Origin of the sequence: Allobosea sp. Root483D1 (genome assembly GCF_001429505.1) — a bacterium.
Lineage (GTDB): Bacteria > Pseudomonadota > Alphaproteobacteria > Rhizobiales > Beijerinckiaceae > Allobosea.
Genome location: NZ_LMJW01000020.1, coordinates 53,469 through 108,132 on the forward strand (window position 1 = coordinate 53,469; position 54,664 = coordinate 108,132).

Sequence of the window (54,664 nt, forward strand, 5' to 3'; positions counted from 1 at the left end):
CGGCGGATTATACGGGAGGTTGGGAGGGCGGGGATAAGTTTGCGGTCTGTCCCCGTCGGGCGCGGGAACCGCGACAGAACCCCTCTCCCGGATGGGAGAGGGGCAGGGGTGAGGGACCGCCGCTGATGACTAGGGCGAGNNACGGCGCCGTTGCACCTTTCTGCGGATAGGGCAGGCCCTCATCCCTGCCCTTCTCCCACACGGGAGAAGGGTTCCCCGCGCGTCATCCGCGCAAGACGTGGATGCTTGACACAGGGCTGAGCATGACGGGTGTGCCTTTGCCGGAGATCTGACTATGAGTGTACGGGTCCGTGTGACGTTTGGGGATGTTATGGCGCAGCTTTTTAAGCCTGATATGCCGGCGGTGCTGGAACGTACCCACCTTGCAGGCCACGCCGATGCGTTCCTGCTGCCTGTCTATGAGGCGGGATCGAATGCGATCCACTCTTTGCTGGACATTCACGGTGGCGCGAAGATCGCCGCCGAAGGCAAACTGGTGTTCTCGTTTTCGCTAGGCACAACACCGGAGGAGTTCACCGTTACGATCTCGGACAACGGCTGCGGTCTCGACGACTCAAACTACAAAGCTTTCCTCACACCTTTCACCGGTCACAAACTCAAGCGAGGCGGCAAGGGTTTTGGGCGCTTCGTAGCCTTCAAGGTGTTTAATGACATTCTGTACCGCTCGAAATCGAAGGGGCCAAACGGCTCGATTGTCACGCGCAATTTCAAGTTCGATGTCTATGCCGACGAAGAGATAATCGATTTAATCGGCGGTACTGGGCCGGAGTTCGATACGGGCTGTGCAGTCACTTTCAAGCAGATCAAGCCTTCCTATCATAAGAAGTGGGCAGAGCTGAATGCCGAGAGGATTCTGAATCATCTCTCCAGCAATTTCCTGACCTACCTCGTGGACGGCCGTATGCCGGACACAAGAGTCTTTATTGGCGCAGAGGAGTTCGATTTACGTTCGCATTTTGCGAGCGTCTTTAGCCATGAAAAGACGCACGAGTTCCCTGTCGAACTCAGGGACACGTCCTATCAATTCAAATGTGATGTCTCACGCGTCGCGCGGGGGAAGCCGTTCGCCCGTCATGCTCTGATGTTCTTTGCCGATAACCGGTTGCTCGGCGCGGGTCGTGCCATCGAGAACAAACTTGGCAAATCGGCATTTCAGAAATCAGACGGCAGTGAGTATGTGGTAATAGCGAGCCTGTCCGGCGAATTCTTCGACGAAAACGCAAACCAAGCGCGCACCTCGCTTGAGGCAAGCGACGATGAAATTCTGGAAATCGTCGATAAGGCCTGCCAAGCGATTTTGGCTACGGAAAGCGAGCAGCATGATAAGATCAAGAAGGATCAGCGCGACGAAGTTGTTCAGCTGATCGCGCGGCATCCTCTGTTGCGATATGGGCTTAGCGGAACAACGATTGCCGATTACGTAAAGTCAAAGCCTAACAACTGGCGACAAGAGAATTTTGTTTCGGATCTTGCTGTCCAGCGCCTACGCGAGGAGAGGCGTTGGACGAGCTTTGTGCAAACCACCATCGCGAACAAGGAGCTTTTTGCGCAGCGTAAGGCGCAGCTATTGCAGCGCGTCTCTGATACCTATCGTGACGCACTCGCTGAATACATTGTGCATCGCAAAGCGGTTATCGAGGTCGCCGATCAGCTTCGAGGGGCAGATGATGCGGGCGCGATGACACGCGAAGACGCATTCCATCAGCTAATGTTTCCGCGCCTTACAGATTCGGCGACAACCAAGTATTTCCAGCACAATCTCTGGCTGCTCGACGAGCGTCTAGCGTTCGTGTCTTACATATCGAGCGACCGCACCCTGCACGGCGGACGACGCCAGATGGGCGACAAAGTCACTGACGTCGCCTTTTACGATGAGTGCTATGTGGCCGGCGGCCAAGGTAACACCTCTGTAGTGATCGTTGAGTTCAAGCGACCGGGACGTGACGATTACAGTTTCGGGCGCGAGGGTCAGGACCCAATCAAGCAGATTCATGATACGGTCGAATTCATCCGCGAACGTAAATCATTCGTGACGACGAACGGTAAGACGATCGACATACCATCCTCAACTCCCATCACGGCAATCATCGTTGCAGACATGGAGCCTACGCTTCGCAATTTGGCGCGGCGATACGATTTTAATGAGACTTGGGACAAAAAAGGTCTTTTTAAATATCATGAAGATTTCGACGTTTTCATCGAAATATTCGGTTTCGACAAGCTGATCTCTGATGCCGAGAAGCGCAATGCGGCATTCTTTGAGATATTGTTGAACGACATAGGAAGTTAATTAGATTTGGCTATGCGGGAACTCGAACGGGGCGGGAGGTTCGAATGCTAAAGGTTTCCCGGAGCCGCAAATAGTGGCAGACGCCGCCGCGAGGCGGCGCCTTGTATCGTCAGAACCTCAACTCACCCCAGCTTCGCGTAAGCCGGCACGGTCAAAAACTCCTCGAACTCCGGCGCGAGCGAGAGCTTCGAGAACAGGTCGATCGCCTCGGGGAAGCGGCCCTTGTCGTAGGCCTCGGCGCCGAGCTCGCTCTTCACCCGCGCCATCTCCTCGGTCAGGCAGCGCTTGAACAATTCGGCGTCGACCCTGGCGCCGCCTTCGAGCGCGACGCCGTACTGGACGAACTGCCAGATCTGGGCGCGGCTGATCTCGGCGGTCGCGGCGTCCTCCATCATGTTGTAGATCGGCACTGCGCCGCGGCCGCGCAGCCAGGCTTCGAGATATTGCACGCCGACGCGGATGTTCTCGCGGAAGCCGTCCTCGGTGCGGGTGCCCTCGTGCACCTCCAGCAGCTGCTCGCGGCTGACCTCGACGTCCTCGCGCAGCTTGCCGAGCTGGTTCGCCTGCGGCATCAGCCGGTCGAACACCTCGTTCGCGACGGGGACGAGGTCGGGATGGGCGACCCAGGTGCCGTCATGGCCGTCGCCGGCCTCGCGCTCCTTGTCCGCCTTGACCTTGGCGAAGGCGGCGGCGTTGGCCTCCGGATTGTTCTTGACCGGGATCTGCGCCGCCATGCCGCCCATGGCGAAGGCGCCGCGGCGATGGCAGGTCTTGATCAGCAGCAGCGAATAGGCGCGCAGGAAGGCCTTGGTCATCACGACCTGCGAGCGGTCGGGCAGGACGAAGGCCTTGTTGCGGGCGAGCTTCTTGATGAAGGAGAAGATGTAGTCCCAGCGGCCGCAATTGAGGCCCGCCATGTGCTCGCGCAGCTCGTAGAGGATCTCGTCCATCTCGAAGGCGGCCGGCAGGGTCTCGATCAGCACAGTCGCCTTGATCGTGCCGGTCTTCAGGCCGAGCGCGGTCTGGGCGGCGACGAAGACGTCGTTCCAGAGCCTCGCCTCGAGATGGCTCTCGAGCTTGGGCAGGTAGAAATAGGGGCCCGAGCCCTGCGCCAGCGCCGCCTTGGCATTGTGGAAGACATAGAGGCCGAAATCGACCAGGGACCCCGAGGCCTCCTCTCCGTCAATGACGATGTGCCGTTCCGGCAGATGCCAGCCGCGCGGGCGGATGATCAGGACGGCGGGCTTATCCTTGAGCTTGTAGGCCTTGCCGGTGTTGGCGTCGGTGAAGTCGATCTGGCCGGCCCAGCGATCCCTGAGATTGATCTGGCCCTCGACCATGTTGGCCCAGACCGGCGAGGAGGCGTCCTCGAAATCGGCCATGAAGACCTTGGCGCCGGAGTTCAGCGCGTTGACGATCATCTTGCGGTCGACGGGGCCGGTGATCTCGACGCGGCGGTCGAGCAGATCGGCCGGGATGGCTGCGACCTTCCAGTCGCCCTCGCGGATGTGCCTGGTCTCAGGCAGGAAGTCCGGGGTCTCGCCGGCGTCGAAGCGCTTCTGGTGCTGCTTGCGCAGAGCGAGCAGGCGCTTGCGGGTCTCGTTGAAGCGGCGCTGCAGATCGGCGACGAAGGCGAGCGCATCATGGCTCAGGATCTCGTCATAGCGCTCGGCGAGCGCGCCCTTGACGACGACGCCGGTGGGAAGGTTCAGGCTGGTCGGGGCGGTCATGGCTCTTCTCTCTCACCTACATCAGGTGAACCCAGTATGGCCCGGCATGATTTTATCTGGAATGGCAGAGAAAGTCAGATGATCTGATCCAAAAGAGAAACAATCGAATTTCGAAGCGAAATCGGCCCTGAGTCCGCCATTGCACTGGCGTGTCACGGCGCGGGGCGTGCCGGTTGACGATCAGGGGATTTGTTCATGACCGCCACCCGCCTCGGCCTTTTGACCGCCGCGCTTGCAACCTGCCTGCTGTCCACGCCGGCCTTCGCCCAGAACCGCTGTGCTGTCACCGACCCGACCGGCACGCCGCTCAACATCCGCGAGACGCCCAATGGCGAGATCATCGGCCGTGTCAGCAACGGCGCCGGCATCAGGGTGATGAACACCTCCTTCGACGAGCGCGGCCGGCCCTGGGCCCTGATCAGCCCGCGCGGCCGCAACCATGTGGTCGGCTGGGTCTACCGGGAATTCGTGTCCTGTTATTGAGGCAACGGCGTCATGCTGGGGCTTGACCCGAGCATCTCAGGCCGGAGAAGCCTCCATCAGCGCCATCTCGTCCTGAGATTCCCGGGTCTGCGCTGCGCTTCGGCCGAGAATGACGCGCGGGGTCAGCCCCCCGCCAACTCGACGAACCGCGCCAAGAACGCCGCCTGCGCTTCCTCCGTCGCCTGCGGCTCGAGCAGCGCCAGCACCTCGCGCGGCAGCGCCTGTGGACGACCGAAGAAGCGTAGCGCTTCCTCGCGCTCGAAGCCGGCGAGCTCGGTCGCCTCGAGGAAGGCCGCGATCTTGTCGGCGTCCTTGGTCTTGCGCTTGACGATCGCCGGCGTCACGGCCGGCAAGCCGAAGCGCAGATGGATCGCCGCCAGCAGGCGCAGTTCGACGCCCTTGTAGGCATCGCCCATCACCGCCTTGAACGGCGAGATCATGTCGCCGATGACGTATTCCGGCGCATCGTGCAGCAGTGCCATCAGCCGCCAGTCGCGCGGCCAGTCGGGATTGAGATGACCGGCGATCGCCTCGACCAGGAGGCTATGCTGCGCCACCGAGAAGGAATGGGCGCCGCGCGTCTGGCCGTTCCAGCGGGCGACGCGGGCGAGACCATGCGCGATGTCCTCGATCTCGACATCGAGCGGGGAGGGATCGAGCAGATCGAGCCGCCGGCCCGAGAGCATGCGCTGCCAGGCGCGTGGCGGGGCAGGAGGTTTCGCCATCAGGCGGCGGGGCGGGCATCGCGGGCGAGCGCCGCGCATTCCTGCCAGCGGAAGCAGCCGGTCAGGTGGTCGTTGACCATGCCGCAGGCCTGCATCACCGCATAGACGATGGTCGGGCCGCAGAAGGTGAAGCCGGCGGCCTTGAGTTCCTTGGAGATCGCCTTCGACACCGCGGTCTCGGCCGGAACGTCCTCGTGGGTGAGGAAGCTGTTCTGGATCACCCGCCCGTCGAGATGCTTCCAGAGGAAATCGTTGAAGGGCCCCTTCTCGCTGAGCCTGAGATAGGCCTGCGCGTTGCGGATCGTGCCCTCGATCTTGCCGCGATGGCGGACGATGCCGGCATCGTCCAGGAGCCGCTGGACATCGGCCTCGCCGAAGCGGGCGACCGTCTCGGGCTCGAAACCCGCGAAGCCGGTGCGGAAGGCGTCGCGCTTCCTCAGGATGGTGATCCAGGACAGGCCGGCCTGGAAGCCGTCGAGCATCAGCTTTTCCCAGAGCGTGCGGGAATCGTATTCCGGCACGCCCCATTCGGTGTCGTGATAGGCGAGATAGAGCGGATCGCTCCCCGGCCAGATGCAGCGATACTTGCCGTCCGGCCCCTCGACCGCCTCACGCCCGCTCATGCCGCTGCTCCGAAGTCTGGCTCGCCCGGAAAAGAAAAGCGGATGAAGGACGGCTTTTGCGCCAGCGTGAAATCGAGGCCGCCAGCGTCCAGCGCGTGACCGGCAGCAAGCGCATCCGCCACCCGGTCGAGCCGGAGTAAAGCAAGGCCGCGGCCGTTGGCGCAGGAGCCGACGCGCCCGAGCAGCTTGCCGCCGGCGCTGGCCTCGACGCCGTCGTCCGGCTTGATCCCCTCGCTGAAGACGATCGGCACGACGCGCGAGCGGGCGGTGCCGCGGTGCTGCATGCGCGAGACGACCTCCTGGCCGATATAGCAGCCCTTCTTGAAGGAGACGCCGCCGAGCTGGTCGAACAGCGCCTCGTGCGGGAAGGTGTCGCCATAGATGAAGTCGCGGCCGCCATCGGGGATGCCGAGGCCGATGCGATGGGCGTGGTACTCGTCCAGGCTGGCATCCACGAGCTCGTCGGCGCCATCGAGATCGACGATGGCACGCTCGCCGAGCTCGACCAGGCGCGGATCGGCATAGACCAGCCCGGCATCGGCCGGCAGCTTGCCGCCATCGGTCGCGGCGAGCACGGCCACCGTCCGGCTGAGATCATCGAGCGTGACCTTGGCGCGCAGCTTGTAGAGCTTCAGCTTCTTCATCAGGTCGGCGGTCTGGAGCAGGGGTGTATCGAGCAGGAAGCCGCCGCCTTCATCATCAGGCACGGCGACAATCATAAAATCGCCGATGATCTTGCCTTGCGGTGTCAGCAGCCCGCCATAGCCGGCGCGCTCGGCCGTGACGGTCTCCATCGCGTTGGTGACGATGTTCTCAAGGAAATCGCGGGCGTCGTCGCCGCTGACGCGGATGACGCCGCGGTCGACCAGTCTGGTTGCCGGCATGGTGGGCTCTCTGAGCGATCGCTGTTTCGGCGCGGGCGCCGTTCGCCCCGATAGTTAGGGTGCTTCGGCCCGGGGCTCAACCGATGCGACGGCGGAGACAGGAAACGGGTGCCCTACTTTTTTCCGGGCCTCTGACGATTTTTTTTCCGCGAGCTGTCGATCCGGCGATTTGCCGTTCGACGTGTCAGTAAGAAGCAACGGAGGTCGCAGGTCATTGCCGCCTCCGCCCGAGCTTCGGAGACGCGATGCGGGGCGAGCTCCCGCGAGTTCGGGAGACATCAGATGAGACAAGTCGTTGCAGCCACCTTCGTGTCTCTCGACGGCGTGATGCAGGCACCAGGCGGCCCGCAGGAGGATCCGCAGGGCGGATTCAGCCATGGCGGCTGGACCTTCCACCACTGGGACGAGGCGATGGGCAAGGTCATGGACAAGGCCTTCGTCGATAAGTTCGACCTGCTGCTCGGCCGCCGGACCTACGACATCTTCGCGGCGCACTGGCCCTATGCCGGCGATGATCCGATCGCGGTCAAGTTCAACGCGATCACCAAATATGTCGCGACGTCCGAGCCGCAGACACTGACCTGGCAGAACACCGTCGCGCTGCATGGCGATCCCGCCGCGGAAGTCGCGGCGCTGAAGCGCCAGGACGGGCCGAAGCTCCTGCTGCAAGGTTCGAGCGAGCTGATCCAGGCGCTGCTGGCGAAGGATCTGATCGACGAGATCACGCTGCTGACCTTCCCGGTCGTGCTCGGCAAGGGCAAGCGCCTGTTCGGCGCGGGCGCCATGCCCGCCGCGTTCAAGCTCGTCGAGAGCAGCGCCTCGAGCACCGGTGTGCTCATGGCGACCTATCGCCGCGAGGGCGAGGTCACCACCGGCTCGTTCGAATTCGCGGAGCCCAGTGCCGCCGAAATCGCCCGCCGCGAAAAATATGCGGCCAGGAGCTGAATTTTTTCCAGAGCCTCTCGATCGGGGCGTTCCTCGTTCGACGTGATGACAGAGGGCGGGAATTTTCCTGCTCCGTACCGAAGCCAAGCCAACCCCGACAGACAGGAGAAGACCGATGCGCGTGATGGTTCTGGTCAAGGCCGACAAGGACACTGAAGCCGGCGTGATGCCGAGCGAGGAGATCCTCGCCCAGATGGGCGCCTATAACGAGGAACTGGTGAAGGCCGGTGTGATGCTGGCGGGCGATGGGCTGCATCCGAGCTCGAAGGGGTTGCGCATGCGCTTCCAAGGCTCGCAGCGGACGATCATCGACGGCCCCTTCGCCGAAACCAAGGAGCTGCTCTGCGGCTTCTGGATCTGGCAGGTCCGCTCCTTCGACGAGGCGGTCGAATGGCTGAAGCGCGCCCCCTTCGACGGCGGCACCGAGATCGAGATGCGCCCGATCTTCGAGATGGAGGATTTCGGCGAGGCACTGACGCCGGAGCTGCGCGAGCAGGAGGAGCGCTTGCGCGCCGAAACGGCGAAGCGCGCCGGCTGACGTTCCGATCCAGGCAAACCGAACCGAAACGGACGGCGCGAGGCATCGCCTCCGCCCTTCCACTTCAAGGAGAAGACCGATGCGCGTGATGGTTCTGGTCAAGGCCAGCAAGGACAGCGAAGCCGGCGTGATGCCGAACGAAGACCTCTTCACCCAGATGGGCGCCTACAATGAGGAGCTGGTGAAGGCCGGTGTGATGCTGGCGATGGACGGGCTGCATCCGAGCTCGAAGGGGCTGCGCATGCGCTTTTCGGGCTCGCAGCGGACGGTTCTCGACGGCCCCTTCGCCGAGACCAAGGAACTGCTCGCCGGCTTCTGGATCTGGCAGGTCCGCTCCTTCGACGAGGCAGTCGAGTGGCTGAAGCGCGCGCCCTTCGACGGCGGCACCGAGATCGAGCTGCGCCCGATCTTCGAGATGGAGGATTTCGGTGAGGCGCTGACGCCGGAGCTGCGCGAGCAGGAAGAGCGCCTGCGTGCCGAGACGGCGAAGCGCGCCGGCTGAGCCAGCAGAAGTCCACAAACCCAATCAATCCCAAAGGAGAAGACCGATGCGTTTCATGGTGATGGTCAAGGCGACCAAGGACAGCGAAGCCGGTGCGGCACCGACCACGGAATTGGTCGATGCGATGATGGCCTATAATGAGGAACTGGTGAAAGCCGGCATCATGAAGGGCGGCGATGGTCTGCAGCCGAGTTCGAAGGGCGCGCGCGTGCAGTTCGACGGCGCCAGGCGCGCAGTCGTCGACGGGCCCTTCGCCGAGACCAAGGAGCTGGTCGCGGGCTACTGGATCTGGGAGTGCAAGTCGCTCGACGAGGCGGTTGCCTGGGTCAAGCGTTGCCCCAACCCGATGCCCGGCCCGTCCGAGATCGAGATCCGCCCGGTCGTCGACTTCGCCGATTTCGGCGACGCGGTCTCGCCCGAGGCCGATGCGGCCTGGAAGCGCCTCAAGAGCGCGGTCGGTGACAACGGCTGAGGCGCTTGCCAGCGACGATCGCTGATGGTGTGTATCGCAACCGATGACGGCAAGCGATGCACACCGCGCGATCGAGACGGTCTTCAGGATCGAGGCGCCCAGGCTGATCGCGGGCCTTACCCGCGTCACCCGCGATGTCGGCCGGGCCGAGGAGCTGGCGCAGGACGCGCTCGTTGCCGCGCTCCAGCAATGGCCTGATGAGGGCGTGCCGCGCAATCCCGGCGCCTGGCTGATGCAGGCGGCCAAGCATCGCGCGCTCGATGGCATCCGCCGCGCCAAGATGCTGCAGCGCAAGCATGACGAGATCGGCCGCGACCTCGACGATGAGGCTGACCCGACAGCCGAGATCGAGGACGCCCTCGACGACGAGCTCGGCGACGACCTGTTGCGCCTGATCTTCACCGCCTGCCATCCGATGCTCGCGGTCGAGGCGCGACTGGCGTTGACGCTACGATTGATCGGCGGCCTCACCACCGAGGAGATCGCGCGCGCTTTCCTGGTGCCGGAGCCGACCATGGCGCAGCGCCTCGTCCGGGCGAAGAAGGCGCTGACGGAGGCCAAGGTACCCTATGAGGTGCCGCATGGCCCCGAGCTTGGCGAGCGTCTCGCCTCGGTGCTGGAGGTGGTCTACCTGATCTTCAACGAGGGCTATGCCGCGACCGGCGGCGAGGACTGGGTTCGCCCGGCCCTGTGCCAGGAGGCGATGCGGCTTGGGCGCATTCTCGCGGGGTTGGCGCCGCAGGAGCCGGAGGTTCATGGCCTGCTCGCGCTGATGGAATTGCAGGCCTCGCGCCTGCGCGCCCGGATCGGGCCGGATGGCGAGCCGGTGCTGCTGCTCGACCAGAACCGGGCGCGCTGGGATCGCCTGCTGATCAATCATGGCCTCAAGGCACTCGAGACGGCGCGGAGGCTTTCCGCAGCGCCCAGCTCTTATGTCCTGCAGGCCGAACTCGCTGCCTGCCATGCGCGCGCCCGCAGTGGTGACGAGACCGACTGGCGCCGGATCGCAGCGCTCTACAGTGCGCTCGGAACGTTGACGCCCTCGCCGGTGATCGAGCTCAACCGGGCGGTCGCGGTCGCGATGGCGGATGGGCCGGCGGCAGGGCTCGCGCTGGTCGACGCGCTAGCCGATGTCCCTGCGCTGAAGAGCTATCACCTGCTGCCGGGCGTGCGCGCCGATTTCCTGGTCAAGCTCGGCCGCCATGACGAAGCGGAAGCTGAGTTCACCCGCGCCGCTGGCATGACGCGGAACCGGCGCGAGCGCGACCTGCTGCTCGGCAGGGCTGAGACGGCGCGCCAGGCGCAGGCGGCGAGCTGAAGCTGATATCTCAGCCGGCAGAGACGGTGTCGGCGAGGCGATACCAATCAGGCTGATGCGAGCGGTTGTGGATCGCGGCCGGCGCCGGGAAGCCGGGGTCGGTGAAGCTGCCGGCCGAGACCGAGATCGCGCCCGGCATGGCCTCGGCCCGCATGAAGACCAGGCCGCCGCAGCCGGGGCAGAAGACCTGCTCGATCCAGCGGCCGGCATCGCTGCCGCGACGCCAGACGGAAGCCTCGCCCTCGATCGCGACGATCGCGCTCTCCGCGAAGATGGCGCGATAGGCGAAGGCCGAGCCAGTGGCGCGCCGGCATTCGCTGCAGGCGCAGAGATAGACGCGGCACGGTTCGCCCGAAACGGTAAGCCTGAGGCGCCGGCAGCCACAGCAGGCGGTGCGCTGGCGTGCCGTGGGCTCGGTCACCATAGTTGTGGTGGGAGGCAAGCGGATCTCCTGACAAGGCGCGTGATAGGGTCGGCTAGAAGGGCTTGGCCTTCTGACATCGCTCCCCGATGTGAGGTTCAGAAGGTTGCGGTCTCGGTTCAAGCCGGTGCCGCGCGTGCCCGGAATGTCCAATATTTATCGGTCAGGCTCAATTACTTACGTGGGAGTAAGTGGCGCGGGAGGGAAGGATGCCGGTCAGGATCAACTTGCCTGATGCATGCGGCCTCGGCCTAGCCTTGTCGGTGATTGGCGGCCGCTGGAAAGCGGTGATCCTGTGGGAGCTGCACGAGCGGCCGCTGCGCTTCGGCGAATTGCGCCGGCGTCTACAGGGGATCAGCGAGAAGGTGCTTTACGAGCAGTTGCGCGAGATGGGGCGCGACGGTGTCGTCAGGCGCGAGGTGTTCGAGGAGGCGGTGCTGCGTGTCGAATATTCGCTGACGCCAGCCGGGACGGCACTCAACGACGCGGCCCATGTGCTGGCGCAATGGGGCCTCGTCCATGCCAGGCGTGAAGGGCTTCCGGTTGCGGCCGAATAGCTAGTGGCGCGTGCCGGTGGTGAAGTTGCCGCAGCGAATCTTCTCGGGCAGGGCCTCAGCGAAGACGGCGGTCGCCTCCTCGCCATAGGTCTCGACCAGGGTCCGCATCGCCGCGAACAAAGCGGCATGGGCGAGCGCGTCGGAATCGAGCCCGTCCTGCTGCGCTTCGGCGAAAGCGTCCTCGATGTAGCAATAGGCGACGCGGCGGGCGTCCTTGACGTCCTCGGCGAGGGCGGGATCGAGCGGCAGATCGTCGGAGAGAGCAGACATGAAGGCAGCGGAACCCGGCGTCGAAACGTAAGCCAACGGGCAGAACAGACGAGCGCGGGGCGCGGCCATTCCAGCGATTTGCCTGCCGACAATACGGCCAGGCTCCCGCGGGCGCCATCATGGTCTTTAAGAAAGGTTAATTCACCGGGGACAATTCTGCTTAAGAATGGCGCAGGCTTGTCCCAAACTAGCCGCCGAAGCGGCTGGCCAGCGCCTTGGCGAGCTTCTCGCCCTCCTGGGCAAGCCGGGCGGAGGCTTCCTGCGTGCCGTCGCTGCAGGTGCGGTGCGTTGCCGAATAGGCGCGGTAGCCGCGGTTATAGGCGCCGGCCAGCCGCTCGCGCCGTTGTGGCGAGCGCCCTTCGGATTCGAGCAGCGTCGCCATGCGATCGCGCCAGTCCTGCGCCTCGCGCGTCTCGCAGAGCGTGCGCAGATAGGAGAGCGAGCCGATGATCTCGGCGAGCTTCAGCAATTGCGGCTCATAGGGCGGCGGCGGCGATTCGGGCTCTGTCGGAGGCGGTTCGGCGGGGCGTTGTTGCGGCGAGGCAGGGCGCCGCGCCTGCGCCAGCAGCGCCTCCGGGCTTCCAGCCAGGGCGGCGAGGATCAGAGCTGCGAGCGCCCGTTTCGTCATGCAGTAGCGTGGCGCTTGAAGATGGCGGCGGCGCGGCGCAGGACATCGCCGAGTTCGCGCGTCGTCGGCAGGCCGCCGAGCTTCAAGGGATCTGCCCACATCACCGCGCCGGCTTCGGGCCCCGGCCGGGGCTCGCCGGACAGCCACTCCCCGACGAAGGAGGCGATGACGAAGTGATGGGTCACTGCGCCCTTGGGATCGCGGCCGACGATCTCGACATGGCGGTTGAAGCCGAGGATGCGGGCGCTGACGCCGACTTCCTCCTCGAGCTCGCGCAGCGCCGCCTCTTCAAGGCTTTCGCCGGCCTCGACCTTGCCGCCGGGCAGGGACCAGAGCTGGTCGGCCGGCGGTTGGGTTCGTGTTGCCAGCAGAACCTTGCCGTCACGGAAGACGGCGATCGAGGCGGCGAGCACCGGGCGCGCCGCCGCGCGGGCGGGATTCGGGAAACGGATGATCTGGCCGTTGTCCTGACCGCTCACACGTGTTGCCCGCCATTGATGTGGAGCTCGGCGCCGGTGACGTAGCTCGACGCGTCGGTGCAGAGGAAATGGATTGCCTTGGCGACCTCCTCGGTCTTGCCGAGCCGCCCGAGCGGGAGGGTCGCGACGATCTTCTCGGTGCCGGGGGAGAGGATCGCCGTGTCGATCTCGCCGGGCGAGATCGAGTTCACCCGGATGCCGAGCTGGCCGAAATCGGCGGCCATCTCGCGGGTCAGGCTGGCGAGCGCCGCCTTCGAGGTCGCATAGGCGGCGCCGGCGAAGGGATGGACGCGCGAACCGGCGATCGAGGTGACGTTGACGATCGCGCCCTTCGCTGCTGTCAGCTCGTCGAGCAGGCCGCGCGCCAGCATGATCGGCGCGAAGAAGTTGACCTGGAAGACCTGGTGCCAGTCGTTGAACGAGGTCGTCGCAGCGCCGAGCCGCCCGCCCTTCGGCCCCTTCGGCGAGATGCCGGCATTGTTGACCAGCGCATTGAGCTTGCCGCCCTCGGCGGCGAGGCGCTTCTTGATCTCGGCGATGCCGCGCATCGTGTCCTCGGGATCGCCGAGATCGATCTGGACATGATCGTCGGCGCCGGACGGCCAGGGGCATTTGTCGGAGAAAGCCTGGCGCGAGCAGGACAGGATGCGCCAGCCGGCCATGGCGAACTGCATCACCGTGGCGTGGCCGATGCCGCGGCTGGCGCCGGTGAGCAGCATGACCGGGCGCTTGCCCTGTTCCGTCTTGGGAAAGTCGAATTTCGGCATGGCCATTGGCGTTGTGACTTTCCTCAAGGGTAGAGCCGCGCCTTCGTCCAGGCCTCGCCCGGGGCGGCGCGGCTGAAGACGATGCGGTCGTGCAGGCGGAAGGCGCCGTCGCGCCAGAATTCCATATAGACGGGGGCAATACGGAAGCCGGTCCAATGCGGCGGGCGCGGCACCTCGCCGACGCCGAATTTCAGCGCATAGCTCGCGACCGCTTTTTCTAGAGCGAACCTGCTTTCAAGAGGCCGCGACTGCTGCGACGCCCAGGCACCGATCCGGCTGTCACGGGCGCGCGACTGGAAATAGGCGTCGGCCTCTGCGTCGCTGACGCGGCTGACCGGGCCGCGAATGCGGATCTGCCGGCGCAGGCTCTTCCAGTGGAACAGCGCGGCGGCCTTGGGTTGGCCGGCGAGCTCTTCGCCCTTCTGGCTCTGCGTGTTGGTGTAGAAGACGAAGCCGTCGGGGCTGCGGCCGTTCAAGAGGACCATGCGGACATTGGGCAGGCCGTCGGCGTCGACCGTCGAGAGCGCCATGCCGTTCGGGTCGTTCGGCTCCGAGGCCTTGGCCTCCTCCAGCCAGCTTTCGAACAGGGCGAAAGGCTCGCTCGCCTCGGTGAAGTCACCGCTCATTAACGCATTCACGTGCTTAATCCTCGAAGGTTTTTGGGAAGCGTTGGGCGAGCGCGATCCGTAATGCGATTTGAGTTGGCAGTCATATATAAGCCCCGCGGGCAGCGGAGCCAGAGGCCGCGTGAGCGCAGTCCCCTTGCACGCGGGACATCGCTCGCAGGCATGCTCCTGCTTGCGCTGGGTTCGGCCGGCTGTTCGGTCTCCTTCCCGATCATGGGTCTGTCGAGCAAGGCGGAGGACGAGGTCGCGATCACCACCGCCTCGGTGCTGCCGGCGCGCGCCGTCGAAGGCAAGAGTCCGCTGGTTGCGCTCGCACCCGATCTCGGCACCGAGGACTGGCGCCGGGCGGAGGGTGCGATGGCGCTGGCACTCGACCCGCAGGGCAATGGCGCGCCGGTGTCCTGGGACAACGCCCAGAGCGGCATGAAGGGCACCTTCACCCCGGTCGGCGGGCCGTTCCTGAAATCGGATGAGATCTGTCGTGCCTTCCTGGCCTCGATGAGCCTGCAGACCGGCGCGGTGACGCTGCAGGGCACCGCCTGCCGTCCCTCCGGCGGCGAATGGGCCGTGAAAGACGCCAAGCCCTGGAAGGGCACCGTCTGAGCCTGTTGCAACTGCGCCACAGTCTTCCCATCTAGGGGGCGGTTCCGGTACGCCGGAATACGAAGCCTCCGGGGGTGTGTTTGAATGCGTGATCCGTATCAGGTTCTGGGCGTGGCGAAATCGGCTGACGAGGCCGAGATCAAGAAGGCTTATCGCCGCCGCGCCAAGGATCTGCACCCCGACCGCAACCAAGGCGATCCGAAGGCGCAGGAGCGCTTTTCCGAGCTGAATACCGCCTATGAAGTCCTCGGCGATGCCGACAAGCGCAAGCAGTTCGACCGCGGCGAGATCGATGCCGAAGGCAAGCCGCGCTTCGCCGGCTTCGAAGGCATGGGCGCCGGGCGCCGGGGCGCCCATCATGGCGGCTTCGAGTTCAACTTCGATGGCGGCGGAGCGTCCTCCGGCCGCAGCGGCGCCGACCCGGGCTTCGACCCGGCCGACATCTTCGGCTCGCTCTTCGGCGACGCCGCGAGGCGTGGCGGACGCGGCCGGGCGAGCCAGCCGCAGAAGCCCCCGGAACAGAGTTTCACGCTCGAGGTCAACCTGGCCGAGGCGGTCAATGGCGGGATGCGCCGGGTCAAGCTGCCCGGTGGGCGCGAGGTCGAGGTGACGATTCCCGAGGGCGTCGCCGACGGCAAGGTCATGCGCCTGCGCGGCCTCGGCCAGACGCATCCACTCACCGGCGAGACCGGCGACGTGCTGATGACGATCAAGGTCCGGCCCGATCCGCGCTTCACCGTCGACGGCAGCAATCTGCGCGCGCGCGTTGCAGTGCCGCTGGCGACGGCGGTACTGGGCGGGCCGATCCATGTGCCGACGCTCGGCGGCGCCGTCGAGATGAACGTGCCGCCGCTGACCGGCACGGCGCGCCAGTTCCGCCTGCGCGGCAAGGGGCTGCCGGGCGAGAAGAAGGGCGAGCGCGGCGACCTGTTCGTTTCGATCGACATCGAGATGCCGGCCGAGGACGCCGAGCTCACCGCTCTGATGAAGGCCCGGGCGGGCTGAGGCCAGCTGAACAGGAATTCGGCAAAGGACGCTTCCACCCTTCGGCTGCCTCGGTTATGAGACGCTCCGGTCTACTCGCCGGTTCGTCCAGTTCGAAGGTCCCAGATGCCTGAATCCAGCAGCGCCGCCCCGACCGCCAATCTGCTCCGGGGCAAGCGCGGTCTCGTCATGGGCGTCGCCAACAACCGCTCGATCGCCTGGGGCATCGCCAAGGCGGCCGCGGATGCCGGCGCCGAGCTTGCCTTTACCTATCAGGGTGACGCGCTGAAGAAGCGGGTCGAGCCGCTGGCAAAGCAACTGGGTGGCCATGTCGTCGGCCATTGCGACGTCACCGACGGCGCGACGATCGACGCGGTCTTCACCGAGGTCGAGAAGCTCTGGGGCAAGCTCGACTTCGTCGTCCATTGCATCGCCTTCTCCGACAAGGACGAGCTGACCGGCCGCTATGTCGACACGACCGAGGCCAATTTCTCGAAGTCGCTGCTGATCTCCTGCTATTCCTTCACGGCGATCACCCAGCGTGCGGAGAAGCTGATGCCGGATGGCGGCTCGCTGCTGACGCTGACCTATTACGGCGCCGAGAAGTGGATGCCGCACTACAACGTCATGGGCATCGCCAAAGCGGCGCTGGAATCGAGCGTGCAGTATCTCGCCGCCGATCTCGGCCCCCAAAAGATTCGCGTCAACGCGATCTCGGCCGGGCCGATCAAGACCCTGGCGGCGTCGGGCATCGGCGATTTCCGCTACATTCTGAAGTGGAACGAGTACAACTCGCCGCTGCGCCGCACCGTCACGATCGAGGAGGTCGGCGAGACCGCGGTCTTCCTGGTCTCCGACATGTCGCGCGGCATCACCGGCGAGATCATGCATGTCGATGCCGGCTACCATGTCGTCGGCATGAAGGTGCCGACCGCGCCGGACATCTCGCTCGACAAGGGCGAGTGAATTTTGCAGCGCATCAGCGATGCGCTGTAGACAGAGTTTTGTAGCTACTTTGTTGTAACGAAGTGACGCATCATCTATCCTGCTCGCGAGAGCAGGAGAGGGCGATGTTGAGCGCGGTCAAAAAATTCGGGAACTCGGCCGGCGTGCTGATCCCCAAGCTGTTGCTGTCCGAAATCGGCGCCAAGGCCGGCGACAGCGTCGAGCTCAAGGTGGAGGGCGGACGGATCGTGATCGAGCCCGTCGTCCGTCCCGCGCGCGCCGGTTGGGCGGAGGATGCACAGCGTCTCGCACGAGAAGGGGATGACGAACTCGTCTGGCCGGAATTCGGCAACGACGAGGATGCGACTCTGACATGGTGAAGCGCGGCGAGATTTGGCTGGCTGCGCTCGATCCGACAATTGGCAGCGAAATCCAGAAGACGCGCCCCTGTCTCGTCATTTCGCCGCCGGAAATCCACGACCACCTGCGGACCGTCATCGTCGCGCCGATGACGTCTGGCAGCCGCCCTGCCGGCTTCCGTGTTCCGGTGCAGTTTCAGGGCGTCGATGGATTGGTCCTGCTCGAGCAGACTCGTGCGCTGGACAAGCAAAGGCTCCGAAGGAGGTTGGGCAACGTTTCCGGCGCGACCCTCGGGCAGGTTTTGCAAACCTTGCGGGAACTCTACGCGGACTGAGCCGGCGAGGCGGCGTGCAGCCGGCGTGTTCCGTCCTCGTCCCGGCCGGCATCCTGACTCGCGATCGCCACCAGCAGATCGGCGACGCTGCGGTCCCCGATCATGATCACCGGCGCGATCTCCGCCAGCGGCGCCAGGACGAAGGCACGCTCGGCGATGCGCGGATGCGGGACCTGCAGGCCGGGGCGGTCGATCGTCTCGCTGCCATAGGTCAGGATGTCGATGTCGAGCGTGCGCGGCCCCCAGCGCTCGCGCCGCTCGCGGCCGCTCTCACGCTCGATCACGAGGCAGAGCGCCAGCAGATATTCGGCCGAGAGCGAGGTCTCGATCAACACCGCCATGTTGCGGAATTCCGGCTGGTCTAGCTTGCCCCAGGGCGCGGTGCGCCAGACCGAGGAGGTAGCCTTCAGCTCGACGGCGGCGTGATCACGCAGCCGCACCAGCGCGGCTGCGAAGGCGGCAACGGGATCGCCGAGATTGCCGCCCAGGCCGAGCGTCGCCTCAACGCTCACGCGTGAAGTCCAGCTTGATGCCGACCGATTCCATCCGGCCCGGAATCGGCGGAGCCGGCTTGCGCAAGGTGACCGCGACGCGGATCACGGCCGGATACTCCGTCAGGATGGCGGTTGCGAGTGCCCGCGCCGCGGCTTCCAGCAGCTTGAAGCGCTTGGCCGAGAAGGTGCGCGTCACCAGGCCGACGACCTCGCCATAATCGACGGTGTCGGCGATGTCGTCGCTGACCGAGGATGCCCGCAGGTCGCAATCGAGGACGAGGTCCATCGAGAAGCGCTGCCCGAGCCGGCCCTCTTCGGCAAAATGGCCGTGGTAGGCGTAAAGGTCGAGCGCCTCGATGAAGATCTGTCCGGTTGCGCTCATTTCGCTTCTCCGATCGCCGTCCAGATTTTCAGCGCGTCGACATGCTCGTCGACATCATGGGCGCGAATGATGGCAGCGCCTTGGGTGACGCCGAAGAGATGCGCGGCGATGCTGGCGGCGACACGCTCGGCCGGGACCGCCTTGCCGATGACATGGCCGAGCACCGATTTGCGCGAGGCCCCGAGCAGGACCGGGCAGCCGAACTCGCCGAGGCGGCGAAGTTCCCTGATCAGCAGCAGCGATTGCTCGGCGGTCTTGCCGAAGCGGCCGATGCCGGGATCGACGACGATCTGGCCGCGCGGCACGCCGGCCTCGAGCGCGATCGCGATCGAGCGCTCGAGGAAGCGCATGACGTCGGCGAGGATGTCGAGGCCGGGATCGACCTCCTCGCGGTTGTGCATCAGGATGATCGGCGCGCCATGACGCGCGGCGACGCCGGCGATGGCGGGTTCGCGCTGCGCACCCCAGACATCGTTGACAATCGAAGCGCCGGCCTTGAGCGCCGCGTCGGCGACTTCGGCCTTGTAGGTGTCGATCGAGATCGGAACGTCGCTTTGATCGGCGATGCCGGTGATCACCGGTATGACCCGCGCGAGCTCGCTCTCGGCATCGAGACGGATGTGGTCCGGGCGGGTCGATTCACCGCCGACATCGACGATGTCGGCGCCCTGATGCGCCAACTTCAGCCCATGCGCGACAGCGACGGAAGGATCGGCGAACAGGCCGCCATCGGAAAAGGAATCCGGGGTGACGTTGACCACGCCCATCAGCAGGGGCCTGGCGCCAAGGCTGAGCCTGCGGCCATCCGGCAATGTCAGCGTGGCGGTCATGCGACGATCGGGTTGATGCTGGAGGCTGCCTCTTACACAGGGCTGCGGGGCGCGGCCACCACAAAGCTCACGAGGCAGTGAAGGTATGCCCCTGCGGTGCTTTCGCCGCTTTGACGTCGGTGCCGCCAGCGTGCATGAGGCGGGCATGACTCCCCTGACGATTCCCGGCCGCCTCTTCCTCGTCCGCCATGGCGAAACCGACTGGAATCGGGAGGGCCGGTTGCAAGGCGGCAAGGACATCCCGCTCAATGCGCTCGGCCGCATGCAGGCGGAGGAGGCGGCGCGCCGGCTCAAGGCGCTGACCCCGGACTACGCGACCGTGGATTATCTCTGCTCGCCGATGGAGCGGGCGCGGGAGACGATGACGATCCTGCGGCGCGAACTCGGCCTGCCGGCGGAGACATTCCGCATCGACGATCGCTTGCGCGAATTGACCTTCGGCGAGTGGGAAGGCTTCACCTGGCGTGAGATCCGCAAGAGCGAGCGCGAGCTCGCCCAAGCCCGCGAGAGCGACAAATGGGGCTTCGTGCCGCCGGGCGGCGAGAGCTACCGCATGCTGGCCGAGCGCATCCGGCCGGTGCTCGAAGGGCTGGCACCGGACACGGTGATGGTCAGCCATGGCGGCGTGGCGCGGGCGGTGCTGGCGCTGCTCGGCGCGGTCGGCACGGCCGATGCGGCTCGCATCGAAATCTGGCAGGGCAAGATCCTCGTGGTCGAGGACGGCAAGGCGACCTGGATGTGACATCAGACCGCGGCAAGAGGTCGGACAGTTGAGCGCACCTCGCCTTCGCGCTTGCCGTTCAGCCGCGGTTAAGCCAAATCTGCTCATGTACGGCCGGCAGGCGAGTTTCCGCGCGGCTGCGGGTGTCCGGCCTCAGGATGTGGTGGACGCGTCGTCGCGGGGAGGCGGCCGTCCGACGTGAGATGCGGTCCGGCACTGGTCCGGACCTCGACGGGGCAGGATGAACGAGATCACCACAGTTTCGGCCGGCACTGCCGATTCAGGCGCGACGGCGCTTGCGATGCTGGCGGGCGAGAAGCGGCCAGATCTGCTGCGCGACGAGGTGCTCGCCGAGATTTTCGCCGCGAGCGTGTCGGCGCGCCCCGAACATCCGGCGATGATCTGCGGCGAGCTGCGGCTGAGCTATGCGCAGGTCTGGGCGCAGGCGCAGGCCCAGGCGCGCGGCCTCGCGCTCGCCGGCATCGGCCCGGGCGACATGGTCGGCCTGTGGATGCCGCGCGGCATCGAGCTTCTGGTGGCGCAGATCGCGATCACGCTGTCGGGCGCCGCCTGGCTGCCCTTCGACGCCGAGGCGCCGGTCGAGCGCATCGCCATCTGCCTGGAGGATGCCAGCGCCAAGGGGCTGGTGACGCAGACCGACTGGAAGGCGCGGGCGCTGGCGACCGGGCGCACCGTCTGGTGCCCGCAGCAGCTCGCCGCCGCCAGCGACGGCAAGCCGATGCCGGCCCGGCCCGCCGGGCTGACGCCGGACCATCCGGCCTATTTGATCTACACCTCGGGCTCGACGGGCGTGCCCAAGGCGATCGTCATCAGCCAGCGCAACATCTGCCATTTCCTGCGCTCGGGGAATGCGCTCTACGGCATGGGTCCGGAGGACGTGGTCTTCCAGGGCGCCTCCGTCGCCTTCGACCTGTCGATGGAGGAGATCTGGACGCCCTATCTCATCGGCGCGACCCTGTTCGTCGCGACGCCGCAGATGATGGGCGACGCCGAGAAGCTGCCATCGATCCTGAGCGACGCCGGTGTCACCGTGATCGACACGGTCCCGACCCTGCTCGGCATCCTGCCCGCCGACGTGCCCTCGCTGACGCTGATCCTGCTCGGCGGCGAGGCGTTGCCGCCCTCGATCGTGCAGAAATGGTCGAAGCCGGGCCGGCGCATCTTCAACACCTACGGGCCGACGGAAGCGACGGTGGTGGCCACAGCCGCGGCAGTCGAGCCGGGCGAGACCGTCACCATCGGCCGGCCGATCCCGAACTACACCGCCTATATCGTCGATGACGAGATGAAGCTGACCGGCGTCGGCCAGCAGGGCGAATTGCTGATCGGCGGTCCTGGCGTCGCCAAGGGCTACCATCTGCGTCCGGAGCTGACCGCCGAGAAGTTCATCGCCAATCCGTTCGGCGGGAGCGGCAGCGATCCGGTCCTCTACCGCTCCGGCGACGCCGTCAGCCTCGACGGCGACGGCAACATCGTCTTCCACGGTCGCATCGACGACCAGGTCAAGATCCGCGGCTTCCGCGTCGAGCTCGGCGAGATCGAGACGGCGCTCTCGGACGAGGCCGGCATCGGCCAGGCCGCCGTGGTCCTGCGCACCGATGACGGCATCGAGCGGCTCGTCGCCTTCCTGGTCGGCGAGCCCGGCGTGCAGATCGAGGGCAAGGTGCTGCGCGCCTCGCTGCGCGAGAAGCTGCCGCCCTATATGATCCCGGCGCATTTCGAGCCGATCGGCTCGCTGCCGCGCATGGTCTCCGGCAAGGTCGACCGCAAGATGCTGAAGGCCGCGCCGCTGACGGCGCCGGCTGCGAGCGGCGAGCAAGAGCCGCCGCGCAACGAGACCGAGGCCGCCCTGCTCGACGCCGCCAAGCGCGTGCTCGGCGCGCAGGCGCTGCCGCTGGAGGCGGATTTCTTCGTCGATCTCGGCGGTCATTCGCTGTTGGCGGCGCGCTTCATCTCGATCGTGCGCGAGACGCCGGCCTATGCCGGCATCACCCTGCAGGACGTCTATGGCGCCCGCACCTTGCGGGCGATGGCGGCGCTGCTCGATGCGCGCGGCGTGCGGGCCGCAGAGGACCTTTCCTTCACGCCGCCGCCGCTCAGGCGCCGCTTCCTCTGCGGGCTGGCGCAGGCGATCGTGTTGCCGATCATCATCAGCCTGTCGACCGCGCAGTGGCTCGGCATCTTCGTCAGCTACATGCTGCTCTCCGGCGAGGAGTTGTCGGCGATGGCGCAGGTCTTCGCGCTGCTCGGCATCTATGTTGCGATCACCATCGCCACCGGCTTCATCGCGATCGGCCTGAAATGGCTGGTTCTGGGCCGGACCAAGCCTGGCACCTATCCGCTCTGGGGCGTCTATTATTTCCGCTGGTGGTTCGCCTCCCGCGTTGCCGGGCTCGTGCACATCAAATGGCTGCAGGGCACGCCGGTGATGCGCTTCTACTGGCGCCTGCTCGGCGCCAAGGTCGGGCGCGACGTCATCATCTCCGATTACGAGGCCGGCGCGATCGACCTGGTCGAGCTCGGCGATGGCACCACACTGGGCTCCAAGACCACTTTCGCCAATGCCGAGGCGATCGGGGCCGACTTCATCATCGGCCGGATCAATATCGGCAAGGACGTCTATGCCGGCTCCGCGGTCGTGTTCGGCCATGGCTGCCGGGTCGGTGACCATGCCGAGATCGGCGACCTGACCGCGATCGCGCCGGGCGCGACCATCGGTACGGCCGAGATCTGGGACGGCTCGCCGGCGCGCAAGACCGGCATGGTCGATCTCGAGGCCCTGCCGCCCCAGGCCGAAGCGAGCGCCGGGCGGCGGGCGGCGATGACGCTGTTCTACGTGGTCATGCTGATCGTGCTGCCGCCAATCAGCCTCCTGCCGATCTTCCCGGCCTTCTGGCTGTTCGACAAGATCGACAACTGGGTCGCGACCTGGTCCGACCTCAGCTATCTCTGGTATCTGCCGATCCTGACCTGGCCGACGGCGATCGGCTTGATCAGCATCACCGTCTTCCTGATCGCGGCCTTGCGCTGGGCGATCCTGCCGCGCGTCTCCTCCGGCTCCTATTCGATCCATTCGGGCTTTTACGCCCGCAAATGGACGGTGGCGCTGGCGACCGAGGTGACGCTGGAGACGCTGTCCTCGCTGTTCGCGACGATCTACATGCGCTTCTGGTACCGGATGATGGGCGCGCGCATCGGCTCCGGCGCCGAGATCTCGACCAATCTCTCCGGCCGCTACGACATCACCGGGATCGGCGCCGGCAACTTCATCGCGGATGAGGTAATCTTCGGCGACGAGGACCTGCGGCGCGGCTATATGCGCCTCGACATGACCCGCACCGGCGAGCAGGTCTTCGTCGGCAACGATGCGGTGGTGCCGCCGGGCGCGATCATCCCCGACAAGGTGCTGATCGGCATCAAGTCGAAGCCGCCGGCGAACGAACTGATGAGCGCCGGCGACACCTGGTTCGGCTCGCCGCCGATCAAGCTGCCTACCCGCCAGAAGGTCGATCTCGGCGCCGACTGGACCTACAAGCCCTCGACGGGCAAGAAGCTGGCGCGCGCCGGTTTCGAGGCGCTGCACACCTCTTTCCCGGCGATGCTCTTCATCACCTTCGGCACGCTCGCCGTCGATCTCGTGCTGCAGCAGAAGATCTTCGACCGCGACTGGACGGGCCTTGCGTTCGCTTTCATGGGCTGCGCCGTCGTGATCGCCATCACCCAGGCGCTGATCTGCGCCCTGATGAAATGGCTGCTGATGGGCGTCTACAAGCCGGTGATGAAGCCGATGTGGTCGTTCTGGGCGATGCGGACCGAAGCGGTCTCCGTGCTTTATTGGGGCCTCGGCGGCAAGGTGCTATTCGATTATCTGCGCGGCACGCCGTTCCTGCCCTGGTTCCTGCGCCTGTTCGGCGCGCAATACGGCCAGGGCGTCTGGCTGGATTCCACCGATATCACCGAGTTCGACTGCATCAAGGTCGGCGACTTCTGCACCGTCAACGCCCATTCGGCCCTGCAGACCCATCTCTACGAGGACCGGGTGATGAAGGTCGGCAGGGTCACGCTCGGCAAGGGCGTCTGTGTCGGCGCCGGGGCGACGGTGCTCTACGACACCCATGTCGGCGACTACGCGCAGGTCGGCCTGCTCACCGTGATCATGAAGGGCGAGAACCTGCCTGCGAATACACGCTGGGAAGGCGCGCCGGCGGTGCCCGCGGCAGCGCACTAGAGCGCGCCGTCACTCGGCGGCGTGGCGACGTTCGCTCTGCAGCGGCAGCGCGATCTCGGTTGGCTGAAGCGGGCGGACCGCGCCCTTCGCCAGTTCGCCGAGCGCCAGGGCGCCGATGCCGACGCGGACGAGGCGCAGCACCTCGGCGCCGGCGGCCTCGACGATCCGCCGGATCTGCCGGTTGCGGCCTTCGTCGATCACCATCTCGATCCAGGCGTTGCGCTGGCCATGACGCAGCAGGCTGGCCGCCTTGGTCGTCAGCCTTTCGCCGTCGTCGACGGTGCCGGCCCGCAGGCGCTGCATCATCGCCTCGTCCGGCACCGTGTCGATCTGGACATGGTAGGTCTTCTCCACGCCCGAGGCCGGATCGAGGATGGTTTTCGCCCAGCGGCTGTCATTGCTCAGGAGCAGCAGGCCTTCGCTCGCCCGGTCGAGCCGGCCGACCGGCGCGACGAAGGGCAAGTCGATGCCGTCGAGGCAGGCGTAGATCGTGGGGCGCCCCTGCGGATCGTGCCGTGTCGTCAGCGTGCCGCGCGGCTTGTTGAGCATCAGATAGATGCGCTGCTCGGCGGAGACCGGCTCACCGTCGACGGAGATGCGGGCGCGGCCGATCTGCAGGCGCAGGGCGGGATCGAGGGCGAGCCGACCGTCGACGCGGACACGGCCTTCGACGATCAGCTGCCCGGCCTGGGTGCGCGAGCAATAGCCGAGCTTGGAGAGGGCGCGCGCGAGGCTGACGGGCGCTGGGCCCGGGCCGGGATGTCTGGACATGATTGTTTCCGGACGGCATTGCGGGCTGCCGGCGCCGAGATGGGCGCAGGGCGACGAGCGAGCGGCGGGGCGCGAAGGCGAAGCCTTGGGCCTGTCCGGTCGGATACGGATTGGACCTGTTGCGATGCCGCATCGGCGCGCATCGTGGCCGGACCAGCGCCACAATCCCCGAGCGGCGTCTGTCGCCGGCTCGGGGCTAGGTGCCCGCGATGATGACGCTCCCGGGACGCCAGGAGCGCAGGAGGATGAAGCCCTTGCGTCGCATGGGCGCTAGAAGCCGTGCCGTTGCCGGCCTGTCAATCCCGCGGGGCCGGGTGAACCCGGCAGGGCAGGGTTTCGCGCCGCGGCGATCCGGCTTATGAGCCATTCCAGCAAGGTTCCGGGCTCTCATGTCGCACAACACTTTCGGCCATCTCTTCCGCGTCACCACCTTCGGCGAGAGCCATGGGCCTGCGATCGGCTGCGTCGTCGACGGCTGCCCGCCGCTGATCCCGCTCCGCGAGGCCGAGATCCAGCGCGACCTCGACAAGCGCCGGCCCGGCCAGTCGCGCTACACGACGCAGCGCCAGGAGCCCGACGCGGTCCGCATCGTCTCCGGCGTCTTCGCCGACGAGAGAAGCGGCGAGCAGGTCACGACGGGCACCTCGATCGGCCTGATGATCGACAATGTCGACCAGCGCTCGAAGGACTATTCCGAGATCAAGGACAAGTACCGGCCGGGCCATGCCGATTTCACCTATGACGTGAAATACGGCATCCGCGATTACCGCGGCGGCGGCCGCTCCTCGGCGCGCGAGACGGCGACGCGGGTCGCGGCCGGCGCGATCGCGCGCAAGGTCGTGCCGGGCATGATCGTGCGCGGCGCGCTGGTGCAGATGGGCCGGCACAAGGTCGATCGCGGCAACTGGGACTGGGACGAGATTTCCCGCAACCCGTTTTTCTGCCCGGATGCGAAGGCGGCCGAGCGCTTCGCCGATTATCTCGACGGCATCCGCAAATCCGGCTCCTCGATCGGGGCGGTGCTGGAGATTGTCGCCGAGGGCGTGCCGGCGGGCCTGGGCGCGCCGATCTACGGCAAGCTCGACGCCGAGATCGCCGCAGCGCTGATGAGCATCAACGCGGTCAAGGGCGTCGAGATCGGCGAGGGCTTCGCCGCTGCCGAACTCTCCGGCGAGGAGAACGCGGACGAGATGCGCGCCGGCAATGACGGCAAGCCGCTTTTCCTCTCCAACCATGCTGGGGGCATCCTGGGCGGCATCTCGACCGGCCAGCCGATCGTGGCGCGCTTTGCGGTCAAGCCGACCTCCTCGATCCTGTCGCCCCGCGCCACGGTGAACCGCACCGGCGGCGAGACCGAGATGTTCACCAAGGGCCGGCATGACCCCTGCGTCGGCATCCGCGCCGTGCCGGTCGGCGAAGCCATGGTCGCTTGCGTTCTCGCCGACCAATTCTTGCGCCATCGCGCGCAGGTCGGCGTGGTCGAGCCGCGTTGGCCGTTCGGACAGTGACGACAGGCGTCATTCTCGGGCGAAGCGTAGCGGAGCTCCGAGAATCTCAGGACAATAAGGCGCCGACCGGAGCCTCATCTGGCCTGAGATGCTCGGTCAAGCCCGAGCACGACGGTAAAGCTGTCTGATTTCAGTATCACTGAAATTTTTTTTCCTGTTCATTGATAATGAAGCAAAGGCGTATTAGCTTCGTCTCATGAAGCTCGACGCTTGGCTCCAGCACACCAAGACCGGCCGCAGCGCCTTTGCGCGGCAGGTGGAACTGTCGCCGGCCAGCGTCACCGCGCTCTGCAACGATCCCTCCGCCTGGATTTCGCGGGAGAGCGCCGAGCGCATCACTGCCGCGACCGGCGGCGCCGTTACCCCCAACGATTTTCTGGGCCTCCAGAGCCCGCGCGAGGCCGCCATGATCGCCAGCAATGTCGCCGAGACCGTCGAAGCCTTCGCGCGCGGCGAGATCGTCATCGTCACCGACGACGATGACCGCGAGAACGAGGGCGATCTCATCGTCGCCGCCTCGCTGTGCACGCCGGAGAAGATGGCCTTCATCATCCGCAACACCTGCGGCATCGTCTGCGCGCCGCTGACGACGGGCGAGGCGCGCCGCTTGCGGCTCGACCCGATGGTTTCGTCGAACGATGCCCCGCTCGGCACCGCCTTCACCATCACGGTCGACGTCAAGCATGGGCTGACCACCGGCATCTCGGCCGAGCAGCGCACCAACACGGTGCGGGCGCTGGCCAACGGCAATATGGGCGCGGCCGACTTCGTCCGGCCGGGCCATGTTTTCCCACTGATCGCCAAGGATGGCGGCGTGCTGATGCGCTCGGGCCATACCGAGGCTGCGGTCGATCTGTGCAAGCTTGCCAATCTGCCGGCGGTGGGCGTCATCTGCGAGCTCGCCAATGACGACGGCACGGTGATGAAGGGCGCGCAGATCACCGCCTTCGCCCAGAAGCATAATCTGAAGCAGATCACCGTCGCCGACATGATCGCCTATCGCCAGGCGCGCGAGAAACTGGTCGAGCGCGTGCACTCCTTCCCGGTCAAGACCGAGTTCGGCGAGATGACCGGCCATGTCTACATCACGCCTTTTGACGACACCCAGCACTTCGCTTTCGTCATGGGCAAGCTCGGGGATGGCGAGAAGGTCCCGGCCCGGCTGCACCGCGCCAATGTCGTCGCCGACGTGCTCGGCGGCGCTTCCTCGATCCAGTGCGTGCTGCGCCGGTTCCAGCAGGAGGGCAAGGGCGTGCTGGTCTATCTGCGCGACGGCTCGGCCGGCGTGCCGATCAACAGCGTCGAGGGCGAGGAAGGGTCGGACGCGCTGCGCTCGCAGCAATGGCGCGAGGTCGGCCTGGGCGCCCAGATCCTGCGCGATCTCGGCGTCGCCTCGATCGTCAACCTGGCGTCCTCGACCCGCGCCTTCGTCGGCCTCTCCGGCTTCGGCATCGAGATCGCCGAGACCTCGCCGCTGGAGTGACGGCGAAGGCTAACCCCGCATCAGCGCCATGACGTGGGCGGCGGCCGATTTCGACAGGCCCTCGAGATCGTAGCCGCCTTCCAGGAGCGAGACGAGCCGGCCGCCGGCATGGCGGTCGGCGATCTCCATCAGCTTCTGCGTCGCCCAGGCGAAGTCGGCTTCCTTCAGATTGATGTTGGCGAGCGGGTCGCGCCAATGCGCGTCGAAGCCGGCCGAGATGATCACGAGGTCGGGCCGGAAAGCCTCGAGCCGCGGCAGGATCGCGCTCTCGAAGGCGTCGCGGAAGACATCCGTGCCGTCGCCGGCCCGCAGGGGAGCGTTGACGATGGTGCCGTGCTGGCCGCGTTCGGATGGGGCGCCGGTGCCGGGATAGAGCGGCATCTCATGGGTCGAGGCATAGAGCACGCTGGCATCGTCCCAGAAGATCTCCTGCGTGCCGTTGCCGTGATGGACGTCCCAATCGACGATGGCGACGCGCTCGGCGCCATGAGCGGCTTGCGCATGGCGCGCGGCGATGGCGGCGTTGTTGAAGAAGCAGAAGCCCATCGCCTTGTCGCTCTCGGCATGGTGGCCGGGCGGGCGCATGGCGCTGAAGGCATTGGCCACGCGCCGGGTCATAACCTCGTCGACGGCATGGACTGCGGCCCCGACACCGTGCAGCACAGCCGAGAGTGTGCCGGGGGACATGATGGTGTCGGCATCGACCTGGACGAGACCCTCCTGCGGGGCCGCCTCGACGATCGCACGTGCATAGGCGGCGGGATGGCAGAGCTCGACCTGGGCGAGCGTGCCTTCCGGGGCCTCAACGCGTTGCAGGAGCGCGAATCGCTCTTCCTGCAGGGCCTCCTCGACGGCGCGGATACGGTCGGCGCGCTCGGGATGGCCTGGCGGTGTGGCATGGCCAAGGCTGGAAGGGTGGCTGATCAGCAGCGTCGTCACGCGCAGGTCTCCGAAGTCGGTAGGCGAGCCGGATCGTCTAGGCTCCGAGCGTGACCATATTGTCACTGCAATGCAGCAAGACGCCAGAGCAAGACTGGAACTTCATTGCCTCCGAAACATTTGAGCCGTAAGACCGGTCTGCGTTCGATCCGGGCCGTGCCTAGTCGGGTCACCGTTTTTTAACGAAGCATTCATCATAACGAGCGTCGTTTCGGCGTCGGCGGTGGAAACCATGAAGCAGACTTTCGTTGCGGTGCTCGGCCTGTCGGTGCTTCTCGGCGCCTGTCAGTACAAGACGGTGCATGCGCCGTCGCTGTCGGCACGCGATGCCGAATACATGGCGCTCGTTCCGAATTTCGAGACGCAGATCACGCATCTGCCTTACGAGATCACTGATCCGACCGGTGAAGAGCCCGGCACGATCATCGTCGATACCACGGAGAAGTACCTCTACTTCGTCCTGCCCAACAAGAAGGCGATCCGCTACGGCGTCGCGACCGGCGACGAGGCCTTCGGCTGGACCGGCACCGCGGTGATGCAGCGCAAGGCGGAGTGGCCGCGCTGGACGCCCCCGGCCGAGATGATCGCGCGCTGGCCGCATCTGGCGCCGCGCGCCGGCGGCATGGAGGGCGGGCCGGAGAACCCGCTCGGTGCCCGCGCCCTCTATCTCTATCAGAACGGCAAGGACACGCTCTACCGCATCCACGGCACCAACGAGCCGGAGACGATCGGCCGCTCGGCCTCCTCGGGCTGCATCCGGATGCGCAACATCGACGCGATCGACCTCTACAACCGCGCCGCGGTCGGCGGGAAGGTCATCGTCCGCTAACAGGGACGACGCGCCAGCGTCGCCCGTCAGCCCAGTTCGATCAGGACGATCTCCGGCGGCGCGCCCAGCCGGATCGGCAGCTTGCTCGTGCCGAGCCCGGCCGAGACGACAAGGTCGCGGCCATTCTCCCGGACAGGGCCGTAGGCATAGCGGTTGCCATAGCGCGACGGCACGATCGGCGACCAACCGAACAGCCTGACCTGGCCGGCATGGGTATGGCCCGAGAGGGTCAGCCCGACGCGAGCCGGCGCTTTCGCGAAGATGTCGGGCTCGTGGGCCATCAGGATCAGCGGCGCGTCGTCGTCGACCATGGCGAGCGTGGCCGGAAGATCGTCGACGCCATAACGGAAGCCGCGTGGCCTGCGCCGCAGGACGAAGGCCTCCTGGTCGCCGAGCCCGGCGATCCAGAGCGGGCCGGCGCTGGTCTCGAGCCTGAGGGCCCGGTTCTCCAGAACGGGGATGCCAGCCTGCTCCAGCGCGATCCCGGACTGCGTCGGCCCGCTCAGTTCCTTCTGGGCGCGCTCGTCTTGCCACCAGTCGTGGTTGCCGAGGATAGCGAAACGCCCGGCCGATGCCTCGAGGCTGGCAAGCTCGGCAGCCCATTCGGCAGGCGCGGGATCACTTGGGCGGCGGGCGCGGCTGGCGACGAAGTCGCCGAGCAGCAGAGTGAGGTCAGGTTTGAGCGCATTGGTCTGCTCGACGATCTGGCGGACGCGTGAGACCGGCATATGCGGGCCGCCGACATGCAGATCCGCGATCACGGCGAGCCGGAGCCGCTTGCCGTCGGGCCAGCTTGCGGGCTTCAGCCGATAGCGGGTCACACCTTGATGTGTCGGCTCCCAGGCATAGGCGTAGCTGCTGAGCCCGAAGCCGGACAAAAAAAGACCGGCGAGAGTCTGAAGGACTCTGCGCCGGTCAAGCATGGAGGGTCTCAGTAGGAGGTCGTCGTATCAATCTTCGAAGCCATTGCGCAGGAGCGCCGGAACGTCCCTGTGCTGCGAGGTCAACGCGGCCGGGGCCCAGCGGGTTCCCGCCAGAATGGCAGGAATCGCGATCGGACGGAAGCGCGATGCATAGGCCTCGCGTGCGCTGGCATCATGGAAGCTGGCGGAACGGTGCGCGGGGTGGCGCGGCTTATGCGTCGACATGGTCCTCGGCTTCCAGTTCAGCGGGCTGGCAGTTCCTGGCCGCCAGCACCTGCAATGTCGCTGCCGATCGGGTCGGGCCGGCGGCGGCATCATGAAATTCTCGTGACGTTTTCATCGTCACACCGAGGCTTTGGTCAGCTTTGGCACAGTTTCGCGGGGGAGGCCTCGCCCAATAATGAAAGGCGCGTGGAACCTTCTCCCGTGTGGGAGAAGGGCAGGGATGAGGGCCTGCCCTATCCGTAGAAGGCGCAGCGGCTCCGAGTCGCCTTAACAATCAGCGGCGGACCCTCACCCCTACCCTCTCCACTGATCTCGGACTTGCCCGAGATCAGCACTCAGAGTGATCGAAGTCGGATAGACCCGACTTCGATGCGGGAGAGGGGATCCCACGCTCAATTGTTATCTGTCAGCCCGCCAGCAGGCCTTCCCCCTTGACCCAGTCGAGCGTCTTGCCCAGCGCCCGCTCATAGCGGTCGAACATCTCGTCGATCTCGGCCTCGGTGATCACCAGCGGCGGGCAGAAGGCGACGCGATCACCGCCCAGCGCACGCAGGATCAGGCCTTCCTCCTGGGCGAAGCTGGTCGACTTCAGCGCGACGCCTTTCTTGGCCTCGAACTGCGCCTTGCTCGCCTTGTCCTTGACGAACTCGATGCCGCCGATAAGGCCGACGCCGCGGGCCTCGCCGATCAGCGGGTGCTCGGCGAGCCTGGTCAGGCGCTGCAGGAACTTCGGCGCGACCCTGCGGACGTGATCGATGATCTTGTCGCGCTGGTAGATCTCCAGCGTCTTGACCGCGACCGCGCAGCCGACGGGGTGGCCGGCATAGGTGTTGCCGTGGCCGAAGGTGCCGATCTTCTTGCTCTGGTCGACGAGCACTTCGTAGACCTGTTCGTTGATCAGTACGGCGCTGAGCGGGAAATAGGCCGAGGTCAGCGCCTTGGCGCAGGACAGCGTGTCGGCCTTCATCTTGTAGGTGGTCGTGCCGAACATCTCGCCGGTGCGGCCGAAGCCGGTGATGACCTCGTCGGCGATGAACAGCACGTCGTATTTGGCAAGGACGGCGTTGATCGCCTCGAAATAGCCCTCCGGCGGGGTCACCGCGCCGCCGGCACCCATCACCGGCTCGGCGATGAAGGCGGCGACCGTGTCCGGCCCCTCGCGCTGGATCATCTCGTCGAGCTCGGCGGCGAGGCGCGCCGAGAAGTCGAGTTCGCTCTCGCCGGGCTGCGCGAAGCGATAATGGTGCGGGCAGGAGGTGTGCAGAATGCCGGGGAGCGGCAGGTCGAAATCGGTGTGGTTGGCCGGCAGGCCGGTCAGCGAGGCCGAGGCGACGGTGACGCCGTGATAACCCTTCAGCCGCGAAATGATCTTCTTCTTATTGGGACGGCCGAGCGCATTGTTCATGTACCAGACCAGCTTGACCTGGGTGTCGTTGGCGTCCGAGCCGGAGGCGCCATAGAACACCTTGGAGATCGGTACCGGCGCGATTTCCTTGAGCTTCTCGGCCAGCTCGATCGCCGGATCGTGGCTGCGGCCGGAGAAGAGATGGGTGAAGGGCAGCTTCTTCAGCTGCTCATAGGCGGCCTCGGCCAGCTCCTGATTGGAATAGCCGAGCGAGGTGCACCAGAGCCCGGCCATGCCCTCGATATAGTCCTTGCCGGTGGTGTCGTAGACGAAGACCCCCTTGCCGCGCTCCAGCACCAGCGGGCCGACCTCGCGATGAGCAGCCAGATTGGTGTAGGGGTGGACGAGCGTCTCGATGTCACGGACGGCGAGGTTGGTCAGCATTTCCGGCTCCCGATACTTATGCGTCGTTTATGCGAGCATAGACCGCAGCCGGCGCAAGCGCTGAGCGATTTTCCTGCAGATCGGGGCAGAGTCTGGCGCGGGACAGGCCGGGCTCGTCGGAATCTTGAGGCGGCCTTTTTCAGGTCGGGGCCCTCATCTGGAGGAGCGATCCGCTGGAGCGCGTCTCGAAGGATGCTCCAGCGGGTTCCGGAGCCTCCTGAAACATCCTTCGAGACGCCGCTGCGCGGCTCCTCAGGATGAGGGCTGGCGAAGGATATTTCGCCTGGAACGATTCCAATCACGCTTGCCAGCCGCCACCGCGATGCGCATGGTTCCGCGCCCTTCGAAGAGGACCAGCATGATCGATCCCGCCAGCATGGCGAACCAGCCGGCGCCCGGCCGCGACTGCGGCAGCTGCACGCTGTGCTGCAAGGTCTATGACGTGCCGGCGGTGGAGAGCGTCGCCGGCACCTGGTGCAGGCATTGCCTGCCTGGCCGGGGCTGCGGCATCCACGCGACGCGGCCGGAGCATTGCCGCGCCTTCTTCTGCCTCTGGATGACGCAGAATTTCCTCGGGCCGGAGTGGAAGCCGGACAAGGCCCGTTTCGTGCTGACCATGGACCCGGCGACCAGCTGGCTGTTCGTCCAGCTCGATCCCGGCGCGCCGCAGGCCTGGCGCAAGGAGCCTTACCTCACGCAGCTGCGCCGCTGGGCCGCCGCCGGCAACCGCCCGGTGATCGTCTTCCTCAACAAATCGGCGACCGCGGTCATGCCGGACCATGACGTGCCGCTCGGCGCGATCGAGCCGGATGAGCGCCTGGTGTTGCGTGAGGAGCTGGCCGGCGGGCGGCCGCGCGTGACGGTGGCGAAGGTCAAGGCTGCGGCGTGAGCGCGCCGGGCCGGCCGATGCTTCACCATCTCTCGCTCGGAGTGGCCGATATCGAGCGCGCCGCCCTGTTCTACGATACCGTGCTCGCACCGCTTGGATATACCCGTATCTGGAGCGATCTTCGGCCCGGCGAGAGCAATCAGGCCGTCGGTTACGGCATTCCAGGCGGTGGCGACGCGCTGGCGCTGAAGCATCGTCCTGACGGAGCACGGCCGCCGGGGTCAGGGTTCCATGTCGCTTTCGCGGCTCCGGGCCGGGAGGCCGTCGACGAGTTTCATCGCGCCGCGCTCCAGCATGGTGGGCGCGATAATGGTGCGCCCGGCCTGCGCGTGCATTACGGCCCGCATTATTATGCGGCCTTCGTCGTCGATCCCGACGGCCACAACATCGAGGCTGTGTTCAACACGGCGGTGTAGCTGCCCCGACAACAGGAGAACGCCCTTGAGCGAACGGGCGCGCGATTTTGGCCTGCTCTGCGGCTCGCTGCAGCCGGGGCCGCTCAATGCGATCACCGATGTGCCAGGCGTCGCCGTGGGGCATTGCACGGTACGCGAAGGCGACCTGCTCACCGGCTTCACCGCGGTGCTGCCGCACCAGGGCGATCTCTTCCGCGAGAAGGTTCGGGCCGGCGTCGACGTCATCAACGGCTTCGGGAAGAGCGCCGGGCTGATGCAGCTCGCCGAGCTCGGCCAGATCGAGACGCCGATCCTGCTCGGCAACACCTTTGCGGTCGCTGTAGGCATCGAGGCCTTGGTCGGGCGCGCGCTCGCAGGCAATCCGGAGATCGGCCGCAGCACCGGCACGGTCAACTCGCTCGTGCTCGAATGCAATGACGGCTTCCTGTCCGACATCCGGGCCCGACGCCTGACGGTCGCCGATGCCGAGGCTGCGCTCGACGCAGCCAAAAACGGGCCGGTCGAGGAGGGCGCGGTCGGCGCCGGTACGGGCATGAGCGCCTTCGGCTTCAAGGGCGGCATCGGCACGGCTTCGCGGCTGATCGAATTCGATGGCCGCAGCTTCACGCTCGGCGTGCTGGTGCAGGCGAATTTCGGCAATGCCGGCGACCTCGTCCTGCCGGACGGGCGTCGCCCGGTGCCACCTGCGCAGGGGAAAATCCCCTCTCCGGAGCGCGGCTCGGTCATCATCGTGCTGGCGACCGACCTGCCGCTGGAGAGCCGCCAGCTCACGCGCATCGCCCGGCGCTGTGGCGCGGGACTGGCGCGGCTCGGCGCCTTCTGGGGCAATGGCAGCGGCGACATCGCCATCGCCTTCTCGACCGCGAACCGGATCGCCCATCACGACGAGGCCGATCTCGTCCCGCTCATTGTGCTCAACGAGAACCGGATCGACCTGCCATTCCGCGCCGCGGCCGAGGCGACGCAGGAGGCGGTGCTGAACGCCATGCTGGCCGCACTGGATACGGTTGGGCGGGATGGCAATCACCGGCCGTCGTTGGCGGATTACGTTTGATCCGTCCGCACTGTGCAGGAGCCGGCGATCGGCATGTCGTGCGGCAAAAACAGGCCAGTTGGTCTGAAGCGCTGTCTTTTGACATAGACGTAAGATCGCCGGTGGGCCGATTGCTGTTTCAATGAGTTCGATGCCGCAGGATTTCTCCGAAGACGTCGCGGCCATCGCATCGATCGCCGCGGTGCCGACCATCCTCGACGTCGTCTGCCGGACGACCGGGATGGGCTTTGCCGCCATAGCGCGCGTGACCGAGGATCGCTGGGTGGCTTGCGGCGTCCGCGACGAGATCGCGTTCGGACTTCAGCCCGGGGGCGAGCTCAAGGTCGAAACCACCATTTGTCACGAGATCCGGCAGCATCGCGATGTCGTCGTCATCGACAATGTCGCGGAAGACCCGATCTACAGCGCGCACCACACGCCGCAGATGTACGGCCTGCAGAGTTACATCTCGATGCCGATCATCCTCCCGGATGGCCAGTTCTTCGGCACGCTATGCGCGATCGACCCCAGGCCCCGCTCGCTCAACAATCCGACGACGCTGGGCATGTTCAAGCTCTTCGCCGAGCTGATCGCCTTTCACCTCGATGCGCATCAGCAACTGGCGGCGACCCAGGCCAGCCTCGCCGGCGAGGTCCAGAACAGCGAAACCCGCGAGCAGTTCATCGCTGTGCTCGGACATGATCTGCGCAATCCCGTGGCCTCGGTCGCAGCCGGGCTGAACATGCTCGACCGGACCGAGGACATCGCGAAGATCCGGTCTCTGACCGGGATGATGCGGCACAGCCTCGTGCGGATGTCCGACCTGATCGACGATGTCCTCGATTTTGCGCGGGGACGGCTTGGTGGTGGCATCCAGCTCGATCGCGGCGACGAAACCGGGCTGGAGGCCATGCTCGAGCAGGTCGTCGGCGAGTTGCGGTCCTCGCATCCCGATCGTGACCTGCTGAGCGAACTCGATCTGTCAGGGCCGATCGATTGCGACGGCGCAAGGATCGCGCAGATGCTGTCGAACCTCGTCGCCAACGGCCTCACGCATGGCGCTGATGATCGGCCTGTCATCGTGCGTGCCCACAAGACGCGCGACTACTTCGAGCTGTCGATCGCCAATGCCGGCGAGCCGATCCCCCTCGCGGTCAGGAAAGAACTCTTCAAACCGTTCGTCCGTGCCTCGGCGAAGCCGAGCCAGCAGGGCCTCGGTCTCGGGCTCTATATCTGCTCGGAAATCGCGAAAGCCCATGGCGGGACGCTCGAGGTTTCCTCCGATGCGGACGAGACCCGGTTCACGTTCCGGATGCCGCTCTGAGCGAGCGGCTATTGTGCTCCGGGTGACCGATACCCCCCGCCCAATCTCTCCAGCATCGCTCCGACCGCGATCGCCATCCGGTCCTCGCCGAAGGGCGCGATGATCTGCACGCCGGTCGGCAGGTCGGTCTTGGACAGGCCGATCGGTGCTGAAAGCGCCGGCAAATCGGCGCCGGTGGCGAGGCTCGCCCAGCACAGGAAGTCGAGATAGGGCCGCTCCACTCCATCGATGTCGAGCCGGCGGGCGTGGAAATCGGGCAGATGGTCGTGCCTTTGCGCCGCGACCGGCGCCGGCGGGCAGAGCAGGACATCCCAGTTCTGGAAGAAGCGGGCCCATTGCCGCTTCAGAGCGAGGCGGCGCTGGTGGAGCTGCTGGTAGAGGCCGGGCGTCATGCGGGCGCCGCGCGCCTGCAACGCCTGATGCGAGAGGTCGCCGGGCGCATACTTCGCCGCCTGCGCCTGGATGCGGGCGCGCACCTTCGGCGGCAGGCCATAGGCGACGACGGCGTGGTTCAGCAGCGCATAGACCTCATAGGCCTCGGTGAAACGGAAGCCGGGGCGGGCGGTCTCGTCGACGATCGCACCGGCCTCGGCGAGGCGTTGCCCGGCTTCGCGCACGGCCTCCGAGACCTCGTTGGTGACCGGTGCGAACGGTTCCTGCGCCCAGATGGCGACGCGAAGGCCCTTCGCTTCCGTCCGGCGCGGGGCGGGCAAGGTCGCTCCTGCGACATTTGGATCGCGCGGGCCGATCAACACCGGCAGGACTAGCTCAAGGTCTTCGGTCGCACGGGCGATCGGGCCGGCGACGACGAGGTCGGCATTGCGCAGGGTGCGCCGCTCCGGTGGCGGCGGGACCAGCCCCCAGGTCGAGACCAGACCCCAGCTCGTCTTCAGCCCGAAGACGCCGCAGGCCTGCGCCGGCCAGCGGATCGAGGAGCCGAGATCGGAGCCGAGCTCGAAGGCGCTCATCCCCGTGGCGACCGCGACCGCCGCGCCTCCGGAGGATCCGCCGGGGGAATATGCGTCGTTCCAGGGGTTGTTGGTGACGCCATGGGCCGGGTTGTAGCTCTGGAAGTCGCCGGAGAAGACCGGAACCATGGTCTTGCCGAGGATGACCGCGCCGGCAGCGCGCAGGCGAGCGACGGCGGCGGCGTCCTCCTGCGGGATGCGCTCCTTATAGGCCGGCAGGCCGCCGGAGGAGGGCAGGCCGGCGACGTCGAAGGCATCCTTGATCGTGATCGGCAGGCCTTCGAGCGGGCGCCCCTCGCCAGCCGCGATGCGCCGGTCCGACTCCGCCGCCATCGCTCGCGCGGCGTCGCGATCCTGCGCGACGATGGCGTTGAGGGAAGGGTTCAGCGCGTCGATGCGGGCGAAGGTCGCTTCGAGCAGCTCTCGGGCGCTGAAGCGGCGGGCGAGCAGAGCGGCGCGCAGGCTGGTGGCTGAGGCGGTGAGATCGATCGAGGCCATCGGGGAATCCGGCGGAGGGAGGATCAAGTCGTAGACCAGGGTCGCTGGCCAGGACAATCAAGTGCCTTACGTGGTGGAGTGCAAAAACCCCTCTCCCGGATGGGAGAGGGGCAGGGGTGAGGGACCGCCGTTGACTACTGAAGCGCGACGGCTCCGCTGTGCCTTCTGCGGATGGGGCAGGNNNTCCCTGCCCTTCTCCCACACAGGAGAAGGGTTCCCCGCGCCCTTGTTTGCCGGCAGCGCCTACCGAATCCTGATCTGCTTATCCCGCCAGCCGCCGCTCCATGCCGCGCAAGAAATCCTCGCCATCCCTCACCCCGAGCTCATAGGCGAAGCGGATGCCTTCCCAGTTGCGGATGGTGAACTGGCTGACCGGGATCACTTGCGAGGGGCGGACATAGGTGCGGTTCTCGACCTGCGGCACCTCGGCGAAGGGGCGCGTCAGCAGCACCAGCGTCTGCTCGCCGGCCGCCTCCATCTCGGCGAGCGCCCAGGCCGGGGCACTGTCGACCAGGCCGCCATCGAGCGCGGCGCGGGCGCCGATATTGCCCGCCGGCATGAAGGGCGGTACGGCGGCGCTCGCCATCAGTGCATCGACCAGCGCCTCGGGATTGGCGCAGTCGGCGATGCGGACCAGGTCGGGCCGGAAGCCGAGTTTCCGGCCCACGGTCGGGTGCACCGGGCGGCGGAGGCGCTTCTCAAGCTGGTAGGCGCCGATGCCGATGGTGGTGATGACAGGCAATGGCCAGAAGCGCGGCGGCCGCGAGATCGCGATCAGGAAATCGGCCTGGCCCTTCAGTGTTGCCAGCCGCTCCGGCGTGAACAGGCTCGCGAGCATGCCGCGATACATCTCGGCGATGGGGAAGAGCCGGCCGCCCCGGCGAAAGGCAGCCCAGTCGACCTCGGAGGTGCGGCCGGTGCAGGCCTCGCGCAGCATCTCGCGCACGGTCGGGCCGACGCCGAGCGCATTGTAGAGCATCGCCCCGGCCCCGGCGCTGGCACCGACCACCCGGCGCGGCTTCAGGCCGATCTGCGGCGCCACCGTCTCGTAGAAGCCACCCTGCCAATAGCAGCGGTTGCCACCGCCGGCATAGGCCAGGCCTGCGAACATCAGCCCTGGTCCGCGTCGATGGCGCGGGCGCGCTCGCGCCAGGCCAGGACCAGCCGGTCGAGTTCGGCGAGGTCTTCCGCCGGCAGTTTGCCGAGCGTCTGCGTGACATAGTCGTGCTGCGTCGCCATGCCGGCCTCGGCGAGGCGGCGGCCCTCGGGCGTCAGGTGCATGGCGTAGGAGCGGCGGTCGCCGACGATGGCGCGGCGCTCGACCAGGCCGGCCTGGACCAGTCGGTCGACGAGGCCCGAGACATTGCCCTTGGTGACGTAGAGCCGTTCGGCGAGCTCGCTCTGGCTGATGCCCTCGCGCTCGGTCAGCGTCGAGAGCAGGTCGAATTGCGGGATGGAGAGACCGAGCTCGCGGATGCGCGCCGTCATCTGGCCGAGCATGCGCTGGTGCAGGCGCATGAAGCGGAACCAGACGCGGTCCGGCTCGATGGGTTCCGGGGCGGGGACTGGGTGCGACACTGACAAGGCGTTCATTCCCTAGATCGTTTAGTTATAAACTAACTCATCTCCCAGACGGACGCGAGGGCTTTCGCCGCAAGGCGTCCGCTGGCTATGCTGCCAAAAAGCGAAGCAAGACGACAGGGAGAAACGCATGCTCGGGCTGATGCAGAATTGGCCGCTGCTGATCCACCGGATCATCGACCACGCGGCGATCCAGCACGGCACCCGCGAAGTTGTCTCCCGCGGCGTCGAAGGGCCGATCCGGCGCACGACCTATGCCGAGGTCCGTCATAACGCGCTCAGGATCGGCAAAAGGCTGACAGGGGAGGGTATTCGCCTCGGCGACCGCGTCGCGACGCTCGCCTGGAACACCGACCGGCATCTGGCGCTCTGGTACGGGATCAGCGGCATCGGCGCGATCACCCACACGGTCAACCCGCGGCTCTTCCCGGAGCAGATCGCCCAGTTGATCAACCATGCCGAGGACCGGCTGGTCTTCCTCGACCTCACCTTCGTTGCGCTGATGGAGGGCCTGCAGGACAAGCTGCCGAGCGTCGAGCGCTATGTGATCCTGACCGACGCGGCGCATATGCCGGAGACCTCGCTCAGGAGCGCCGTCGCCTACGAGGACTGGCTCGCTGGGGCCGATGCCGATTTTGCCTGGGCCGCGTTCGACGAGAACACCGCGGCAGGGCTCTGTTACACCTCGGGAACGACCGGAGGCCCCAAGGGCGTGCTCTATTCGCACCGCTCCAACGTGCTGCACGCCATGGCCTGCGCCCAGCCGGATTATATGGGCCTGTCGGCGCGTACGGTGGTGATGCCGGTGGTGCCGCTCTTCCATGCCAACAGCTGGTCGCTGGCCTTCTCGGCGCCGATGACCGGTGCGAAGCTGGTCATGCCCGGCATGAAGCTCGACGGCGCCTCGCTGCTGGAGCTGCTGAACGGCGAAGGCGTGACGCTGACCGCGGCGGTGCCGACGGTCTGGCTCGGCCTGCTCCAGCATCTCGAGGCTGATGGCGGCAAGCTCAACAGCCTGAAGCGCGTCGTCATCGGCGGCTCGGCCTGTCCGCGGGCGATGACCGAGGCATTCGAGACGAAGTACGGCGTCACCGTCGACCACGCCTGGGGCATGACCGAGATGAGCCCGATCGGCTCGTTCTGCTCGATCAAGCCGGTCTATTCCGAGCTCCAGGGCGACGGGCTCTACGACCTCAAGGTCAAGCAGGGCCATCCGCAGTTCGGCGTCGAGTTTCGCCTGACCGACGATCACGGCACGGAGCTGCCCTGGGATGGCAAGACCTTCGGACGGCTGAAAGTGCGTGGGCCGGCCGTCGCCGGCGCCTATTATCGCCATGATCAGCCGATCCTCGACGAGCACGGCTTCTTCGATACCGGCGACGTCGCGACCATCGACCCGCATGGCTATATGCAGGTCACCGACCGATCCAAGGACGTGATCAAGTCGGGCGGCGAATGGATCTCCTCGATCGAGCTGGAAAACCTCGCCATCGGCCATCCCGACGTGGCCGAGGCGGCTGTGATCGGCGTCGCCCATCCGAAATGGGACGAGCGGCCGCTTCTGGTCATCGTGCCCAAACCCGGCAAGACGCCCGGCCGCGAGGAGATGCTCGCCTTCATGACCGGCAAGGTCGCGAAATGGTGGCTCCCCGACGATGTCGTGCTGGTCGAGGCGATTCCGCACACCGCGACCGGCAAGATCCAGAAGACGGCGCTGCGGGAGATGTTCCGGGAATATCGGTTGCCGGGGTGAGCGCGCGGGAGGGCCGCGATGGGTGGTTTGCGGACATTGGGGCTCACTGCCAGACTGCCGCATGAACTTTGGGCGGGGCCGCCTGTGAAATGATAACCATTGGGGCTGATTTTGGTGGGCCGGAGCTCAAAGGCACGGTCGTACGCGATGCCGTTCTGGCTGCTATGAACGTCGCATCCGACACCCGCCGTAAGAATTACGATGACGGCACATCAGGCTGGATCAACCCAATATTCCTCGTTCCCGGATCCATCACGCAACCTGATTTCGAAGGCTACAAGATCGGGCATTTCTCGGCCAAGAGAAAAGGCGTAGTTGTCATGATCGCCGTCCCAGAATCGGCTGCACTGGGGGATCAAGTCCACTTCCGGATCTATTCACTCCTCCATGGCGCTACGAGATTAGCAGCCAGTTTCTTTGCCGAGAAGAACATAGCCTTCGATCATGACGAATGTGCCAGGGTGCTGACGGCAGTGGCAGAACGTTTGCGGGTCGATCCCAACAAACTGTGGGTGCCATCGCCCCAGAATGCCAGGGTTTCGCCCGGGCGGTCCAATGGTCTCGGTATCGCATGGCGTTGCGCAAACTATCTCGCCAGAGCAGTGCTCGTAGTTGGCCTGCTCTGGGTAGCAATGATTGTCATCCTCATCGTGGCACGGGACTACCGCTGACCGCAGGACAGAACCTCGTAAGCCTAAAGGAACAACAGATGTCGGCTTCATCGGATCTTGCCGCAACCAGGAACGGGTATTCGCTCATTCTCGCGAAGCTCATCGAGCGACTTGATGCCAATGGGGCTCTGTCGAAGGACGATTTCAGACTTGAATTACTGGAACTAGCGGCCCGCATCGAGATCGATTGGGAGGATGCATACGAGCCCGGCGCCCGTCGGCTGGACGTGGCAGCTCTGCGGGGAATTGCCGATAGGTTGCAGGAGAAGAAGGATGGACTGACCTCGCGCCTCGGCTACGGAGCGAAACTTGATGCCGAGCCGAGCAATGACGAGTAACCGAGGTCCGCGCTGGGCCGGCAGGCGTTAAGCTTTTCAGTTAAGGCTGAGGAATGAGTTACGCGGTCAAGCTCGCGATCTTTCCGCCGTGGAAAGCACCGGTTCCCTCTGAGACGGTCGGGACGTTCGCGACCATTGACGAGGCCACCGCAGCCGGAGGGCGAGCCCTGATGCCGATCGCGGAACGCGAGCTCATCGCACTGGCAGGCCAATTCCGGCCCGTATCCGCGAAAATCGGTGGGCAGTCCAGAACATCAATCGATGTGCCGGATCAGGCAGTTCACGGCTTCCTGATCTATGATGCCGCAGGGGTCGAGGTTTTCAACTGGACCACGCTCGACGTTGCTGTCCAACGGGCTGCTTTGGAGCCGGAGTAATAGCGGTTCGTATTGGTCCGCATCGGGTCGGAAGCTGCCGTCGAATAAGCATGTCCAGCCCCGCCCGCCCGCGCGGCGAGGGTTTGAAGGCAAGCGCAAGTCCAAGGGGAGCGCGGGGGCGGGTACGGCGGCTTTCGGCCGCTTGTCGAATGTAGATGTCGAGATAAGAAGCGGCTGATGCTCGCCGCTCCTGAATCCCGCGCTCGGTCCCCTGATGGTGCCCCGCAGTGCTTTCAGTCCCGGCTCAACAGAGCAAGACCCGGACAGCGAGACCTTCCGCTAGGGAATATCGATTGCCGGCGCGAGCGAGACAGGGAAAGCTGAGATTAGTACGGACCGAGCGTCCTGCTCGCACGCCGAGACAAGGAGATCGCATGGAACTCCTCTTGGTCTTCGCGTTTCTGGCGCTGTTTAGCCTGAGCGCGCTGGCGGGGCTCGCGCTGCGCAAGCGCCTGCACGAACGCCACCTGACCAGTGAGAACATGGAGTCGATCAGGCTGGTTACCGGCCTGATGGTCACCTTCGCCGCGCTCATCCTCAGTTTGCAGTTGTCGACGGCTCGGACGCATTACGACGTCACCAGCGCGCATCGATCGGCCTATGCCGCCCGCCTCGCCAATCTCGATCAATGTCTGCGCGTCTTCACGGCGGCGGCCGATCCGATCAGGCTGAAGCTTCGGCAATACACCGCCGCGGTGATCGCGAGCACCTGGCCGCGCGAGATCGCTCCAGAGGTCGCGGGTATGCCCGATCCGCGCGGCATGGCTGTTCGTGGCGAGGATAGCGGGCTGACGCGTTTGATGAACGATATCGGTGCCGAGGTGGACGCGCTCGAGACCGCCGGTCTCGAACACTCGGCGGCCCGTTGCCGCGCCGCCTACGCAGCCGTCTTGGCGGCGAGATGGAACGTCATCGAGGATGCGAACACAGCCTCCGGTGGATTCTTCGTATGTTTTGTGAGCTTCTGGCTCAGCCTGGTCTTCCTGAGCTTCGGCCTGCAGATCCCGCGCCTTGCGCTCAGTGCGGCCGTCCTGGCGATCGGGGTGTTCTCCGTTTCGAGCATCATGTTCGTGATCGTCGACCTCAACTTCCCCTATGGGGGGGTGTTCCACATCCCCAGCACGGCTATGCGCGAAGCCCTCGCCGATATGCTGCGATAAGGGGCTGTCAGCGCCGCGGATCAGATCGCCGCGAGGAAACCCGCGATCGCCGCGACCAGCGTGCCTTCCGCCTCGCGATGCGGGACATGGCCGATCCCTGGCAGGATCAGTGCCTCCCCACGTCCTTCGGCGATCCGTTGGGGATGGCGGGTCGAGCCGTATTCGTCGCGTTCGCCATGGACGGCGAGGACCGGGCAGCGCAGGCCGGCAAGGGGACGGTCGAGGTCCCAATCGGCGAAGGCGGGCGAGAGCCAGGTCCCGATCCAGGCGTCCAGCACCCAGGGCGTCCTGTCGCCGTGATAGCGCGCCAGCCGGGCGAGGTTGCCCTCGTCCCGGAAATCGCGCTGGGCCACCCTGATGCCGGCCAGCGTCCTGTCCTCGATGAAGGTCTGGGCGGCGATGGTGACGAGCGCCTGGCAGCGCCCGGGCCAACGCGCTGCCGTCTCGATCGCCATGCAGCCGCCGACGCTGTGGCCGCAGGCGATGAAATCGCCGATGCCGAGCTGGTCGGAGAGGACCGGTACGACGCTTGCCGCCTCATCCGCGACGAAATCGAGGCCGAGCCGTCCCGGATTTGGATCGGAGCGACCAAAACCGAGGCGGTCATAGGCGACGACGCGCCGGCCGGTCGTTGCCGCGAGCTTTTCGGGAAAGCTTCGCCAGAGCTCGATGCAGCCGAGCGAGTCGTGGAAGAGCAGGATCGGCGGAAGCCGCCCCGCCGTCGGAGCTGGCGGCGACCAGCTTCGCGTGAAGAGGTGGTGTTCACCGAGCCGGAGCAGGGCGTCCCGTTGGTCGATGGTCGTCACTCGGGCACGCTCTGCCGGCACTTGTCGAAGCGGCTATCCTGCCTTGGCGTTCGACATGTCCACAAGGAGGCCGGCCGCCTTTAAGGGCGGCCGGCGGGTTGATCAGAATTCTTCCCAACCGCTGTCGCCATGCTTGCCGGCATTGGCGACCTTGCGCGGGGCGGGGCTGAAGGCGGTCGCCGCGAGCTTCTGCAGGCGCTGCGGCTCGGGGGCTGCGGGCTTGCGCGTGGCCGCCGGCCTGGCAGCCTGGCGGGCAGGGGCGGCATGGCGCGTGGCCGCATGGGTGGCGACGGCGTCGCCCCCCGTCTTGAACGCCGCGACGAGGTCGTTGAGCTGCGTGATGCGCTGGTTGAGCGCATTGGCCGATGCGGCGCTCTGCTCGGAGAGAGCGGCGTTCTGCTGGGTCATCTCGTCCATATGCGCGACGGTCTGGCTCATCTCCTCGATGCCGTTGGCCTGCTCGCCCGCGGCCGAGGAGATGTCGGCGATGGTCGCGGCGACTTTCTGCGACGCCGCGAGGATCTGCGTCAGCGCATCGCCGGCCTGCCGCACCAGCTTGACGCCTTCGCCGACCTCGGCGTTCGAGGACGAGATCAGCGTCGAGATGTCCTTGGCCGCCTCGCCCGAGCGCTGGGCCAGGGTGCGCACCTCGGAGGCGACCACGGCGAAGCCCTTGCCGGCATCGCCGGCGCGGGCCGCTTCGACCGCCGCATTCAGCGCCAGCAGATTGGTCTGGAAGGCGATGTCGTCGATCACGCGGGTGATGTCGGAGATCTTCTTCGAGGCCTCCTCGATCCGGGCCATGGCAGAGACAGCCTTGCCGGCGATCTCGCCGCCGCCCTCGGCCGCGCGCATCGCCTCCTCGGCGGTCGACGCTGCCTGGCGTGAGGCCTGGGCCGAGGCTTTCACGGAGGCGGCGAGCTCCTCGGTCGTCGCGGCGCTTTCCTCGAGCGAGGAGGCCTGCTCTTCGGTGCGCTTGGAGAGGTCGTCCGCGCCGGTCGCGATCTCGCGGGCCGAGAGGCCGACATCGGCCGAGGTGAGCTGGATCGTCTTCACCGTCGAGGACAGCCGTTCGACGGTCTCGTTCACCGCCGCCTTCAGCTCGCCGAAGCGGCCGCGATACGGGGTGGCGATGTCCTGCGTCAGGTCGCCCTCGGCGACACGCTGCAGCACGGCGACGAATTCGGTCGTGGCGCTGTCGACCACGGCGTTGATCTCGTTGATGCCGGCGACCAGCTTCTGCATCTGTTCGTCGGCGTCGCCGATCTCCAGCCGGGCTGAGAAGTCGCCGTCGGCGGCGGCGGCGACGACTTCGCCGACATCGGAAACGACGCGCGACATTGCCTCGGCACGGGCTGCGCGCGCCGCGGCTTCCGCCCGCTCCTGCGCTTCCAGCGCGCGGATCTGCACCAGCTTGTCGCGGAAGAGCAGCAGCGCCCCGGCGACGGCGCCGACCTCGTCATGCCGCCCGGTCTGCTGGATCGGTGTCTCGAGCTCGCCATTGGAGAGGCCGTCGATGCTGGTCTTGATCGCGGCGAGCGGCCGGATGACGCGCGAGACGATCAGGGCGCCGGTCGCGAGCATCAACGCGACCAGCGTGCCGAGCAGCAGGTTGAACACCCACTGGATCTGATTGACCGTGGCGTTGGTCGTATCGAGGAGGGCATTGGTGCGCGCTTCGACCATCACGAAGAACTCGTCGACGGGCTTCATGATCTCGGCCTTCATCCGATCGTAATCGGTCGAAAACAGCAGCTCGCGGGCGAGGTTGAGATCGCGCTCTTTCTTGACGGTGTATTTGCCGTTGCCATCCTCGAACAGCCCCTTGGCGGCGTTCATGGCGCGGGTTTCGAGGGCGACGAGACCTTCCGACTTGGCGCTGGCCTGATTGAGCCTGGCGAACTCGGCGTCGGTGAAGCCGGCTTCCTTCATCGCCGCCAGCAGCGCCTTGGTCTCGCCGGGGCCGCGCGGGCGCACGGCATTGTCGAGGACGAGGTCCCAGTAGATCCGGTGCGGCTCGACCGGGCGGGCCTTCTCGCCACTGCGCATGGCGATGACTTCGAGATATTGCTGCTCATAGCGCGCATTGCCGGTGACGGCGAAGGTCCGCGCCAGCCGCGTCAGGTCGTCCGAGCTCTGCCGGAATTCGTCGGCGAGCAGATACGAGGTATGCGCCTGGCGATAGGCGCCGGCGCGGGCCTCGACGGCCCGCTCCTGAAAATACCAGGCCGCGATGATGGCGACGATCAGGGCGGCGAAGAGCCCTGCAATGCACAGGAATGTCTGCTTGATCGTGAGATTGGCTGCCAGGCGCATATGCGGGTTCCTAGACTGCGTGGGGTTGGCTGGAGCTCGCATGGGCGACGGCGAGGGCGAATTCGGATCGAGTGGTACGATCACCTTGCGAGATGCCTGAGCGCTGTTCGCCCATTGGGATGATGCACCCTCAATACGCAGGGATGTGCGACCGCAAGGCCGTTCTGTACTGTCGACGGTAGGTGTAAGGGAAATCCGAGTGCTCATTTTCTAAGCAGACGGTTGCGCCGTGATAGTAAATTTTTACTAAAGTATCGGTTTGAATTGCCGATATTTGTTTTGGAGCAGTGTGGGCTGTTGCCCGGCAGACGCAATCGGGCAGGGCGGAAGCTTGTCGCGATGGTATTTTTGCAGCTTTCGCGGGTTTATGATGGATTTTACAACCTGATATATAGTCCGCGTTTCGCAGATATTACCGTACGGAAAGGTCCACCGAGCGCAATCACACGTTTCAGTCGGCTGCAATCTTCAACGTTTCCGTGAGGAAGCTGGCGAGCGCGCGGGTTGCCGGCGTCGGCCGGCCCGGCGCGAGATGCAGCGCAATCTCGGAGGCCGGCAGGGCAGGCAGGCCGTCAGCTTCGCCGAGCAGGCGCAACCCCTCGCGCGCCGTGCCGGCCTTGACCACGGTCAGCGCCGCCCCGGCAGCCGCAACCGCCTCGACCGCGCCGATGCTGGAGGACGAGAACAGGATGCGCCAGGGCCGTCCTGCCTCGTTCAGCGCGGCGAGCGCCCATTCGCGGTACATGTTCGGCGCCTTGAGCAGCGCCAGCGGCAGCGGGCCCGGCGGAGGGAAGTCATGCCGGTCGGACCAGGCCCAGGCGGTGCGCTCAACGCGCAGCACCTCGCCGCTGCCGTCGCCGGCCTTCTGCGTCGCCAGGACGAGGTCGAACGCCTCGCCGAGATTGGCGATGAGGTCGCGGGTGAAGCCGGTGGTGACCTCGAGCTCGACCTCCGGATGCGAGCGGGCGAAACGGGCGAGCGTCTCGGGCAGGACGATGGTGGCGTAATCGTCCATCACCGCGAGCCGGACGCGGCCGGAGACGCTTTGCGCCCTGACCACGTCGAGCGCCTCGTCATGTAGCGCGACGATGCGGCGGGCGTAACCGAGGAAATCCTCGCCGGCGCGGGTCAGCAGCACCTCCTGCGGCGAGCGCTGCAGCAGGGTCTGGCCGGCGATCTCCTCGAGCTTTCGCACCTGCGTGGAGATCGTCGATTGCGTGCGGTTGAGCGCAGCCGCGGCGCGGGTGAAGGAGCGCAGCTCCGCGATGGTGACGAAGGTCCGCAGCAGGTCGATGTCGATATTGCGCAGCAAGGGTGCCTCTCAGGCGCAGCAAACGGGCCGGCGGACATCCGTCCGGCAGGCGCAGGACGAGGTGATCGGTACGTCGGTTCGCGCCAAGGCCGCAGCCAGCTTGCGTTGGAGTTCCGGCCGTTCCCGGGTCTCTTCGCGGCGCTGCAAGCATTCGACGAGGCCGTGCAGTGCCCAGACATTGCCCGGATGCTGGGCGCAGCGTTGGATACCGCCGCTGAGGCCGAGGTCGTCGCGATAGACCATCTCCGCCTCGGCATGATGTCCCTGCTCCATCAGCAGGGCGGCGAGGGCGTGCCGCGGCGGGTGCATCCAGGCCCATGGCTCGGTGTAGTTCAAATGGTCGTCGAGATGGACGGCCTTCCTGAGCTGCTCATAGGCACGCTCATGGTTGCCTTTGTGATAGTCGAGTTCGCCACCGAGCATGGCCTCGCCCACGGCGAGGGTATCGTGGGCGTAATTGCTGAGGAAGCGATAGTCCGCGCCGATGCGTGCCTTGGCGCGGGCGAACAAATGCTGCTCTCGTTCGGCATTGGCGAAATCCTTCAGCGTCGCATGGGCGATGCCGCGCGCGTAGTGCTGCATCGGGGTGGAGACGCGATAGATCTCGGGATCGCCGGGGAAGGGCTCGTCGAGGATCTCCCGCCAGCGGCCGAAGCGGACGAGGACGTGCATCTTCATCGAGGCATAGGCCTCGCATGTCCTGACGAGCTTGGGCCGGTCATGCAGCGAGAGGATGTCCGGCGTCACGATGGCCCGGACCTTGTTCGCCGCCGCGAGCGCTGGCCGGTACTGGCCGAGCAGCATGCAGGCATGCATCATCAGGTGCAGGTCGTGGCAACGCGCCGTGACGTAGAAGTTTCGTGATCCCGCATAGTCGGCATAGAGGTCGTCGGCGCGGATCGCCTGTTCGCTGGCCAGCCTCGACCGCTCATAGTCACCACACAGCACATAGATGTGCGCCGGCATGTGGTTCATGTGGCCGGCATCCGGCAGCCTGTCGGTCAAGCTGTCCGCCGAGGCGAGGGCGCGCTCCGGCTCGTTCGACATTTCGAGCAGATGGATGTGCAGATGCAGCAGCGCCGGGTGCGGCGGCGCGCCGGCCGCTTCGGCCATGGCGATGCCGCGTTCGCAGACGCTGAGAGCCTCCAGCGTGTCGGCGTCCCGGGCGGGGCGTCCGGTCCTCAAATCCCAGAGGCGCCGCGGCGTGCGCGTGATCAGGGCTTCGACCAGCAGGGCCATGACGTCCTGATCGTCCGGGCAGGCGTGATGGACCCGGCGCATCGCGGCGGCGTAGTCGTCATCCCAGCGATCATACTCCTCCGGCCCGACCGGATGGGGCTTCTGGAAGCGCCTGGCGAGGGCCTCGACGAGCAGGCGCTCGGCATCATCAGTGCCTTCGCTGAGGGAAAGCGCTTGCTGGATATGGTCGAAGGCGAGCCGGGTGGTCGCCTGCGCCTCCAGTGGACCGAGGTCGCGCCAGGCCAGATTGTAGAAAGGGCCGGCGCCATAGGCGACGCCCCAATGCGCCATGACGCAATCGGGGTCGAAATCCAGCGCCCGCTGGAAGCACTTGACCCCTTCCTCCTGATTGAAGCCGAAGCACCAGTTGAGGCCGAGATCGAAGAAGCGCTGCGCCTCGGGAGAGGCGGTCCGGATGATGCGCTTGTGGAGGCCGAGATCGAAGCGATCCATCGTCACACCAGTTCGGGATAGCCCAGCTCGGCGGCCTCCCGCTCGTAATCGAGGATGCGTTCGTAAGGAGCATGCGAGGCCGGGCCGATCGAGGCAATGCGCAAGGCCGCCAGCACCATGCGGTGCTCCGGCTTCGCCGACAGGGCGAGCAGCGCGGCGCGCAGAGCTTCGACCTGCGCCGGTGCGGTCGCGATCGAGGTGACGAAGGGTATGGCCGGGCTCGGCGGCGTTTCCGCGATGACGCGCAGCCCCGCCACGGCCTGCGGTCTGTGCTCGCTGAAATAGGCATAGGTCATGCAGTCGATCGAGGCGGCGTCGAGCTCGCCGGCGGCGACGCGCGCCATGCTGAACGGGTGCGTTCCCGTCTCGACGATTTCGCTGAAGAACGGCTTGCCGCCGGCGAGGGGGGCGATCAGCCGCCGTGGCAGGTTCATGCCGGAGTTGGATTGCCGGCTATTGCAGGCGAAGCGCGTGCCGCGCAGGTCCTCGACGGTCTCGAAAGGGGAATCGTCCCCGACGAGGATGAAAGCGCAATGGCTCGCCTCGCTGCAACCCGGCGCGTCGTAGCTGGGCACGCCGAGCAATTGGTACTGGCCGCGATAGATCGTCTGCAGCGGGTAGCCGCAGGTCTGCGAGAAGAAGATTTCGGGGCCGATGGCAGCGGGAACGGCGGGGCGGTCGAAGGAGAAGGCCTCTGGCAACTCTCCGGCCTCCGGCCCGAGCTCGGTGACGAGCGCGTTCCAGAAGGCCAGATAGAGCGCGCGCATTTCGGGGAGATTGTACATCGGCGAGGTCGCCGAGAGCGGCGGTGCCTTTGTCCGCGCAGCGATATCCGTCATGTCCAATCCCGTCCCCATTCGGTTCGGCATGCTAGGGGAGGGAGCCATCGGCCGACAAGCGAGGGCAACGCCGCATGGCGTTGTGCCCCGCAGCATGGACAGCGCCGATGATCAAAATCGAATAATTCAATTTTGGCTGGCCGTGCGTCGCCGCTAGCTATAGGGCGAGCCCTTCTGTTCGGACGTAGCGTCAAAGAGGTCAAGCATGCCGAGGCTGAGATCCGCCACCACCACCCATGGCCGCAACATGGCCGGCGCCCGCGGCCTCTGGCGCGCCACCGGCATGAAGGACTCGGATTTCGGCAAGCCGATCATCGCGGTGGTGAACTCCTTCACCCAGTTCGTGCCGGGCCATGTCCATCTCAAGGATCTCGGCCAGCTCGTCGCGCGCGAGATCGAGAAGGCCGGCGGCGTCGCCAAGGAATTCAACACCATCGCGGTCGATGACGGCATCGCCATGGGCCATGACGGCATGCTCTATTCGCTGCCTTCGCGCGAATTGATCGCCGACAGCGTCGAATACATGGTCAACGCCCATTGCGCCGACGCGATGGTCTGCATCTCCAATTGCGACAAGATCACGCCCGGCATGCTGATGGCGGCGATGCGCCTGAACATCCCGGTCGTCTTCGTCTCGGGCGGGCCGATGGAAGCCGGCAAGTACATCGCCGAGGGCGTGCTGAAGAAGGTCGACCTGGTCGACGCCATGGTCGCCGCCGCCGACAGCAATCTCAGCGATGCCGAGGTCGACGTGATCGAGCGCTCGGCCTGTCCGACCTGCGGCTCGTGCTCGGGCATGTTCACCGCCAATTCGATGAACTGCCTGACCGAGGCACTGGGTCTTGCACTGCCGGGCAACGGCTCGACGCTGGCGACCCATGCCGACCGCAAGCGCCTCTTCGTCGAGGCCGGCCATCTCATCGTCGACATCGCCAAGCGCTGGTACGATCAGGACGATGCCTCGGTGCTGCCGCGCAATGTCGCCAGCTTCAAGGCGTTCGAGAACGCGATGACGCTCGACATCTCGATGGGCGGCTCGACCAACACGGTGCTGCATTTGCTCGCCGCGGCGCATGAGGCCGAGATCGACTTCACCATGGCCGATATCGACCGGCTGTCGCGGAACGTGCCGGTGCTGTGCAAGGTCGCCCCGGCCGTCGCCAACGTCCACATGGAGGATGTCCACCGCGCCGGCGGCGTCATGGCGATCCTCGGCGAGCTCGACCGGGCCGGGCTGATCGATACCTCGCTGCCTACGGTCCACAGCGCCACGATGGCCGAGGCGCTGGAGCGCTGGGACATCAGGCAGACCCAAAGCGAGGCGGTGCGCTCGTTCTACAGCGCCGCGCCCGGCGGCGTGCCGACGCAGGTCGCCTTCAGCCAGGACCGGCGCTACGAGGAGCTCGACCTCGATCGCGAGACCGGTGTCATCCGGGAAAAGGCGCATGCGCATTCGCAGGATGGCGGCCTTGCCGTGCTCTACGGCAATATCGCGCTCGACGGCTGCATCGTGAAGACGGCCGGCGTCGACGCCTCGATCCTGACCTTCTCCGGCAAGGCGGTGATCTTCGAGAGCCAGGACGCGGCGGTCGAGGGCATCCTCAACAACAAGGTCAAGGCCGGCGAGATCGTGCTGATCCGCTATGAAGGCCCGCGCGGCGGGCCGGGCATGCAGGAGATGCTCTATCCGACGAGCTATCTGAAATCGAAGGGGCTCGGCAAGGCCTGTGCGCTCATCACCGACGGGCGCTTCTCGGGCGGCTCGTCGGGCCTCTCGATCGGCCATGTCTCGCCCGAGGCCGCCGAGGGCGGCGCGATCGGCCTGGTCGAGAGCGGCGACGTGATCGAGATCGACATTCCGAACCGCGGCATCAGCCTCAAGGTCTCCGACGAGGAGATGGCGCGCCGGCGTGCGGCGATGGAGGCCAAGGGCAAGGATGCCTGGAAGCCGGCGGCGCCGCGCAAGCGCAAGGTCACGACCGCGCTCAAAGCCTATGCGGCATTGGCGACCAGCGCGGCCAAGGGGGCGGTCAGGGCGATCGACTGAGCGATCAGGCGCGGTTCGCGATAGCCGGAGGCAGCCAGCATGGCCGAGTTCTGGGGCGTGCTGGCTGCCGCGGCGTCGAGCGCCTTCGGGGGCACCTCGATCGGCGCGACCCGCTATCTCGTCGCCTATCTCGACCCGCTGGCGATCGGATCGTTCCGCTTTGGCATCGGCTGCCTGCTGCTCGCGCCGATCGCGCTGATCTCCGGGCAGCGCTGGCCGGAGCGCCGGGACTGGCTGCAGACCGCCGGCCTCGGTCTGCTCTTCTTTGCGGTCTTTCCCGTCCTGTTCAACGCCTCCCTGATCTACACGACCAGCGCCCGCGGCGCTCTGGCGCTATCGACCTTGCCGCTCCTCACGCTCGTGGTCGGCGCGCTGCTCGGTAGCGAGGCACTGACGGCCCGGAAGACCGTCGGCGTGCTGACCGCCATGGCGGGGGTCGGCTTCGCGCTCCTCTCGGGCCTTGGCCAGGCGCCGCCGATGGCGTGGCTCGGCGATCTCCTGATGATCGCGGCAGCGTTCTGCATGGCGCTCTACGGCATCTGGTCGAAGCCGGTCATCCGGCGCTGCGGCCCGATCCCGTTCACGGCGGTCGCGATGGCGATCGGCGCGCTCATGCTGATTGCCGTCTCGGCGCTGCGAGGCAGCTTTGCCGCCGTGGCGCAGTTCGGCTGGCAGCAATGGTCGGCGGCGGTCTATCTCGGCGCATTCGGGGCGGCCCTGACGTTCTATCTCTGGGCCTTCGCCCTCGAGCGCGCCTCGCCGACGCGCGTCGCCGTTACGGTCACGGTCAATCCGGTCACCGCATCGCTTGTGGGGGCGCTGATGCTGAACGAGCCGATCGGCTGGAATCTGGTGGTCGGGATCATCGTCGTCGGCGCGGGTATCTGGCTGGCGACTACCGACGGAGCTCGCGGCTTGCCTTCCTCCCGGTGCTCCGCCACCTAAGAGAGATGCACCGGCGTCTCGTCTTCGAAGAGCCAGTCTCACGCGCGGCGATCTGGAGCCGGCGGCTGGCGCTGTTCGGACTGACGGTCGTTGCGCTCGCCGTGCTGATCTTCCGTTTCGGCCAGCCTTCGGTCGAAAGGCTGGCGCCGATCGCCGGCGCCTATATCTTCGTGCTGCTGGCCTTCCTGCTGGCGCTCGCCGCCTTCGTCAGGATCTGGCAGGACGGGCATCGCGGCATCGCCATCGCCGTGCAGGCCTTCGTGCTTTGCCTGCTCTTGCTCGCCCCGGTCGCCTATGGCGGCTTCCAGCTCGCGACGCTGCCGCTCCTTGCGGACGTCTCGACCGATATCGACGAACCACCGGCCTTCAGTCGCTCGCGCGTCGCGCTCACCGCCAGAGGCGGGATCGTGCCGCCCGATATTCCAGCCGAACGGCGCAAGGCGCAGCGCCAGGGCTATCCGAAGGCGCTGCCGATCGTGCTCGAATTGCCGGCCGAGGTCGCCTACGACATCGCCCGCAAGGCTTCAGTCAACCTCGGCTGGCAGGTTTTGGAAGGCGCGGCGCCGGGTGGGCGCAGCGGGGCAGGGCGGCTCGATGCGGTCGCGCGCTCGCGCGTGCTGCGCCTCGTCGACGACATCACCATCCGCATCCGGCCGCGCGCTGACGGCAGCCGCATCGACGTCCGCTCGGCCTCGCGGCTGGGCGGCTTCGATTTCGGCGCCAATGCCAAGCGAATCGCCGCCTTCGAGGAGGAGGTGAAGCTACTGGTGGAGCTGCGCTGACAGATCGTCCTGCGCTTCCCGTCATTGCGAGGAGCGCAGCGACGAAGCAATCCAAGGCCGTAGAGCACTTCCGCGGCCGTAGAGCACTTCCGCCTCTGGATTGCTTCGCTTTGCTCGCAATGACGGAGCAGCCTCAAGCCAGCCGGTAGCGGCTCGCCAGCAGCGGCGCCTTGTCGTCGCAGAACACGATGCCGCGGGCGACCAGATCCTCGAGCTGGGCCAGCACCGAGAGCGAGGCGGCGCCGCGCAGCGCCGCCGGGAGTTCCTGA

The 54,664-nt window shown here is 66.2% G+C and carries 57 protein-coding genes (1 of these 57 running past the window's edge); 30 read left to right on the forward strand and 27 right to left on the reverse strand.

Annotation, left to right across the window (positions count from 1 at the left end):
• The first annotated feature begins 295 nt into the window (after positions 1 to 295).
• A complete protein-coding gene (locus ASE66_RS18825; protein WP_057191258.1) occupies positions 296 to 2,311 on the forward strand; it encodes a hypothetical protein in 2,016 nt (671 codons plus the stop codon).
• Between the two features lie 122 nt (positions 2,312 to 2,433).
• On the opposite strand, the gene aceB is transcribed toward ASE66_RS18825, so the two are convergent.
• Positions 2,434 to 4,041 carry a malate synthase A gene (gene aceB / locus ASE66_RS18830; RefSeq protein ID WP_057191259.1) on the reverse strand — a complete coding sequence of 536 codons (1,608 nt, stop codon included), beginning with the start codon at positions 4,039 to 4,041 and terminating at the stop codon, positions 2,434 to 2,436.
• A gap of 195 nt (positions 4,042 to 4,236) precedes the next feature.
• Between aceB and ASE66_RS18835 the strand changes: the two genes are divergently transcribed.
• Positions 4,237 to 4,524, forward strand: coding sequence for an SH3 domain-containing protein (locus ASE66_RS18835; protein ID WP_057191897.1), 288 nt, complete (start codon positions 4,237 to 4,239; stop codon positions 4,522 to 4,524).
• Between the two features lie 122 nt (positions 4,525 to 4,646).
• Here ASE66_RS18835 and ASE66_RS18840 read toward each other — a convergent pair whose 3' ends face one another.
• Genes ASE66_RS18840 through ASE66_RS18850 form a run of 3 tightly spaced genes read right to left on the reverse strand, consistent with a single transcriptional unit; the run spans position 4,647 to position 6,756 of the window.
• A complete protein-coding gene (locus ASE66_RS18840; RefSeq protein ID WP_057191260.1) occupies positions 4,647 to 5,249 on the reverse strand; it encodes a YfbR-like 5'-deoxynucleotidase in 603 nt (200 codons plus the stop codon).
• On the reverse strand, positions 5,249 to 5,872 hold the full coding sequence (locus ASE66_RS18845; protein WP_057191261.1) for a DNA-3-methyladenine glycosylase I: 624 nt from the start codon (positions 5,870 to 5,872) through the stop codon (positions 5,249 to 5,251). Before ASE66_RS18845 ends, ASE66_RS18840 begins: the two co-directional genes overlap by 1 nt.
• Positions 5,869 to 6,756, reverse strand: coding sequence for a YgfZ/GcvT domain-containing protein (locus tag ASE66_RS18850; protein ID WP_057191262.1), 888 nt, complete (start codon positions 6,754 to 6,756; stop codon positions 5,869 to 5,871). Before ASE66_RS18850 ends, ASE66_RS18845 begins: the two co-directional genes overlap by 4 nt.
• Positions 6,757 to 7,038: 282 nt before the next feature.
• On the opposite strand from ASE66_RS18850, the gene ASE66_RS18855 reads away from it, so the two are divergent.
• From ASE66_RS18855 to ASE66_RS18875, 5 genes are all read left to right on the forward strand, one after another.
• On the forward strand, positions 7,039 to 7,701 hold the full coding sequence (locus ASE66_RS18855) for a dihydrofolate reductase family protein (protein ID WP_057191263.1): 663 nt from the start codon (positions 7,039 to 7,041) through the stop codon (positions 7,699 to 7,701).
• 115 nt (positions 7,702 to 7,816) lie between these two features.
• The gene (locus ASE66_RS18860) at positions 7,817 to 8,239 is read left to right on the forward strand and encodes a YciI family protein (protein WP_057191264.1); all 423 of its coding nucleotides are present in this window, start codon (positions 7,817 to 7,819) and stop codon (positions 8,237 to 8,239) included.
• 79 nt (positions 8,240 to 8,318) lie between these two features.
• The gene (locus ASE66_RS18865) at positions 8,319 to 8,741 is read left to right on the forward strand and encodes a YciI family protein (protein ID WP_057191265.1); all 423 of its coding nucleotides are present in this window, start codon (positions 8,319 to 8,321) and stop codon (positions 8,739 to 8,741) included.
• Between the two features lie 46 nt (positions 8,742 to 8,787).
• Positions 8,788 to 9,213: a YciI family protein gene (locus ASE66_RS18870; protein ID WP_057191266.1), complete on the forward strand. Its 426-nt coding sequence runs from the start codon at positions 8,788 to 8,790 to the stop codon at positions 9,211 to 9,213.
• Positions 9,214 to 9,256: 43 nt separating this feature from the next.
• Complete coding sequence (locus tag ASE66_RS18875) at positions 9,257 to 10,531, forward strand: RNA polymerase sigma factor (RefSeq protein WP_057191267.1); 1,275 nt, start codon at positions 9,257 to 9,259, stop codon at positions 10,529 to 10,531.
• A 10-nt stretch (positions 10,532 to 10,541) separates the two neighbouring features.
• Here ASE66_RS18875 and ASE66_RS18880 read toward each other — a convergent pair whose 3' ends face one another.
• Positions 10,542 to 10,973, reverse strand: a complete 432-nt coding sequence (locus tag ASE66_RS18880; protein ID WP_244494987.1) for a GFA family protein — start codon at positions 10,971 to 10,973, stop codon at positions 10,542 to 10,544.
• Between the two features lie 188 nt (positions 10,974 to 11,161).
• Between ASE66_RS18880 and ASE66_RS18885 the strand changes: the two genes are divergently transcribed.
• The gene (locus ASE66_RS18885; protein WP_057191269.1) at positions 11,162 to 11,509 is read left to right on the forward strand and encodes a winged helix-turn-helix transcriptional regulator; all 348 of its coding nucleotides are present in this window, start codon (positions 11,162 to 11,164) and stop codon (positions 11,507 to 11,509) included.
• Here the strand turns inward: ASE66_RS18885 and ASE66_RS18890 are convergent, their stop codons facing one another.
• The 5 genes from ASE66_RS18890 to pdxH form a co-directional block, all read right to left on the reverse strand.
• Positions 11,510 to 11,779: a hypothetical protein gene (locus ASE66_RS18890; protein ID WP_057191898.1), complete on the reverse strand. Its 270-nt coding sequence runs from the start codon at positions 11,777 to 11,779 to the stop codon at positions 11,510 to 11,512. It abuts the gene before it with no gap.
• Between the two features lie 187 nt (positions 11,780 to 11,966).
• On the reverse strand, positions 11,967 to 12,407 hold the full coding sequence (locus tag ASE66_RS18895; protein ID WP_057191270.1) for a TIGR02301 family protein: 441 nt from the start codon (positions 12,405 to 12,407) through the stop codon (positions 11,967 to 11,969).
• Positions 12,404 to 12,886: an NUDIX hydrolase gene (locus ASE66_RS33725; RefSeq protein ID WP_274532967.1), complete on the reverse strand. Its 483-nt coding sequence runs from the start codon at positions 12,884 to 12,886 to the stop codon at positions 12,404 to 12,406. Before ASE66_RS33725 ends, ASE66_RS18895 begins: the two co-directional genes overlap by 4 nt.
• Positions 12,883 to 13,605, reverse strand: a complete 723-nt coding sequence (locus ASE66_RS18905) for an SDR family NAD(P)-dependent oxidoreductase (RefSeq protein WP_082613644.1) — start codon at positions 13,603 to 13,605, stop codon at positions 12,883 to 12,885. Before ASE66_RS18905 ends, ASE66_RS33725 begins: the two co-directional genes overlap by 4 nt.
• Before the next feature lie 71 nt (positions 13,606 to 13,676).
• Positions 13,677 to 14,279 carry a pyridoxamine 5'-phosphate oxidase gene (gene pdxH, locus ASE66_RS18910; RefSeq protein ID WP_057191272.1) on the reverse strand — a complete coding sequence of 201 codons (603 nt, stop codon included), beginning with the start codon at positions 14,277 to 14,279 and terminating at the stop codon, positions 13,677 to 13,679.
• A gap of 162 nt (positions 14,280 to 14,441) precedes the next feature.
• Between pdxH and ASE66_RS18915 the strand changes: the two genes are divergently transcribed.
• The 5 genes from ASE66_RS18915 (at position 14,442) to ASE66_RS18935 (ending at position 17,505) form a co-directional block, all read left to right on the forward strand.
• Positions 14,442 to 14,882, forward strand: coding sequence for an RT0821/Lpp0805 family surface protein (locus tag ASE66_RS18915; RefSeq protein ID WP_057191273.1), 441 nt, complete (start codon positions 14,442 to 14,444; stop codon positions 14,880 to 14,882).
• Between the two features lie 84 nt (positions 14,883 to 14,966).
• On the forward strand, positions 14,967 to 15,887 hold the full coding sequence (locus ASE66_RS18920; protein ID WP_057191274.1) for a DnaJ C-terminal domain-containing protein: 921 nt from the start codon (positions 14,967 to 14,969) through the stop codon (positions 15,885 to 15,887).
• A 105-nt stretch (positions 15,888 to 15,992) separates the two neighbouring features.
• Positions 15,993 to 16,832 (forward strand): enoyl-ACP reductase FabI, encoded by an 840-nt coding sequence (gene fabI / locus ASE66_RS18925; RefSeq protein WP_057191275.1) that lies wholly within the window; start codon positions 15,993 to 15,995, stop codon positions 16,830 to 16,832.
• Between the two features lie 104 nt (positions 16,833 to 16,936).
• Positions 16,937 to 17,191, forward strand: coding sequence for an AbrB/MazE/SpoVT family DNA-binding domain-containing protein (locus tag ASE66_RS18930; protein WP_057191276.1), 255 nt, complete (start codon positions 16,937 to 16,939; stop codon positions 17,189 to 17,191).
• A complete protein-coding gene (locus ASE66_RS18935) occupies positions 17,185 to 17,505 on the forward strand; it encodes a type II toxin-antitoxin system PemK/MazF family toxin (RefSeq protein ID WP_057191277.1) in 321 nt (106 codons plus the stop codon). Before ASE66_RS18930 ends, ASE66_RS18935 begins: the two co-directional genes overlap by 7 nt.
• Here the strand turns inward: ASE66_RS18935 and folK are convergent.
• The 3 genes from folK to folP are packed head-to-tail and all read right to left on the reverse strand — an operon-like array spanning position 17,493 to position 19,211.
• On the reverse strand, positions 17,493 to 18,017 hold the full coding sequence (gene folK, locus ASE66_RS18940) for a 2-amino-4-hydroxy-6-hydroxymethyldihydropteridine diphosphokinase (protein WP_082613572.1): 525 nt from the start codon (positions 18,015 to 18,017) through the stop codon (positions 17,493 to 17,495). The genes ASE66_RS18935 and folK overlap by 13 nt on opposite strands.
• Positions 18,007 to 18,381, reverse strand: a complete 375-nt coding sequence (gene folB / locus ASE66_RS18945) for a dihydroneopterin aldolase (RefSeq protein ID WP_057191278.1) — start codon at positions 18,379 to 18,381, stop codon at positions 18,007 to 18,009. The genes folK and folB overlap by 11 nt, the downstream gene beginning before the upstream one ends.
• A complete protein-coding gene (gene folP, locus ASE66_RS18950; protein WP_057191279.1) occupies positions 18,378 to 19,211 on the reverse strand; it encodes a dihydropteroate synthase in 834 nt (277 codons plus the stop codon). Before folP ends, folB begins: the two co-directional genes overlap by 4 nt.
• 145 nt (positions 19,212 to 19,356) lie before the next feature.
• Here folP and ASE66_RS18955 point away from each other — a divergent pair, with 145 nt between their 5' ends.
• Positions 19,357 to 19,953 carry a histidine phosphatase family protein gene (locus ASE66_RS18955; protein WP_200964618.1) on the forward strand — a complete coding sequence of 199 codons (597 nt, stop codon included), beginning with the start codon at positions 19,357 to 19,359 and terminating at the stop codon, positions 19,951 to 19,953.
• Between the two features lie 220 nt (positions 19,954 to 20,173).
• Complete coding sequence (locus ASE66_RS18960; protein WP_057191280.1) at positions 20,174 to 24,181, forward strand: Pls/PosA family non-ribosomal peptide synthetase; 4,008 nt, start codon at positions 20,174 to 20,176, stop codon at positions 24,179 to 24,181.
• Positions 24,182 to 24,190: 9 nt separating this feature from the next.
• Here ASE66_RS18960 and ASE66_RS18965 read toward each other — a convergent pair whose 3' ends face one another.
• Positions 24,191 to 24,952 carry a pseudouridine synthase gene (locus ASE66_RS18965; protein WP_057191281.1) on the reverse strand — a complete coding sequence of 254 codons (762 nt, stop codon included), beginning with the start codon at positions 24,950 to 24,952 and terminating at the stop codon, positions 24,191 to 24,193.
• A 389-nt stretch (positions 24,953 to 25,341) separates the two neighbouring features.
• Between ASE66_RS18965 and aroC the strand changes: the two genes are divergently transcribed.
• Both aroC and ribB read left to right on the forward strand, forming a co-directional pair.
• Complete coding sequence (aroC, locus tag ASE66_RS18970; RefSeq protein ID WP_057191282.1) at positions 25,342 to 26,460, forward strand: chorismate synthase; 1,119 nt, start codon at positions 25,342 to 25,344, stop codon at positions 26,458 to 26,460.
• Between the two features lie 196 nt (positions 26,461 to 26,656).
• Positions 26,657 to 27,943 (forward strand): 3,4-dihydroxy-2-butanone-4-phosphate synthase, encoded by a 1,287-nt coding sequence (gene ribB, locus ASE66_RS18975; protein WP_156412240.1) that lies wholly within the window; start codon positions 26,657 to 26,659, stop codon positions 27,941 to 27,943.
• 9 nt (positions 27,944 to 27,952) lie between these two features.
• Here the strand turns inward: ribB and ASE66_RS18980 are convergent, their stop codons facing one another.
• Positions 27,953 to 28,882 carry a histone deacetylase family protein gene (locus ASE66_RS18980; protein ID WP_057191283.1) on the reverse strand — a complete coding sequence of 310 codons (930 nt, stop codon included), beginning with the start codon at positions 28,880 to 28,882 and terminating at the stop codon, positions 27,953 to 27,955.
• 232 nt (positions 28,883 to 29,114) lie between these two features.
• On the opposite strand from ASE66_RS18980, the gene ASE66_RS18985 reads away from it, so the two are divergent.
• A complete protein-coding gene (locus ASE66_RS18985; RefSeq protein ID WP_057191284.1) occupies positions 29,115 to 29,711 on the forward strand; it encodes a L,D-transpeptidase in 597 nt (198 codons plus the stop codon).
• Between the two features lie 26 nt (positions 29,712 to 29,737).
• Here ASE66_RS18985 and ASE66_RS18990 read toward each other — a convergent pair whose 3' ends face one another.
• From ASE66_RS18990 to ASE66_RS19000, 3 genes are all read right to left on the reverse strand, one after another.
• Positions 29,738 to 30,634: a metallophosphoesterase gene (locus ASE66_RS18990; protein WP_057191285.1), complete on the reverse strand. Its 897-nt coding sequence runs from the start codon at positions 30,632 to 30,634 to the stop codon at positions 29,738 to 29,740.
• Between the two features lie 27 nt (positions 30,635 to 30,661).
• The gene (locus ASE66_RS18995) at positions 30,662 to 30,859 is read right to left on the reverse strand and encodes a hypothetical protein (protein ID WP_057191286.1); all 198 of its coding nucleotides are present in this window, start codon (positions 30,857 to 30,859) and stop codon (positions 30,662 to 30,664) included.
• A 406-nt stretch (positions 30,860 to 31,265) separates the two neighbouring features.
• On the reverse strand, positions 31,266 to 32,648 hold the full coding sequence (locus ASE66_RS19000) for an aspartate aminotransferase family protein (protein ID WP_057191287.1): 1,383 nt from the start codon (positions 32,646 to 32,648) through the stop codon (positions 31,266 to 31,268).
• A gap of 358 nt (positions 32,649 to 33,006) precedes the next feature.
• On the opposite strand from ASE66_RS19000, the gene ASE66_RS19005 reads away from it, so the two are divergent.
• The 4 genes from ASE66_RS19005 to ASE66_RS19020 all read left to right on the forward strand — a co-directional run bounded on the left by ASE66_RS19005 (position 33,007) and on the right by ASE66_RS19020 (position 36,310).
• Positions 33,007 to 33,537: a hypothetical protein gene (locus ASE66_RS19005; protein WP_057191902.1), complete on the forward strand. Its 531-nt coding sequence runs from the start codon at positions 33,007 to 33,009 to the stop codon at positions 33,535 to 33,537.
• A 17-nt stretch (positions 33,538 to 33,554) separates the two neighbouring features.
• On the forward strand, positions 33,555 to 33,953 hold the full coding sequence (locus ASE66_RS19010) for a VOC family protein (protein WP_057191288.1): 399 nt from the start codon (positions 33,555 to 33,557) through the stop codon (positions 33,951 to 33,953).
• Between the two features lie 25 nt (positions 33,954 to 33,978).
• Positions 33,979 to 35,007: a P1 family peptidase gene (locus tag ASE66_RS19015; protein ID WP_057191289.1), complete on the forward strand. Its 1,029-nt coding sequence runs from the start codon at positions 33,979 to 33,981 to the stop codon at positions 35,005 to 35,007.
• 121 nt (positions 35,008 to 35,128) lie between these two features.
• Complete coding sequence (locus tag ASE66_RS19020; protein ID WP_057191290.1) at positions 35,129 to 36,310, forward strand: GAF domain-containing sensor histidine kinase; 1,182 nt, start codon at positions 35,129 to 35,131, stop codon at positions 36,308 to 36,310.
• A gap of 8 nt (positions 36,311 to 36,318) precedes the next feature.
• On the opposite strand, the gene ASE66_RS19025 is transcribed toward ASE66_RS19020, so the two are convergent.
• From ASE66_RS19025 to ASE66_RS19035, 3 genes are all read right to left on the reverse strand, one after another.
• Entirely contained in the window at positions 36,319 to 37,776 is a 1,458-nt protein-coding gene (locus ASE66_RS19025) for an amidase family protein (protein ID WP_057191291.1), read from the reverse strand.
• Positions 37,777 to 38,038: 262 nt separating this feature from the next.
• The gene (locus ASE66_RS19030) at positions 38,039 to 38,887 is read right to left on the reverse strand and encodes a patatin-like phospholipase family protein (RefSeq protein WP_057191292.1); all 849 of its coding nucleotides are present in this window, start codon (positions 38,885 to 38,887) and stop codon (positions 38,039 to 38,041) included.
• Positions 38,887 to 39,369, reverse strand: a complete 483-nt coding sequence (locus ASE66_RS19035) for a MarR family winged helix-turn-helix transcriptional regulator (RefSeq protein ID WP_057191293.1) — start codon at positions 39,367 to 39,369, stop codon at positions 38,887 to 38,889. The genes ASE66_RS19030 and ASE66_RS19035 overlap by 1 nt, the downstream gene beginning before the upstream one ends.
• Before the next feature lie 118 nt (positions 39,370 to 39,487).
• Between ASE66_RS19035 and ASE66_RS19040 the strand changes: the two genes are divergently transcribed.
• From ASE66_RS19040 to ASE66_RS19060, 5 genes are all read left to right on the forward strand, one after another.
• A complete protein-coding gene (locus tag ASE66_RS19040) occupies positions 39,488 to 41,110 on the forward strand; it encodes a long-chain-fatty-acid--CoA ligase (protein ID WP_057191294.1) in 1,623 nt (540 codons plus the stop codon).
• Positions 41,111 to 41,199: 89 nt separating this feature from the next.
• The gene (locus ASE66_RS19045) at positions 41,200 to 41,781 is read left to right on the forward strand and encodes a hypothetical protein (RefSeq protein WP_057191295.1); all 582 of its coding nucleotides are present in this window, start codon (positions 41,200 to 41,202) and stop codon (positions 41,779 to 41,781) included.
• A 38-nt stretch (positions 41,782 to 41,819) separates the two neighbouring features.
• A complete protein-coding gene (locus ASE66_RS19050; protein ID WP_057191296.1) occupies positions 41,820 to 42,119 on the forward strand; it encodes a hypothetical protein in 300 nt (99 codons plus the stop codon).
• A 53-nt stretch (positions 42,120 to 42,172) separates the two neighbouring features.
• Positions 42,173 to 42,496 carry a hypothetical protein gene (locus ASE66_RS19055; RefSeq protein WP_057191297.1) on the forward strand — a complete coding sequence of 108 codons (324 nt, stop codon included), beginning with the start codon at positions 42,173 to 42,175 and terminating at the stop codon, positions 42,494 to 42,496.
• A 386-nt stretch (positions 42,497 to 42,882) separates the two neighbouring features.
• Complete coding sequence (locus ASE66_RS19060) at positions 42,883 to 43,656, forward strand: DUF4239 domain-containing protein (RefSeq protein ID WP_156412241.1); 774 nt, start codon at positions 42,883 to 42,885, stop codon at positions 43,654 to 43,656.
• A 20-nt stretch (positions 43,657 to 43,676) separates the two neighbouring features.
• Here the strand turns inward: ASE66_RS19060 and ASE66_RS19065 are convergent, their stop codons facing one another.
• From ASE66_RS19065 to ASE66_RS19085, 5 genes are all read right to left on the reverse strand, one after another.
• Positions 43,677 to 44,462, reverse strand: a complete 786-nt coding sequence (locus ASE66_RS19065; RefSeq protein WP_057191299.1) for an alpha/beta fold hydrolase — start codon at positions 44,460 to 44,462, stop codon at positions 43,677 to 43,679.
• A 102-nt stretch (positions 44,463 to 44,564) separates the two neighbouring features.
• The gene (locus ASE66_RS19070) at positions 44,565 to 46,778 is read right to left on the reverse strand and encodes a methyl-accepting chemotaxis protein (protein WP_057191300.1); all 2,214 of its coding nucleotides are present in this window, start codon (positions 46,776 to 46,778) and stop codon (positions 44,565 to 44,567) included.
• 451 nt (positions 46,779 to 47,229) lie between these two features.
• Entirely contained in the window at positions 47,230 to 48,090 is an 861-nt protein-coding gene (locus ASE66_RS19075; RefSeq protein ID WP_057191301.1) for a LysR substrate-binding domain-containing protein, read from the reverse strand.
• Positions 48,091 to 48,099: 9 nt separating this feature from the next.
• Positions 48,100 to 49,782, reverse strand: a complete 1,683-nt coding sequence (locus ASE66_RS19080) for a hypothetical protein (protein WP_057191302.1) — start codon at positions 49,780 to 49,782, stop codon at positions 48,100 to 48,102.
• A gap of 2 nt (positions 49,783 to 49,784) precedes the next feature.
• Positions 49,785 to 50,621: a phosphate/phosphite/phosphonate ABC transporter substrate-binding protein gene (locus tag ASE66_RS19085; protein ID WP_200964619.1), complete on the reverse strand. Its 837-nt coding sequence runs from the start codon at positions 50,619 to 50,621 to the stop codon at positions 49,785 to 49,787.
• Between the two features lie 205 nt (positions 50,622 to 50,826).
• Between ASE66_RS19085 and ilvD the strand changes: the two genes are divergently transcribed.
• Genes ilvD through ASE66_RS19100 form a run of 3 tightly spaced genes read left to right on the forward strand, consistent with a single transcriptional unit; the run spans position 50,827 to position 54,395 of the window.
• The gene (ilvD, locus tag ASE66_RS19090) at positions 50,827 to 52,668 is read left to right on the forward strand and encodes a dihydroxy-acid dehydratase (protein WP_057191303.1); all 1,842 of its coding nucleotides are present in this window, start codon (positions 50,827 to 50,829) and stop codon (positions 52,666 to 52,668) included.
• A 39-nt stretch (positions 52,669 to 52,707) separates the two neighbouring features.
• Positions 52,708 to 53,613, forward strand: a complete 906-nt coding sequence (locus ASE66_RS19095) for a DMT family transporter (protein WP_057191304.1) — start codon at positions 52,708 to 52,710, stop codon at positions 53,611 to 53,613.
• A 5-nt stretch (positions 53,614 to 53,618) separates the two neighbouring features.
• A complete protein-coding gene (locus ASE66_RS19100) occupies positions 53,619 to 54,395 on the forward strand; it encodes a DUF1499 domain-containing protein (RefSeq protein ID WP_057191305.1) in 777 nt (258 codons plus the stop codon).
• Between the two features lie 133 nt (positions 54,396 to 54,528).
• On the opposite strand, the gene ASE66_RS19105 is transcribed toward ASE66_RS19100, so the two are convergent.
• Positions 54,529 to 54,664, reverse strand: partial view of an MBL fold metallo-hydrolase gene (locus ASE66_RS19105; RefSeq protein ID WP_057191306.1) — the 3' portion only. 803 nt of this gene lie beyond the right edge of the window; only the last 136 of its 939 coding nucleotides appear in the window; its start codon lies off the right edge, out of view; its stop codon occupies positions 54,529 to 54,531.

Coding starts and splice junctions, on each gene's coding strand:
- ASE66_RS19020 (WP_057191290.1), top strand. CDS start 35,129: ATGAGTTCGATGCCGCAGGATTTCTCCGAAGACGTCGCGGCCATCGCA.
- ASE66_RS19085 (WP_200964619.1), bottom strand. CDS start 50,621: ATGACGGATATCGCTGCGCGGACAAAGGCACCGCCGCTCTCGGCGACC.
- ASE66_RS18845 (WP_057191261.1), bottom strand. CDS start 5,872: ATGAGCGGGCGTGAGGCGGTCGAGGGGCCGGACGGCAAGTATCGCTGC.
- ASE66_RS18855 (WP_057191263.1), top strand. CDS start 7,039: ATGAGACAAGTCGTTGCAGCCACCTTCGTGTCTCTCGACGGCGTGATG.
- ASE66_RS19080 (WP_057191302.1), bottom strand. CDS start 49,782: ATGGATCGCTTCGATCTCGGCCTCCACAAGCGCATCATCCGGACCGCC.
- ASE66_RS19070 (WP_057191300.1), bottom strand. CDS start 46,778: ATGCGCCTGGCAGCCAATCTCACGATCAAGCAGACATTCCTGTGCATT.
- ASE66_RS18860 (WP_057191264.1), top strand. CDS start 7,817: ATGCGCGTGATGGTTCTGGTCAAGGCCGACAAGGACACTGAAGCCGGC.
- ASE66_RS19010 (WP_057191288.1), top strand. CDS start 33,555: ATGCTTCACCATCTCTCGCTCGGAGTGGCCGATATCGAGCGCGCCGCC.
- ASE66_RS19095 (WP_057191304.1), top strand. CDS start 52,708: ATGGCCGAGTTCTGGGGCGTGCTGGCTGCCGCGGCGTCGAGCGCCTTC.
- ASE66_RS19030 (WP_057191292.1), bottom strand. CDS start 38,887: ATGTTCGCAGGCCTGGCCTATGCCGGCGGTGGCAACCGCTGCTATTGG.
- aceB (WP_057191259.1), bottom strand. CDS start 4,041: ATGACCGCCCCGACCAGCCTGAACCTTCCCACCGGCGTCGTCGTCAAG.
- ASE66_RS18965 (WP_057191281.1), bottom strand. CDS start 24,952: ATGTCCAGACATCCCGGCCCGGGCCCAGCGCCCGTCAGCCTCGCGCGC.
- ASE66_RS18920 (WP_057191274.1), top strand. CDS start 14,967: ATGCGTGATCCGTATCAGGTTCTGGGCGTGGCGAAATCGGCTGACGAG.
- ASE66_RS18990 (WP_057191285.1), bottom strand. CDS start 30,634: ATGCTTGACCGGCGCAGAGTCCTTCAGACTCTCGCCGGTCTTTTTTTG.
- ASE66_RS18835 (WP_057191897.1), top strand. CDS start 4,237: ATGACCGCCACCCGCCTCGGCCTTTTGACCGCCGCGCTTGCAACCTGC.
- ASE66_RS18840 (WP_057191260.1), bottom strand. CDS start 5,249: ATGGCGAAACCTCCTGCCCCGCCACGCGCCTGGCAGCGCATGCTCTCG.
- ASE66_RS18995 (WP_057191286.1), bottom strand. CDS start 30,859: ATGTCGACGCATAAGCCGCGCCACCCCGCGCACCGTTCCGCCAGCTTC.
- ASE66_RS18870 (WP_057191266.1), top strand. CDS start 8,788: ATGCGTTTCATGGTGATGGTCAAGGCGACCAAGGACAGCGAAGCCGGT.
- ASE66_RS18865 (WP_057191265.1), top strand. CDS start 8,319: ATGCGCGTGATGGTTCTGGTCAAGGCCAGCAAGGACAGCGAAGCCGGC.
- ribB (WP_156412240.1), top strand. CDS start 26,657: ATGAAGCTCGACGCTTGGCTCCAGCACACCAAGACCGGCCGCAGCGCC.
- ASE66_RS18930 (WP_057191276.1), top strand. CDS start 16,937: ATGTTGAGCGCGGTCAAAAAATTCGGGAACTCGGCCGGCGTGCTGATC.
- ASE66_RS18915 (WP_057191273.1), top strand. CDS start 14,442: ATGCTCCTGCTTGCGCTGGGTTCGGCCGGCTGTTCGGTCTCCTTCCCG.
- ilvD (WP_057191303.1), top strand. CDS start 50,827: ATGCCGAGGCTGAGATCCGCCACCACCACCCATGGCCGCAACATGGCC.
- aroC (WP_057191282.1), top strand. CDS start 25,342: ATGTCGCACAACACTTTCGGCCATCTCTTCCGCGTCACCACCTTCGGC.
- ASE66_RS18890 (WP_057191898.1), bottom strand. CDS start 11,779: ATGTCTGCTCTCTCCGACGATCTGCCGCTCGATCCCGCCCTCGCCGAG.
- ASE66_RS19055 (WP_057191297.1), top strand. CDS start 42,173: ATGAGTTACGCGGTCAAGCTCGCGATCTTTCCGCCGTGGAAAGCACCG.
- ASE66_RS18905 (WP_082613644.1), bottom strand. CDS start 13,605: ATGCTGCTCACCGGCGCCAGCCGCGGCATCGGCCACGCCACGGTGATG.
- ASE66_RS18955 (WP_200964618.1), top strand. CDS start 19,357: ATGACTCCCCTGACGATTCCCGGCCGCCTCTTCCTCGTCCGCCATGGC.
- ASE66_RS18960 (WP_057191280.1), top strand. CDS start 20,174: ATGAACGAGATCACCACAGTTTCGGCCGGCACTGCCGATTCAGGCGCG.
- ASE66_RS19005 (WP_057191902.1), top strand. CDS start 33,007: ATGATCGATCCCGCCAGCATGGCGAACCAGCCGGCGCCCGGCCGCGAC.
- pdxH (WP_057191272.1), bottom strand. CDS start 14,279: ATGAGCGGTGACTTCACCGAGGCGAGCGAGCCTTTCGCCCTGTTCGAA.
- ASE66_RS18895 (WP_057191270.1), bottom strand. CDS start 12,407: ATGACGAAACGGGCGCTCGCAGCTCTGATCCTCGCCGCCCTGGCTGGA.
- ASE66_RS18985 (WP_057191284.1), top strand. CDS start 29,115: ATGAAGCAGACTTTCGTTGCGGTGCTCGGCCTGTCGGTGCTTCTCGGC.
- folP (WP_057191279.1), bottom strand. CDS start 19,211: ATGACCGCCACGCTGACATTGCCGGATGGCCGCAGGCTCAGCCTTGGC.
- ASE66_RS18885 (WP_057191269.1), top strand. CDS start 11,162: ATGCCGGTCAGGATCAACTTGCCTGATGCATGCGGCCTCGGCCTAGCC.
- folB (WP_057191278.1), bottom strand. CDS start 18,381: ATGAGCGCAACCGGACAGATCTTCATCGAGGCGCTCGACCTTTACGCC.
- ASE66_RS18935 (WP_057191277.1), top strand. CDS start 17,185: ATGGTGAAGCGCGGCGAGATTTGGCTGGCTGCGCTCGATCCGACAATT.
- ASE66_RS19035 (WP_057191293.1), bottom strand. CDS start 39,369: ATGAACGCCTTGTCAGTGTCGCACCCAGTCCCCGCCCCGGAACCCATC.
- ASE66_RS19025 (WP_057191291.1), bottom strand. CDS start 37,776: ATGGCCTCGATCGATCTCACCGCCTCAGCCACCAGCCTGCGCGCCGCT.
- ASE66_RS19050 (WP_057191296.1), top strand. CDS start 41,820: ATGTCGGCTTCATCGGATCTTGCCGCAACCAGGAACGGGTATTCGCTC.
- ASE66_RS18850 (WP_057191262.1), bottom strand. CDS start 6,756: ATGCCGGCAACCAGACTGGTCGACCGCGGCGTCATCCGCGTCAGCGGC.
- ASE66_RS18875 (WP_057191267.1), top strand. CDS start 9,257: ATGACGGCAAGCGATGCACACCGCGCGATCGAGACGGTCTTCAGGATC.
- ASE66_RS19045 (WP_057191295.1), top strand. CDS start 41,200: ATGATAACCATTGGGGCTGATTTTGGTGGGCCGGAGCTCAAAGGCACG.
- ASE66_RS19000 (WP_057191287.1), bottom strand. CDS start 32,648: ATGCTGACCAACCTCGCCGTCCGTGACATCGAGACGCTCGTCCACCCC.
- fabI (WP_057191275.1), top strand. CDS start 15,993: ATGCCTGAATCCAGCAGCGCCGCCCCGACCGCCAATCTGCTCCGGGGC.
- ASE66_RS19100 (WP_057191305.1), top strand. CDS start 53,619: ATGCACCGGCGTCTCGTCTTCGAAGAGCCAGTCTCACGCGCGGCGATC.
- ASE66_RS18825 (WP_057191258.1), top strand. CDS start 296: ATGAGTGTACGGGTCCGTGTGACGTTTGGGGATGTTATGGCGCAGCTT.
- ASE66_RS19040 (WP_057191294.1), top strand. CDS start 39,488: ATGCTCGGGCTGATGCAGAATTGGCCGCTGCTGATCCACCGGATCATC.